Source organism: Bosea sp. ANAM02 (assembly GCF_011764485.1).
Classification (GTDB): Bacteria; Pseudomonadota; Alphaproteobacteria; order Rhizobiales; family Beijerinckiaceae; genus Allobosea.
Genome location: NZ_AP022848.1, coordinates 4,705,512 through 4,761,674, shown reverse-complemented (window position 1 = coordinate 4,761,674; position 56,163 = coordinate 4,705,512). Strand labels below are relative to the sequence as shown.

Below are 56,163 nucleotides of genomic sequence, written 5' to 3'. Positions count from 1 at the left end.
GGCGGCGAGCGGCGCCTCAACGTTGCCGTGACCCGCGCCCGACAGGAGCTGGTCGTGTACTCCGGCTTCGCCGCCGATGACATCGACACGGGCCGGACAAAGGCGGTCGGTGTGCATCATCTCAAGACCTTCCTCGACTTTGCGGAACGCGGTCCGATCGCGCTGCCGGCCCGGGATGAGGGATCAGTTGGGGGGCTCGAATCTCCATTTGAGGAGGCGGTTGCGGAGCAACTCGCTCGCTTCGGCTGGCAGGTCGTGCCGCAGGTCGGCATCTCCGGGTTCCGCGTCGATATCGGTGTGAAGCATCCCGATCGTGCCGGTGCCTATCTCGCGGGCGTCGAATGCGATGGCGCGACCTATCACAGCTCCGCGACGGCTCGGGACCGCGACAAAGTGCGCGAGCAGGTCCTGAGAGGACTGGGCTGGAATATCGTCCGTGTCTGGTCGACGGATTGGTGGTTCGACCCCAATGGGGCGATGCAGAGGTTGCACGAAGCGCTTGAGGCTCTGCTCGCCGACAGTCGCGCACGAGCAGCCGAGGAAGCAACTGACCAGGCACTCCACTGGGAGCTCGGCGTGGAGGTCGAAGCCGGTCAGCTCGACCTGGACGCTGCCGAGTCCGAGGAAGCGACCGAGGACGCCGTGCGCGACGGTCGCGAGCAATCGCCGCAGGACGATGTCTTGGCTGCTGCGCCTGCCGCTGATGTCATAGCCTCGCCCGTCGCCGGAGCTGTCAAGGTGGCGTCCAGAACGGAGGGAGGGGCCAGTCCCTCCCACGGCGGAGCGCAGTATCGCTTAGCCGACCTATCGCAATTCCGAGCTGATCCGGACCAGTTCTTCGAATTCGGCTATCGGGGCACATTGCGTGGCATGGTCGATGCGGTGATGGAGGCGGAAGCGCCGTTGCGCGCGGATGTGCTTGCCCAGCGCATTGCGCGGGCGCACGGCTGGTTGCGGACAGGCGCTCGAATCAGGGAGCGCATCGACCTGCATCTGCGCGACCTTCCGCGAACTGAGGAGTCGAGCGGCCCCTTCCTTTGGAGGCCAGGCACTATTGCACCAATCTGCCCCTATCGTGCGCCGGTGGATGTCGCTGCGCGGCGCGCGATACCAGACGTCCCGCTTGCCGAGCTTGCCAGCATTGCAGTCAGCGAGCCCGCGCTGCTGGAGGAGATCGATCCGGCACTCGCTCTAGCGCGGCTCCTTGGTGTTGAGAGGCTGGCGGCAACCTCGAGGGCTCGTCTGGACGAGGCCTTACAGCGGGCAGCCACCCACCTGGCCGCGGCTCCAAGCGACGGCGAGTAAAAGGCATCGCATGGTCCGTTTTCTCCACAGCGCCGACTTGCATCTCGGCAAGGCATTCGGATCGATGCCAGAGGAGCTGCGCGGGCGCCTGCGCGAGGCCCGCCATACCGTGCTCGACCGGCTGGCGGCCCAGGCCCGCACGGCCGGCGTCGAGACGATCCTGCTCGCCGGCGATGTGTTCGACACAGAAACCCCGAGCCCGGCCGTGCTTCGCCAGGCGCTGGCGGCCATGGCGGGACATGACGGCCTTCGCTGGATTCTGCTGCCCGGCAATCACGATTCTCTCGCCGCCGAAGCGCTCTGGGCCGGGCTGGCGACAGCGCGGCCCGCCAATGTAGTGCTCGTGACCGAGCCGACGCTTCTCCCACTCGCCGACGACGCCGTTCTGCTTCCCGCGCCCTGCACGACGCGCCGGCCCGGCCGCGATCTCACCGAATGGATGGACGCGGCGGCGACCCCGGCGGGCACAATCCGGATCGGGCTCGCCCATGGCGCCGTGCAGAGCTTTTCCGAGGACGGCGGCGCCAGCGACGTCGTTGCTCCTGACCGGGCTATCCGCGCTGGCCTCGACTATCTCGCCCTCGGCGACTGGCATGGCCAGATGCGGATCGGGCCGCGGAGCTGGTATAGCGGCGCGCCGGAGCCGGACCGGTTCAAGCATGACGCTTCCGGCCGCGCCTTGCTGGTCACGATTCCCGCGGCCGGAACCGAGCCCGCGGTCGAGCCCGTGGTGACCGGAGTGTTCGACTGGCGCACGCTCGCACTCGAATGCTTGGCGGGCGACGACCCAAACGCGCATCTGGCAGCGCTGCTGCCCGCGGGCCCATCGCGGCGTCAGACGCTCCTGCGCATCGTCGCGACAGGCCGGACGCGGCCGCCGGCGCGGACTCAGCTCGAAGCGGATCTTCAGGCGATCGCGCCCGAATTCGCCCTGCTGCAGCTCGAGGCGCAGGAGCTGGTGACGGAATGCGAGAGCGAGGACCTCGATCAGATCGACCGGACCGGCGCCTTGCGGGGCGCCGCCGACATGCTGCTTGCCGAAAGCCGGGACGACGGCCGCGCCTCGGCCGAGCGCGAGGTGGCGCGCGAGGCGCTGATGCGCCTGTTCTCCTATTGCGCGGCAGCGTCGCGATGAAGCTGACCGCTCTGCGCCTGCACAATGTCCGCCGCTTTGCCGGCACCGGCGTGCGCATCGAGAGCATTGGCGACGGCATCAACGTGCTCTGCGCCGCCAACGAGCATGGCAAGTCGACCTGCTTCGATGCGCTGCACGCGCTGTTCTTCCAGCCGCATACCGGCACGCCGGGCGCCGTCCAAGCGCTGCGACCCTATAGCGGCGGCAACCCGCTGGTCGAGGCGGATCTGGTCACCGCCGACGGCGCCTTCCGGCTGACCAAGCAGTTCTATGGCGGCCGCCGCGCCCAGGTTCGGGACCGCGACAGCGGCCGCCTGATTGCACAGGCTGACGAAGCCGAGCGCTTCATCGCCGCGCTGGTGAAGGGCGGCGTCAGCGGGCCGGCCGGCCTGCTCTGGGTTCGCCAGGGCGTGACCGGCATCGAGCGGCGCGCCAAGGCCGAGGACGAGACGGAACGGCGCGCGCGGGAAACCGTGCTGACCTCGGTCCAGGGCGAGGTCGAGGCCCTGACCGGCGGGCGGCGCATGACCGAAGCCGTCGCCGCCTGCGAGGAAGAGCTGATGCGGCTGGTGACGGCGACCGGCCGGCCCAGGACCGGCGGTCCCTACGCCATCGCCATCGACGAAAGCGAGCAACTGGCGGAACAGGAGCGCCGGCTCGGCGCCGAAGTCGCCGATCTGCGGGCCGCGCTCGACCGACGCCGTGCGATCCGGGCGCGGCTCGCCGAGATCGACACGCCCGAGACGGCACGAGAGCGGCAGGCCGCGCTGGCCGAGGCCGAGGCGGAGCTGTCGGCCGCCAAGGCACAGGCGGAATCCCTCAAGGCAGCCGAGAGCAAGGCGGCCCTCGCGCTGAACCGGCGCGTCTCGGCCGAGCAGGCCCTCGCCGGCTTCCGGCAGGCGCTCGCCCGTTTCGCCAGCCTGCGCGAGGCCGAGGCCAGCGCAGCGCAGGCGCGCGACGCCGCCCGAGCCCGCCATCAGGACGTTGCCGGCGCCGTACGGGAAGCCGCGGCTGCGGTGGAGAGTGCCGAACGCGAGGAACGCGAGCAGCGCGAGCTTCTCGCCCGCCTCGAGCGGGCCATGCGCGCGCAGGAGGCGGCGAAGCGATTGGCCGAGGCCCGAGACAGCGAGCGCGAAGCGCAGGCAACCCGCGAGCAGATCGAGCGGATGGAAGCGACCCTCAAGAGTCTCATCCTGCCTGTCGGCAAGATCGCCGAGCTGGAGCAGGCGGAAGGCCAGCTGCTGCAATTGCAGGCCAAAGCCGAGGCGCGGGCGCCACACTTGCGCATCGACTACTCGGACGGCGCGAAAGAGGGCATCTCGATCGCGGGCGTGATGCTCGCGCAGGCCGAGGAGCGTTCGCTCACTGGCACCACGCAGATCGAGATCGCCGCGATCGGGCGCCTGACCGTGACGGCGCCCCAGGCCGAGGAGGACAACCGGACTATCGCCAGGGCGCAGGCGAAGCGCAAGGCGCTGCTCGACGAGCTCCAGGTCGACAGTCTCGCCGCGGCGCGCCTGCGCGAGGGGCAGGCGCGTGACCTCAAGGCCGATCTCGACCTCGCGCGCCGGAGTCTTCAGCTGCTCGCGCCGGGGGGACTCGCCGCCCTTCGGGAGCAGATAGTGCGGCTGGAAATCGAGGCGGCCAGCGCGAATGAGGCGCCTGCGGACCTCGACACGGCGCGCCAGCAGCTCGGCACCATCGAGGCGCGTGTTGGCTCCATGCGCGAGGCGGCTCGCGCGGCGCAGGCCCGGACCGAGACCTCCGCCTCCGCTCTGGTCGAGGCGGAGCGTCAGGCCGCCGGATTGTCCTCCGCGCTCGCCGCGCTCGCCGAGAGCCTTGGTCCCGAGACGGAACGGCGCGAGCGCGAGGAGCGCCTCGCCGCGGAGCATGCCGAGACCGACCTCGCCTGGCGGGCGGCGCAGCGGCAGGTCGAGGAGCTCGCAGCGCGCCGGCTCGATCTGGCGGCAACCGAGGCGCGCCATCTGCGCCTGCGCTCGGTCATGGACGCGGCGCGCGAGGAGGTCACCCGCCTGCGCGAGGAAGCGGCCGGTCTCGACGGCCGCATCCAGACCCGCTCAGAGGCCGCGATCGAGGAGGCCTGGCAGGAAACCCGCGACCGGCTCGCTCAGGCGCAGCAGCGCACCACCGTGCTCGCCCGCGAAGTCGCCGTCCTGACCCGGCTGCGTGATGCGCTGGAAGCGGCGCGCTCGCAGGCGCGCGACCATTATTTCGCGCCGGTGCTGCAGGAGCTGCGCCCGCTGCTCGGCCTGCTGTTCGACGATGCCAGCGTCACCTTCGACGAGGAAACGCTGCTGCCGCGCTCGGTCAGGCGCAATGGTCAGGACGAGCAGGTCGGCGTCCTCAGCGGCGGCATGCGCGAGCAGCTCGCGATCCTGACGCGGCTGGCCTTCGCGCGGCTGCTCGCCAAGGGCGGACAGCCGACGCCCGTCATCCTCGACGATGCGCTGGTCTATTCCGACGACGATCGCATCGAGAAGATGTTCGACGCGTTGCATCGCCAGGCCAGCGCCCAGCAGGTCATCGTTTTCTCCTGCCGCCAGCGCGCCTTTGCCCGGCTGGGCGGCCAGGTGCTGCGCACGGAGCCGTGGCACCCCGAAAATTGAGCAAGACGCGTTCGCGGGCTCGGAACGTCAGCTTTCGGGCAAACTCTCAACGTCGGCTTATGTGAAGGGTCTCAGATGCGGGCCCTTGCGCAGCATTGATGGCGCGGCTCTTGGGCCCGCGTCTGAGAACCTCCAGTGGAGGAAGCCGCGGCCCGAGGCCGTGGGCTATGGGGATTTCGCTGAGCGGCGTGGTCTGCGGGAGCGCGCGAGGCGCGTAACGGCGGCGCGATGCTCCGACCTTGATGCCCGGGAGCCCGCGCTTGGCTGCCCATCGGACGTATCCGGGCCCACCGCGATCTCCATTTCCGCGACTGGGGCGAACAGGATCGCCCGCTCTCTGGCCGAGATCGGCGGCGCTTCCTCGGGGTGTCGTCCCGGCGCCATCGTCATGAGGTGTCGATTCTGACGGCGAGGATGGTGCGCGGCGCTGTGCCCGGTGCGAAGCGCTCGACGAGGATCATGCGGCCACCGCAGCACGGGCAAGGAGGCCTCCGCTCATCGACCGGATCGGATTGTTCGGCCGAGATCTCTGCTCCACGATCTGCCGTCATGGCGTCCGGTGTTGGCGCCGCGATGATCTGCCTGATGCGGGCGATGGTGCCGGCGCGCCGGCTCGAGGCGAGCAATCCATAATGCCGGATGCGGTGGAATCCGTCGGGCAGGACGTGGAGCAGGAAGCGGCGGATGAACTCGAAGGCCGTCAGCGTCATGGTCTTGCGCCAGGTCTCGCCGGCGGAGCGGGCGCGATAATCCTTCCAGCGGAACGTGACCCCGTGCCGATCCATGGCAATGATGCGGCTGTTGGCGATGGCGACGCGGTGGGTGTAGCGGGCGAGATAGGCCAGCACGGCCTCAGGTCCGCCGAAGGGGCGCTTGGCATAGACGACCCAGTCGGCTCGTCGCAGCGGCGCCAGCACGGTGGCGAAGGCCTCGGCTTCGGCCAGATGGGCGAGATCGCCATGGAAGGCGAGCCGCCCGGAAGCATTGAGAGCGGTGAGCCCTTCGAGGAAGAGCCTGCGGAACAGCCGCGAGAGCACGCGCACGGGCAGGAAGAAGCCAGGCCGGCACGGGATCCAGCGAGCGCTGTCAGGCGACAATCCGCCTCCGGGTGCGATGATGTGGAGATGGGGATGATGGGTCATCGCCGATCCCCAGGTGTGCAGCACCGAGGTGAAGCCGATGCGGGTACCGAGATGCCGGGGATCGCTCGCGATGGTGGCGAGCGTCTCGGCTGCTGCCTTGAACAGAAGGCCGTAGACGGCGGCCTTGTTTTGGAAGGCGATGGCCGCGACCGGTGCCGGCAGGGTGAAGACGAGATGATAGTAGGGCACGGGCAGCAGGTCGGCCTGCCGGTCCGCGAGCCAGTCCTTCGCCGCCGCGCCCTGGCATCGTGGGCAGTGCCGGTTGCGGCAGGAGTTATAGGCGATCGTCGCGTGATCGCAGTCGCCGCAGGCCATGACATGGCCGCCGAGCGCAGCCGTCCGGCAGGCCCGGATTGCACCGATCACCTTGAGCTGGCCACGGCTGAGCCGATGGCGCGCGAGGAAGGCGTCGCCATGTCGGTTCAGGATGTCCGCGACCTCCAGCGAAGGCCGCGCCATGATCGGCGCGGAGCGTTACGGCGGCGGCGGCGGCGCCAGCAGCGCGAGCGGGCTGGTCACCTCGCGCAGCGTCTTCAGCGCGACGCGGGTGTAGACGGCGGTGGTGTCGAGCTTCCTGTGGCCGAGCAGGACCTGGATCACCCGGATATCGGTCTTCCGCTCCAGCAGATGCGTGGCGAAGCTGTGCCGCAGCGTGTGCATGGACACCCGCTTGTCGAGCTTGGCCGCAACGGCTGCGGCATGACAGGCCCGGTTGAGCTGGCGCGTCGTGATCGGCTGGCCCGGCTGCTGGCCGGGGAAGAGCCAGCCACGCGGGCGCTTCACCCGCCACCATTGCCGCAGGAGGTCGAGCAGGTCGGGCGCGAGCATGACATAGCGGTCCTTGCGGCCCTTGCCCTGCTCGACCCGGATCAGCATGCGCGCGCTGTCGACGTCGGCGACCTTGAGGTTGGCGATCTCCGACACGCGCAGGCCGCAGCCATAGGCGATACTCAGCGCGGCCCGGTCCTTCAGGCTCCGCGCATGGGCCAGCAGCAACGCCACCTCTTGCGTGTCCAGCACGACTGGCAACCGCTCCGGCGTCGGGATCCGCGCCATGCGGTCACCGAAGCCGGTCCGTCCCAGCGTGACATGGAAGAAGAAGCGCAGTGCGGTGCAGGCCAGGTTCATCCGCGCGTAGCTGGCACCGAGCGAGGCCAGGTGGAGCTGGTAGCGCCGCAGATCCTCAGGCTCGGCCCGGTCCGGCGGCAGGCCGAGGAAGGCGGTGAACTCACGGACCTGCCGCACATAATCGCGCTGCGTATGCTCGCCAAACCGGCGGATGGTCATGTCCTCGATCATCCGCTGACGCAGCGGACTGACGGTGACGGCATCGGTCATGGAGGCCTCCAGGGATCAGGGGAAACGACCCCGAAATCCTCGGATGCAGCGCCTCACAGGCGAAATCTCAGCAATGACCGCGCCGCAGCGCCCTGCCGCGAGAGCGGCTTAGTCCATTGGCGCAAGGCGATGGTGACGCCCGTTCTGCCGCGCCGACGCGGCGAGAGCGCGAATGTCTGGGTGCCTATACGCCGCCGCTGCGAGAGCGGTTTATCAGCTAGGGGCGGCGCAAGCTCTCTTCGTGCCAGCCGATCCAGCTAGTTGGAATCTGGGAACATTGAGACGGCGGGCGGCCGTCTCGGTCATGACATGCGGCTCGATAGCAGCCTGCTCACGGGCCGATGGAGTGTAAAATGTCTGATGAGATTTCCGCCAAGTCCATCCACTCCGTGCTCTGGGGCTGTGACGACGGTCGCGATGTCGTCTGCTTTGCAGCGGGAACGGAAGCGGAGGCTCAGCGGTGCCTTGAGCTTCTCCGTGAGCTGCGCGACGTCGGTGGTGACGATCGGTTCAGGTACCGCGTCGAGGAGCTCAAGGACGAGGAATACGCCGAGGCGATCGTCGGCCTGGAAGACTGGGAGGCCGATCCTGAGCAGTTGGACGGCCTGATCGAACGGCTTCAGCTCGATATCGTCGAAGCGGCCGAAGATGCTAAGCGCACGATCGAGGACGAGATCGGCGATCTCGAGAATGAAATCGAAGATCTGATGGAGCGCGTGGCGTCGAAGCGGGCGGAGATCGCCGCCATCGACCTCAGGTTGAGCCTCATCATCTGCGCCGAGGTCTGATCTATCGAGGCTGTTCGTGCTGCAGCCGCATCTGCCGCGCGGTGACGTTCAACCTCCGGACAAGGATAGCACCGCCGCGGCGATGCGCACACCCGCGTATCGCCTGCTGCAATCCATTCCCGCCGACATCGCTGCCGCCGGTTCAAGCGGCCCAGTAGAACCGATCCCACGGATCGCCTGGCCGATGCGACGCGGAGCTACAGGCTGAACGATCGCATGGCCTCTGATGACATCCGACAAGACGGAAAAGGTGACGAAGCCGGTGGATGGTATCCGCCGGTTCCGCTGCATAATGCTCATGACGACCAATCGGAGCATGGCCGCAAGCATAAGCGTGAGCGCTACCGCCATCGCGAGCATGATTGTAGCGATCATCGAGCCTGGCAGTTAGGCTTCATCGGCGAGGCGGATTACGCGTTCCTTCTCGTCAGTGTGTATGTCACCTGTTTCAACGAGGATGGGCGGCCGATAGTCGAGCTGTCCTGGAAGAATCAGTCCATGCTTCTTCCGATCGGCGACAGGCGGTTGATCGCGATCATCGACGAGCTATTCTGGGCGCATACCGACAGGCACCTCACCTCGGCTGGCCGTTATGGTGCCCTGCGCCTCCTCACGAACGAAGCCGTCATGGCGCCGGCGCGGGTATTAGCGTTGAGAACGGCCCTGACGGTCGATGGTGAGGTCGGCATCGACATCGGCCGTGGGCGTGTCGTCACATTTGGTGGCGGCAGTTTCACCATCGACCGCGAATTCCCCGTAACATTCCGAGTTGCACCGTCGCTGCCGACCCCGGCCGGCGTCCCTGACCTGATGCGGCTGCGAGACTACATCAACGTCGAAGATGAGGGATTTCAGCTCATCGTCGCCTGGCTGACCTTTGCGCTTCTACCATTCGGCCCCTATCCCGTCCTGCATCTGATCGGCGAGCATGGGTCCGCGAAGAGCACGGTCTCGAGGTTTCTCCGATACCTCCTGGACGGACGGTTTTCGCCCGGCGGCGGCCTTCCAGACAGCATGCGGGATTTCGATGTGTACGCTCGGCACCGCCACGGACTGTTCTTCGAGAACGTGTCTTTTCTGCCTGACGCGGTCTCGGACAAAATCTGCCGCATGGCTACGGGAAGCGAGGATGAGCGGCGGGCCAACTATACCGACGGTGATCTCGTCACCTTCGAAGCACGCCGACCCATCTTGATCAACTCCATCACCAACGTGATCACCCGGTCCGATCTCGCGAGCCGAGCGCTCGTCGTCGAGCTGAAGCCCATTGAGAAAGGGCGCTACCGCAGTGAGAGTGAATTGCATGCCGCGTTCATGCGGGATGCTCCCCAGATCATGTCCGGGGTCATGCAGATCATCGCCGAAGGGTTGATCAACCGCTCCAGAACCACAGCGGCGAAACTGCCGCGGATGGCCGACTTCGCCCACTGGGCGCTTGCCATCGAATCCACGTTTTGGACGCCCGGCTCGTTCATTGCTGCCTTCGAGCGTAATCATGAAGCCAGCGCGAGCGACATCCTGGACGATGATGAGGTTGGGCAGGTCATCTTCGCATTGGTCAATCGCAATGGCGGTCGTTGGCAGGGCACGGCCAGCGACCTGCTCGTCGAGGTCGGCCTCCATTTGCAGGAGAAGGGGCACTCCCGCCATTCCGGGGTGCCGCGGCAGCCTCGCTCGCTCTCAGAGCACGTCACCCGACTGGCCCCCGACTTGCGAAAGAGGGGCATCACGGTCTCGAGGATGCGCGTCGGCGCGGAAAGCGCGAAGCAGATCACTTTCGAGCGCATTTAGACTCTGTATCGCCGTCGCATGAACGCACGCCGTGCGATCCGGTGAAAGGGATTAATGGCAGGCTGGTTCGCTTCGATTGAGTTCCAGCTCCGCGAGCAGGCCGCGCCAGCCGATACTCGGCTTCTCGGCGTCTTCCAGCAACGTCCTAACGAATTCCCGATGGGCTGTCCTTGCGACCGGTGCGCCCGGAGACCGCGACGGTATGGACATCGATGGGACCTCGGCAGGTTGGGGAAAAGCTGTCTATTCTCAGCACTTTCGAACACCAAAGGGAGCCACCAAGCGGTCGCGTCGGTCGCACGGTCGCACTCGATCCCGATCCGAGAAAGCGAGAGTGCTGGCTACCGAAAATCCCGTGCTTTCACCTTGATCGTGTTCAGGTGCAGGTCGCAGATGTAGATGTCGCCGGTCCTCGAATCCTCCATCGCCCGTTCGACCCGTGCGAAGGACGCAAGTGTCGAACCCTCTGCGCGATGGTTCGGCGATCCTGCCCATTGACCTCGCGCCATGTCATTGTCGGTTTCGGCTCCTCCAGACGGTCGTCGATTGACAAAGCGATATGGACCTTTCCGTGCGGTACCCGAAGCGTGCGGTATTTGGGTGCATTGGCGACGAATTGTTGCGGGACGAGAGAGAGCGACAGCGTCGGTTTCGGCCCAATCGTGACGGCTACTCTTCCGCCTGGATGTACCACTCACATGCATAGGCGGCTGACGAGGCGCCAGCTTAAGCCTGGCGCCGCGCAATCAACGAGCCTTTCGGATGGCTCGAATCTGGGAACATTGATACGAGAGGCCCCATCTCGGTCATGACACGTGGGTTGATACCGACGTGATAAGGCCGAGATGCCCGAAATATTTTCATCTGATACTCGTAGCGCGCTGTCAGCGTTCCGGCCCGCCCCTGCGGCGGTTCGCGCTGCCCTGGACGGCGCGACGGACGCCCGTCGGGGGCCCCTCGGGCGTGAGGGCATTCCGCTGGCGATTGCGATGGATTCGCATTCGGGCGTGTTGAGCGTAAGCTTTCTCGGACATGGCTTTCTGACGGATTGCCCGCTCCCGGAAGAAGCTGCGTGTCTCGTCCTGAACTTCTCGGGCCATCTCGACGCGCTCCAGCATCGCAGCCTGATCGGTGATGGCGCGCAAGCGCCTGGCGCTATGGAAGGTCGGGATCGCGGCCACTGCGATACCTGCGACTACGAGTGCAGGCATCAGGCCTGCGCCGGTGGCGAGGACGCCGGCCGCGACGAGGTAGAAGGCGGCCTTGCGAGTCTCGGGGCCTGCGAACAGCCCGGCGGCGATGAAAGCGCGATTGACCCGCGCTCGCCGGATGCGATCGCGCTGCCGGTACCGGTCGCGAACCTGCTTCTGACGGGCTCGCAGGTCGTCACGCTCCAAGGTCGACAGGCGGGTGTCGAGACGGGCTCGCCCCTTCTTGGCTTTGGCGGCCTCCTCGCGCTCGCCATCGGCTTCCATCTCGGCAACCATCCGGTCGAATTCGAAGAGTACGGCGTCGGCGCTACGCGGAAGTGCGTCCTTCCGCAGGTTGGCGGTCGTCTCGGCCAGTGGGGGCAGTTCGCCGAAGTTCGCGCCGATGGCAACCTCGCGAAACCGTGGCCCGTTGCCGTGCAGCGCCAGGCGATTGAGATGGCGGGTGAGGCTGGTCGACTTCAGCGTCTCGACATCAACGAGCATGACGATGGGTACGCCGGCGATACGCTGATCACCTGCCGCGAGGCAGAATCCCATAGCATCGAGTTCGAGGCGAAGCCGGGACATATCATTCCCGGACTGACGCCAGGCCTGCCGGAGTCGTTCGTCAAGCAGCACCTGATCAACGCCAAGTCGATCGTTCTGCCGGGTCTCGGCTTTGGACGTCCGCCGGCCTTTTTCCGCCACCGGGCCCTGTGCCGCGATCTCGGCCAGGTCGGCGAGCCCGCGCTGGCGCAGGAGTTCGGCCGTCCGCTCCACGCGGGTGCTCGGCTGGATTTTCTCGCCGAGTTCTATCTCGAACCGGCGGGCGAGCATTTCATCTCGGTCGCCGGACCGATTGAACCGCAGCGCCCTACCGGTGGCCTCCGATACCATCGAGTAGACCACGTGATAATGCCGCGCACGCTCGCCTTTCTCGTGCTCGACCAGCAGTCGAGCGCTGCCGTCGGGGATGCCGTACTCTTTCTCGATCGTTCGAAGCATGGTCTCCAGCTCATCCGTGCTGAGCATTCGCTCCGGCGATATGACGATATGCACGACCTCGCGCTTCATGCGAGTGACGCGGTGGGCGGGCGCCGCCAGCATGCGCAGGGCCAGCGTGACGTCGTGCGGGACATCCCGGCTGAGGTCATGGCGGACGATGACCCGTTCGTTCGAGCCTCGACCGGCATCCATGAGATGGCGACCGAGACCGCCCAGTCTCCTCGGGATGCTCTCGAGATACATCAAGCGTCATCCTCAATGCGCAGCAGGTCGAGGATGCACGAGATCAGCGCCTCCAGTGAGGCCCGCATCAGCGCGACGTCCGCCGCGATCTGCGCGGCGCCAGGGTTGGCGTTCGCGGCTCGCGCAATCTGGTTGAGGTTCCGGCCCTGTGCCTTGAGCTCCTCCAGGATGGCGTGGAGCTGGACGGTGTTCGCCGCAGCGCGCCGAACCTTCGGTGCCCGCATCTGCGAATCCACGGCCTTCAGCACCAACGCTCGGACCCAGATGCCGACCGGCATGCCGGCGACCTCGGCCACGGTCGTCAGCTTGGTGTGCGTGGGCTCATCGACCCTGAACGCGACCAAGTGGGGAAAGCGGTTCTTCTCGCTCATCTCGATCTCCGATCTCGGCGAAGCCGGCGCCGAAGGGCGCACCCGGCTTTGCTGGTTGGGGGTTCCACAGGGGGCAGCGCCCCCTTGGCAAGAAAACCGTGTTGCTGGTTTCCAGTTAACACGGGCCGGACTTGCCTAATCAAAGATCAAATCAGGTCATATTTCAAGTTATATTATTCGTATCAGTGTCGTTCCAGCGAGAATATCGCGAGAATATTAGTATATATTTCTGATACAGCTCAGATACGTATCTGTAATCAATCTGTATATCAAAAATACATTTCGACTTACTTCTCAGAATTTGCAATCGATCGTTGCGGGAGCGTGCGATGAAGACTGCGAAAGCCAAGGGCAGGAAGGTCACGGATCGGCGTTCGGCCGAGGAGATCCAGCGTGCCTTCTCCGCGCGCGCCGAGGAGGTCGCCGCCGATCACGTCGTCAGGCCGCGTTACGGCTGGGAGGTCGTCGCAATCAACGTCCAGACGATCGATAAGCTCAGGCTGCTCGAAAAGGACTGGGGCGAGATTGCCGACGAACTTCGGCAGGCATCCGGTTTCCCCGACCTCGCCGCGAATTCTGTCCGCGTCAACCGGTCTCGCCTTGGGACGGGGTTCTACGACGACAAACTCGGCGCGCTCGGACTTTGCAGGGTCAACGACCGGATCGAGCCCATCCGTCCTGCAAACCCGCAATCTGAGGGTCCCAACAACGTTTCTGAAGCGACGCCCACGAGAGAGCCGACGGGCCCGACAGTCGGTACTGGAAGTGTCGGTGGCCAGAGCCAGGCATCGCTTTCAAGCCCCGCGGTCCTGGATGCCGCTCACGAGACGCCAGCCGTCGGCCAGGCCTTCAGGGCAGGGGTGAGGGATCATCGCGAGGCGCTGCCCGCGGCAGCACCGGCGGCCCCGCCAGTCGATCCGGCCAGCGCGGGCGACGACGCTGAAAACGATATCGATGCCGGTGCCTCAGCACCGCGCAACCCGGATGTCGGCGGATCTCCGCCGACATCGCGCGCTTCTTCTGGCGCGCGGTTTCAGCTCAAAACGCAACCGAAATAGGAGTTTACGATGTCCAACGATCGTCGCGCCGACTCGACCAGGGCGGCGGCCCTCGGGAGCACCACGCTGAGCGGACCGCCCGGGGAGGCTGAGTCCGTGTTCATGTTCTACTCCGGCAAGGGCGGGGTCGGTAAGAGCACCGAAGCCGCAAATCTGAACCACCATTTCCGCCGGCTCGGCAAGATGCCGACCCTGGTCGACGGCGATTTCGTCGTTCAGGATTATATCCTCGCGCATCACGAGGAGCAGGAATGTCACGGCCTGCGGATGTCGGAGGAGGAGGGGTACACAGCCCTCGCCGACGTGATCACGGAAGCCGAGCCGACGTCGCCGATCATCGTGTCCTGTCCGGGAGCCCAGGTCGAAGTCTTCAACGACCATGTCCAGACGATCCTGTTCGCCGCGCGTAGCGTCGGGCGCAAGGTCTTTGTGCTCTCGCCGCTCGACCTACACGTCAACTCCTACGACCATGTGCCCGATCTGGAGACGGCCGCGCAGGGCGCCGAGATCTACCTACTCCGGCCGCGCTGGTTCGGCCGCCCCGACCAGTTCCGCCAGCTCAACCAGTCCGAGTTGGGCAGGCGGTATCTGGCCGCGGGGCGCGTCATCGACGTGCCGCTGCTGCCGGAGGCTCTGTCGCGCGCGTTCAAGGACGACCATCATTCGCTGAGCTGGATCGAGCAGCACGGTTCCGGCGGGGAGCGCGCCTCGCTCGAAGGGTGGCGGGAGAAGTCGCGTCTCGCCTATGCCCGGTTCCTGGGCTGATCGTCATGGACAGGGCTTCACTCGATGGCGCCGCGCGAGAGCTTCTCGGGCGGCCCCTCACGGACGATGAGGCTGCCTTCATCGCGAATGCGTGCACGACCATGCGTTTGGGCCAGGGCGATGTCCTGCTCAGCCTTCTGATCGTGTACGCGTCGCTGATGACCTTCCTCGGCCGCACGATCGCTGCAGTGGAAGCGTCGCGTTCGCCCTCGGCGTGGCTCGCCCGCCATCGCGGTCTGGTGATCGCGCTTTTCCTGGCGGTGTTGGCCCTGGCGGCGGGCGCCTTCGCGCTTGGCCAGGCCAGCGTGCCTGAGGCGGCCCAACGCGATATCGCGAAGGTCCTGCATTGGGCCTTCTCTGAAGAGGGAGCGCGGGCGCGGCGCATGTCCGATAGCGGCGTTCTCAAGCTCCTTGAGGACTGTTCGATACCTGGATGGCGGATGGAGGACGATGTGTGCAGGCCGGGGCCTGACCCCTCGACCGGTGCCATCTGGGGCATCCGCACGCTGATCAAGCCCTGAACTTCGCCATCGGGAGATCGCTCATGTTTTACAAGAATGCCATGCCGAAGGTTTCGGCGGAAAATGCGGTCCATGTGGATCCAGGGCGGCACCAGCTCGGCCACGGCGCCTCCGACCAGGCAGCCCCCGACGGGCAGCCTCGCCGCCACGCGCGCATTCCGGCCTGGCCGATTCTCATCATTCTCAGCATCGGCTGCTTCGGGTTGGGACACCTTCACGCCACGCTGCAGACGCTCCACAGCGACCGGCGCGCGCTGATCTGGGCTCTGTCCAGCGAGGGCGAGCGTGCCCGTCGCCTCGCTCCCAGCGGGCTGCTGCAGGCCGTCGAAGCCTGCACTGTCCCGAGCCAGTCCAGAACCAGCGCCTGCTGTTCCGCGCTGCCGGGCCTCGTCAACGGCGAGACCTGGGCCTTCTGCGCCAGCCCCATCCGCTAACCCCCATCATCAGCAAGGACGACGTCATGTTCGACAAAGCCATGTTCAAAGAGCAGTTCCCCGCCACCTGGCGCGCCGCCATGGCGTACAGGAGACAGCAGGGGCGCTGTGACCTCCCCGAGGGCCGCGCCATCGAACCCGTCGGCGTGGGGCCCGCCGCCATGCCGGGGACGCCCGGGCCGAACGCGATGGGCAGCGGGCGGTCGCTCCAGCTCGCCATCACCGCTTGTGATGGCGACGCCATCGTCATCCGGATCGCCCGCGACGGCGATGGCTTTACCGCGATCGTCGACCTGGATCGCCACCCGCTCCTGGACAGGGTCGAGGGAGAAGCGCGATGAGCGACGAGCCCGTCAAGGCGCTGACCGACGCCGACATCATGGTGGCGCTCGCCCAGGAAGACGCCGAGCTGTCGCGCTGGAAAACGCGCACCTATGCGACTCTGGCGACCCATGCCGGCCGTCGCACCCTCCCTGTTCGCGGTCAGGAGTTTGGATCCTGGCTTCGCCTCAAGTTCCGCGACGCGCAGGGGCGCAGCGCCCCGGCCGGCGCCGTCAAGGCCGCCATCACCATGCTGGAGGATCTCGCCAGCCTGGAGCCCGAGCACCGTCAGAAGCGGTCCGACGAGTGAACGCTGAATCTTACTTGCCGGCTTTGGCGAGTCCGGCGTCGAGCTCGGGCAGGACGGTGAAGAGGTCGCCGACCAGGCCGTAATCGGCGATCTGGAAGATCGGCGCTTCCTCGTCCTTGTTGATGGCGACGATGACTTTCGAGTCCTTTATGCCCGCGAGATGCTGGATCGCGCCGGAGATGCCGACGGCGATGTAGAGCTCGGGGGCGACGACCTTGCCGGTCTGGCCGACCTGCCAGTCGTTCGGGGCGTAGCCGGCATCGACCGCGGCGCGCGAGGCGCCCATAGCGGCGCCGAGCTTGTCGGCGACGGGCTCGATCACCTTGCCGAAATTCTCGGCCGAGGCCAGCGCGCGGCCGCCCGAGATGATGATCTTGGCCGAGGCCAGTTCCGGACGGTCGGACTTCGCGACCTCCTCGCCCTTGAAGGACGAGTTGCCGGGGTTCTCGGCCGCCGGGACGCTCTCGACCGGAGCCGAGCCGCCTTCGCCCGCCGCCGCGAAGGAGGCGGTGCGGATGGTCAGGAGCTTCTTGGCGTCGGTCGATTGCACGGTCTGGATGGCATTGCCGGCATAGACCGGGCGCTCGAAGGTGTCGGGCGAGACGATGCCGCTGACATCGGAAACCTGCATCACGTCGAGCAGGGCGGCGACGCGCGGGAGCACGTTCTTGCCGGTCGTGGTCGAGGGCGCGACGATGGCGTCGTAGCCGTCGGCGAGCTTGACGATCAGCGCGGCAAGCGGCTCGGCCAGCGCATGGCCATAGGCCGCGTCATCGGCGAGCAGCACCTTCTCGACGCCGGCGAGCTTGGCGGCCGCATCGGCCGCGCCCTTGGCGCCCTCGCCGGCAACGAGGATGTGGACGGGACCGCCGAGTTGGGCGGCGGCGGTCAGCGCCTTGGCTGTGGCGTCCTTGATCGAGGCGTTGTCGTGTTCGGCGATCAGCAGCGTGGTCATCAGATCACCCCGGCGGTCTTGAGCTTGGAGACGAGTTCGGCGGCACTGGCCACCTTGACGCCGGCGGAGCGGCCGGCAGGCTCAGCCGTCTTCAGAACTTTCAGGCGCGGCGCGACATCGACGCCAAGCGCATCGGCCGAGGTCTCGTCGAGCGGCTTCTTCTTCGCCTTCATGATGTTCGGCAGCGAGGCATAGCGCGGCTCGTTGAGGCGCAGGTCCGTCGTGACGATCGCCGGGAGCTTGAGCGAGACCGTCTGCAGGCCGCCATCGACCTCGCGGGTGACGTCGACGCTATCGGCGCCAAGCTCGACCTTCGAAGCAAAGGTGCCCTGGCCCCAGCCGAGGAGAGCGGCCAGCATCTGGCCGGTCTGGTTGCAATCATCGTCGATCGCCTGCTTGCCGAGGATGACGAGGCCGGGTGCCTCCTGCTCGACGACCTTCTTCAGCAGCTTGGCGACGGCGAGCGGCTCGACGATCCCGTCGACCTTCACGAGGATGCCGCGATCGGCGCCCATGGCGAGGCCCGTGCGGATCGTCTCGGCGGCTTGCGCCGGGCCGATCGAGACCACGACCACCTCGGTCGCCTTGCCGGCTTCCTTCAGGCGCAGCGCTTCTTCGACGGCGATCTCGTCGAAGGGATTCATCGACATCTTCACATTGGCGAGCTCGACGCCGGAACCGTCCGCCTTCACGCGGATCTTCACGTTGTAGTCGACAACCCGCTTGACGGGCACCAAGATCTTCACTGGATTTTCCTCCACCTCTCAGAGCGGCTTCTTGACGGCCTTGGCGATGACGCCGACGATGCCTTCGCGGAAGAGCAGCACGCAGAGCACGAAGATCACGCCCTGGACGACGGTGACCCAGGCGCCGAGCGTGGCGAGATAGTTCTGCATCGCGACGATGACGATGGCGCCGACGATCGGGCCGAAGACGGTGCCTAAGCCCCCGACCAGCGTCATCAGCACGACCTCGCCCGACATCGACCAGTAGACGTCGGTGAGCGATGCCAGCTGAAAGACGATGGCCTTTGTCGCGCCGGCAAGGCCGGCCAGCGTCGCCGAGAGCACGAAGACCATCAGCTTGTACTGGTTGGCGCGATAGCCGAGCGAGATGGCGCGGGGCTCGTTGTCGCGGATCGCCTTGCAGACCTGGCCGAAGGGTGAGTGGATGACGCGGTAGATCAGCAGGAGCCCGCCCAGGAAGATGGCGGCGACGAGCCAGTAGAGCGCGCGGTCGTCTGCGAGGCTCATCAGGCCGAGGAACTTGCCGCGCGGCACGGCCTGGATACCGTCCTCGCCGCCGGTGAAGCGTGGCGTCTGCAGCGAGAAGAAGAACACCATCTGGGCGAGCGCCAGCGTGATCATCGCGAAATAGATGCCTTGCCGCCGGATGGCGAGCGCGCCGAAGACGAGGCCGAGGACGGCGCCCACGGCGGTGCCGAGCAGGATCGCAAGCTCCGGCGTCAGGCCCCAATGCTTGGCGGTATAGGCGCTGACATAGCTCGCCATGCCGAAATAGGCGGCATGGCCGAAGGAGAGCAGGCCGCCATAGCCGAGCAGAAGATTGAAGGCGAGCGCGAACAGCGCGAAGCAGAGCACCTTCATCACGAAGACGGGATAGGCGACGAAGGGCGCGACCACGAGCACCGCGGCGATGGCGATGAACAGGTTTCGGTGCAGGCGCGCGGTGCTGTCGTCGGTTTCGGCGAGCGCCAGGCCGCTGGCGGATGCATCGGTCGAGGCAAGGTCGGTCATGTCTTCAGTCCTTGCTTGCGGGTCAGGCCGCGCGGCCGAACAGGCCGGCCGGCTTCACCAGCAGCACCAGCACCATGATGACGAAGATCACGGTCGCCGCGCCCTCCGGGTAGAACACCTTGGTCAGGCCCTCGATCAGCCCGAGCGAGAAACCGGTGACGATGGCGCCCATGATCGAGCCCATGCCGCCGATCACGACCACCGCGAAGACGACGATGATCAGGTCGCCGCCCATGTTCGGGTTGACCGAATAGATCGGCGCGGCGAGCACGCCGGCGAAGGCCGCGAGCGCGACGCCGAAGCCATAGGTCAGCGTCACCAGCAGCGGCACGTTGATGCCGAAGGCCTGGGTCAGCGTCGGGTTCTCGGTCGCGGCCCGCAGATAGGCCCCGAGCTTGGTCTTCTCGATCAGGAACCATGTGCTGAGGCAGATCACGAGCGAGGCGACGATCACCCAGGCGCGGTAGTTCGGCAGGAACATGAAGCCGAGGTTCTGTCCGCCGGCGAGTTGCGGCGGGATGGCATAGGGCAGGCCCGACGAGCCGTACTGGTTGCGGAACAGGCCCTGGATGATCAGCGCCAGGCCGAAGGTCAGCAGCAGCCCGTAGAGATGGTCGAGATGGGCGATGCGCTTGAGCAGCAGGCGCTCGATCGCGATGCCGGTCGCGCCGACGATGATCGGTGCCAGCAGCAGCGCAGCCCAGTAGTTGATGCCGAGATAGTTCAGGCACATCCAGGCGACGAAGGCGCCCATCATGTACTGCGCGCCATGGGTGAAGTTGATGATGTTGAGCAGCCCGAAGATCACCGCCAGCCCGAGGCTGAGGATGGCGTAGAACGAGCCGTTGATCAGGCCGAGAAGGACCTGACCGAACAGCGCCTGCGGCGGAACGCCTAGAAGCTCGAACATGATGGGCTCAGATCATCTCGTGAGGTTGTTGTCGAACCCCCGCCGTCCGGGCCGGGCGAAACCCGGAACCGGGGCCTGTCCTGGGGTTCCGGAACCCTCCGATGCATCCCGGGCCGACCAGTGTCGCCCGGGATGACTGCGGAGGGCTTCAGATGGCGATCAGGCGCTCACTTCTTGACGAGCGGGCACTCGCTCTCGGCAAGCGGGCGGAACGCCTGCTCCGCCGGCAGGACGGCGAGCTGCTTGTAGTAATCCCAGGCGCCCTTCGACTCGGCGGGCTTCTTCACCTCGAAGAGGTACATGTCGTGCATCTTGCGGCCGTCGGCGCGCACCGAGCCCTTCCCGAACAGCGGGTCGTCGGTGGGCATTTCCTTCATCTTGGCCACGACGGCGCCCGCGTCCTTGCTCTTCGCTGCTTCGACAGCCTTGAGGTAATGCAGCATGCCGGAATAGACGCCGGCCTGGACCATGGTCGGGCGCTTGCCGCCGTTCAGCTTCGAGAACCGGTCCGACCAGGCCCGCGTGCCGTCGTTGCTGTCCCAGTAGAAGGATTCGGTCAGGACCAGGCCCTGCGCGGCCTGAAGTCCGAGCGAATGGACGTCGGTCAGGAAGACGAGCAGGCCCGCCAGCTTCTGCCCGCCCGCGACGATGCCGAATTCGCCGGCCTGCTTGATCGAATTGATCGTGTCGCCACCGGCATTCGCCAGGCCGATGACCTTCGCCTTCGATGCCTGTGCCTGCAGCAGGAAGGACGAGAAGTCCGTGCCGGGGAAGGGCGTGCGGACGGCGCCGAGCACCTTGCCGCCCGCCTTGGTGACGACGGCGGAGGTATCGCGCTCCAGCGCATGGCCGAAGGCATAGTCCGCGGTCATGAAGAACCAGCTGTCGCCGCCGGCCTTGACCATGGCGCCGCCGGTGCCCTGGGCCAGCGCATAGGTGTCGTAGGTCCAATGGATGGTGTTGGCGTTGCAGGCCTTGCCGGTGAGATCGGAGGTGGCGGCGCCGGAGTTGATATGGACCTTGTTCTTCTCCTTGGTGATCTGGCTCACCGCCAGCGCGACGGAGGAGGTCGGCACGTCGAGGATGAGGTCGACGCCGTCCTGATCGTACCATTGCCGGGCGATCGTCGATCCCACGTCGGGCTTGTTCTGGTGGTCGGCCGAGACGATCTCGACCTTGATGCCCTTGTCGGCGGCCTTGAAGTCCTCGACCGCCATGCGCGCGGCGATGACGGAGCCTTCGCCTGAGAGGTCGGCATAGAGACCCGAGCGGTCGTTGAGCACGCCGGCCTTGACCGTGATCTGCTGGGCGAGCGCCGGGACAGCCATCAGGGTTGCAAGCGCCGTGGTCGCGAGAATCGTCTTCAGCTTCATGATCGTTCTCCCTCTATGGATGCCGGCTGAGCCGGCTGCTTTTATGGGTCGCGCTGCTTCAGACGCCGAGATAGCGATGCAGCTTGTCGATATTGGCGTCGAGTTCGGCATTCGGGATCATGTCGATGACCTTGCCTTGCTCGACCACATAGTGCCGGTCCGCCACCGTCTGGGCGAAGCGGAAGTTCTGTTCCACCAGGATGATGGTGAAGCCGTCCTGCTTCAGTTTCGCGATGGTGCGGCCGATCTGCTCGATGATGACGGGGGCGAGGCCCTCGGTCGGCTCGTCGAGCAGGAGCAGATTCGCGCCGGTGCGCAGGATGCGGCCGATCGCCAGCATCTGCTGCTCGCCGCCCGAGAGCTTGGTGCCCTGGCTCTTCAGACGCTCCTTGATGTTCGGAAAGAGCGTGAAGATCGCGTCGAGCGAGAGCCCGCCTGGGCGCACCTGCGGCGGCAGCATCAGGTTCTCCTCGACCGAGAGGGTCGAGTAGATGCCGCGCTCCTCCGGCACGAAGCCGATGCCGAGCCGGGCGATCGAACGCGAGGGCAGGGCGATCGTCTCCTTGCCCTCCAGCACGACCGAGCCCTTGCGCTTGGCCAGCACGCCCATGATCGACTTCAGCGTCGTGGTCTTGCCGGCGCCGTTGCGGCCGAGCAGCGTCACGACCTCGCCGGGCGCGACGTCGAAATCGATGCCGTGCAGGACATGGCTCTCGCCATACCAGGCTTCGAGCCCACGGACCTTGAGCAGCGGGGCGGTGCCGGCGGCAGCCATGGGAGCCTTCAGGGCCTCAGTGGTGGCCATGTCCGCCTCCCGAGCCGATATAGGCCTCGACCACGCGCGGGTCCTTCGAGACGGTGGCGTAATCGCCTTCCGCCAGCACCTGGCCGCGCGCCAGCACGGTGATGCGGTCCGAGAGCGAGGCGACGACCGAGAGATTGTGCTCGACCATCAGGATGGTGCGGTTCTGCGAGACCTTGCGGATCAGCGCCTCGATGCGCTCGACATCCTCGCGCCCCATGCCGGCCATCGGCTCGTCGAGCAGCAGCATCTCCGGATCGAGCGCCAGCGTCGTCGCGATCTCCAGCGCGCGCTTGCGGCCGTAGGAGAGTTCGCCCGCGGTCAGCCCGAGGAAGGGCGTGAGGCCGACGGCGTCGATCAGGTCGGCTGCTTCGGCATCGAGTTGCTTGAGCGACCGTTCCGAGCGCCAGAAGTCGAAGGAATCGCCGCGCTTGCGCCGCTGCAGGGCGATCCGGACATTGGCCAGCACTGAGAGCTGCGGAAACACGGCCGAGATCTGGAAGGACCGCACCAGCCCGAGCCTCGCGATCTCGGCCGGCTTCTCGCGCGTGATGTCGCGGCCGTTATAGACGATCGCGCCGCGCGTGGGCGCGAGGAACTTGGTCAGCAGATTGAAGCAGGTCGTCTTACCCGCGCCGTTCGGGCCGATCAGCGCGTGAATAGAGCCGCGGCGCACGTTGAGGTCGACGCCGTTTACAGCTGTAAAGCCGGCAAATTCCTTGGTTAGGCCTGACGTGGAAAGAATATTGTTTGTTTTCATAGCTCGCACTGCTGGCCGCTAGCGTCCGCGCGCCTATAGCTAGAAAGGCGGTGGAGGCGTTTACTGGATCAAACAGGAGAATGAAGCTTGCCATTTATCGTGGCGACGGTTTCGAACAGAAAGTAGTCGCCCCAAATTAGTTCGTTTGAGACGGCAGTACCGTTCTTTGGATCAAAACATCCGTCGGCCAGAATGCCCATTGAGTTTAGGTGCCTTTCGACCAATGAGCGTGCGGTTGCTTCCGCCGTGTCGCGATAGGTCGCGGCCTTGTTTGCGTCAGGATGAATTTGCGACAGCTTGAGAAGTGCGGCCGCGGCGATCGCGGTGCCCGAGGTATCGCGCTTTGTCTCCGGGGTTACCGGTGCGTTGAAATCCCAGTAGGCGACCCGGTCTTGGGGGCTGTTGGCGAGCCACCAATCGCAAACTTTTTCCGCGAGTTGGACGAGCAAGGTCTCCTTCGGCTCCAGCCGAGCGCTGAGAACGAAACCCAGCATCGCCCAGGCTTGGGCCCGGGTCCAAATCGAGTCGTCGGCGTAACCTTTGTGGGTGTACCGGCGGTTGACCTCACCCGTCGCAGTGTCGAAGCTCGCCGACTGGATCACACCGCCGTCGTCGCGAAGGAAGAACTCTGCACTTCGATAGGCATGCTTGAGGGCGCGCTGCCGCAGTTCATAATCCCGGAGACGTTTGGCCGCCCACAACATGACCGGAGCTGCGGGCAAACCGTCAATGTTCGCCTCTCCATCGCCAACCGAGTGAGCTTCTTCCGCCTCTTTGCCGAGGGGAATCAAGTTGGCGATTGGATCGAACTGTCGTCCGAGCGACTGAGCGGCATCCTCTGCCAGCGCCGCAGCCTTTTGGTCACCATGCAGAAGGGCTCCGATCACGGCGCCGTAATAGAAGAGAAAGCCACGAAAGACTGTCTTGCTCTCTACGCGCGGTTCAAGCCTTTCAAGCCAGCGCTTTGCGGCTTCCAGATATCGGGCTTCACCAGTGACGCTCGCGGCGAGCCAAAGCTCCCCGATCCAGAACCCACCTGTCCAGAAGCCATCCGGCGTCGTTACCCATTCGCCTGTTTTCGGATCACCAATATGGGGAAATCCGTTGAGGTTTTGATCGATCGTTGACGAGACGCGCTTCAGGATCTTGGCTTGGGCTTCGCCCCAAAACGTACGGTCGGCTTGCAGGGTCGCCATGATTCCTCCAAAAGATACTATCCAACTAGTATTTATTTTAGCTGCTTACACGCCTTCGACGACGCCTTGCTGTCTCAGGGAGCTGAACTCTTCCTCGCCCACCCCAATTTCGCCGAGAATTTCACTGGCATGCGCACCCAGTTCCGCAGGGGAAATCCTGAGCTCAGGAGGTGTGCGCGAAAGTTTGACCGGGTTGCCCGCAAGTGCGACGTCGCCGTACCCGGAAACGGGGACCGACCAAACCATTCCGTTGTTGCGGATCTGCGGGGACGCAGCGGCTTGCTCCAGTGTATTGATCGGCGAGCACAGGATGTCCTGTCCTGACAACCTTTCAACGCACTCGGCGGTCGAAAACTCGGCCACGAGCGGTCGAAAGTACTCCTCTATTTCTGCGATGTTTTTGACTTGGAGATCGCGTGTCGCGAACTTTGGCTGCCCGCTGAAATCCAGCACATCGAAAGCAGCGCACAACCCCCTTAGCGGGTTGTCGCGGAAGAGGGTCAGCACAACGAGCCACCCGTCGGTGGTCTTAAAGCGCATCGACTGCTTGACCCAGCTCGTGCGCTGGCTGTGCATCGCGATGCTCGACTGCTCCAGCACTTGCGCGGCGAAGGCCACATCGAGGAGCGATGTTTCGATCTTCTGCCCCCGCCCGGACGAGGATCGTTCGACCAGCGCGGCCAAGATGCCTTGGGTCAGGGATAAGGCGGTCATATAATCGATGATGGGTGTGTTCGTGATTTGGGGAACTGCGCCTTCCTCGACCCCGCTCATTGCGAAGCCGCTATAAGACTGCGCCAGCATGTCCTGGCCGGGCATTTTCGCCATCGGACCTGTGGCTCCGAAGGCGTAGCCGACGGCATAGATCAGGCGCGGGTTCCGCTTTTCGAGGTCCTCGAACGAAAGTCCGAGACGCTCCATCACTCCGGGACGAAAGTTGTGAAGAAGGACGTCCGCACTGTCGATCAGGCGAAGAAGCAGATCGCGGCCTTCTTCAGATTTGATGTCGAGGGCCAAGCTTCGCTTGTTCCGGCACAGCGCCGCATAATAGCAGCTGATGCCACCCTTCTCGTTGGCTACCGGATCGAGCGTCCGAAGAATTTCGCCAGGGGACAGGCGCTCCACTTTGATAACATCGGCCCCATAGTCGCCGAGCATCTGGCCAGCGAGCGGGACTTGCATCACCATGCCGAGCTCGATTACGCGAACTCCGGAAAGCGCGCCGCGGGACGTTGGCAATGGCGGGCTAGCTTGCGTCATCAGAGTGCCTGTCCTAAGAATACTAGCCGGATGGTATGTAATATTTTTTGAGTTTGCAACCGGCTTGTGACCGGTGGATCAAACGGGCGAAAAAGAAGAACGTTTGGAGGAAGCTATGAACGGATCGCTCTTGGATATGCTGACGCCTGATAGGTGGACGGTCCGCGAAGTAGCCCTCCGGCGGCTTGCGTCATCTCCCGATTTTCCATTTGTCAGCGAGATTGGCGGACCCACCGAAACTTATGGCCGGTTCATTGAGCGTGCGTCGGCGCTTGCTCACTTTTACTCGGAGTGTGGAGTCGCAGTCGGAAACACGGTCGCGGTGCTTTGTCCCAACGGCATCCCCGCGCTCCATGGCTGGATGGCCGCCAGCCTCATTGGCGCGGTCGACGTCACGGTCAACTCCGCCTACCGCGGCGAGCTGCTTACCCATGTGCTCGCCACCACGCAGCCGAAAGTGGCGCTAGTCGACACAACGCTCCTCGACAGCCTCCTCGAGGTTCGCGAACAGCTTCCCTTTCTGACGCACGTTATCCTCGTTGGATCGAGTGAAGCGCCTGACGACGGCCACCACCTGCAATTCGCGCGGTATGAAGAGATTGTCGAAGCCCGACGGCCCTTACCGACCCGCCAGGTCGAGCCGCAAGACCCCGCAGTCGTGATGTTCACGTCAGGTACGACGGGCCCGTCTAAGGCGGTGCTGCTGCCAAATGCACAGGTCTGCCTGCTCGCCCACCAGGTGATTGTCAACACGAGGCTCTCTGCGGATGACGTGTACTACAATGCGCATCCTCTTCATCACATCGCCGGCAAGTTCATGGGAGTACTCGCGACATTCATAGCCGGCGGACACCTTGTGCTGGATCGAAAATTCGATGCTGAAGCTTGGTTGGCCACGATAAGACGCGTTGGAGCAACGGTGGGCATCGCTCACGGCCCCATGATCGAAATGATCCATGCAACCGCCCCTGCAGCAGACGATCGAAATCACCGGCTTCGGCGTTTGATGTGCTGCCCGCTGCCGAAATCCATCGGTCGCGCGTTCGAGCAGCGGTTTGACCTGAGGGGCATCGAAATGTGGGGGATGACGGAGGTGACCTGCCCATGCTGGACGTCTTTTGACGGCGGGCATCCCCTCGGATCCTGCGGAAAGCCAATGGACGATTGGTTCGATGTGCGGATCGTCAACCCGGAGACGGACAGAGAGCTCCGCCCCGGCGAGACCGGAGAGATAGTCGTGAGACCCAGGCTCCCCTGGACCAGTTTCGCGGGCTATCTCGGTGCGCCTGAGGCGACGGTCGAGGCTTGGCGCAATCTCTGGTTCCACACCGGTGACGCTGGATGGCGCGACGATGACGGGTATTTTTTCATCCTCGATCGCATCAAGGATCGCATTCGGCGGCGAGCAGAAAACATCTCATCGTATGAGATCGAAGCTGCAGCGCTGCAGCTTACCGGGGTCCGCGAAGCCGCGGCCGTCGGCGTTCCTTCGGGAATGGAAGGCGATGACGATATCAAGCTCTGTGTCGCTCTCGACCGCGCCTTCGAACCGGCGGACATCCTGGCATTCCTGGCTGCCCGGCTGCCGCACTTCATGGTACCGCGCTATATCGAGATCATGCCTTCGTTGCCCCGCACGCCGACGAACAAGCTGAAAAAACGTGAGCTTCGGGATGGCGGTGTCGGCGTTCACACCTGGGACAGGCATCAAGTCGGAATCAGGCTCAAGCAGCTGGTTCAAGAGCGGTCAGCAAAAAGGACGTAAGGGCGAAGATGGGGATCAACCGGAGGAGGGGGCACGATCCCGTTGAGAAACGTCTGCCAGACGGTCCGCACGAACAGCCGACCGTCAATATTCCCGCCGCGACGGTGCCACTCCAGCATCATGCCATCGTGCGTCGCGACTACGAGCATGGCGAACTCCTTCGTGGGTAGCGTCGTCGCGAGTTCGCCCGCGAGCTTTCCTCGCTCGATAATCTCTTCGAGCATTCGGTAGATGCGCTGATAGATAGCCGATATTTTCACATCTGCCACTTCGGTGGAGCTGCGGCTCTCGATCGACATCTTGATCAAGCATAAGAGCTCATCAGGTCTATCGATGCCCTGCCGAGATGTGAATTTGAAGAAGGCAGCAATCTTTTCAGCAGCTGGGGCTGAAAGATTCTTGAGATGATCGAAAAGCGGATCGACGATATCCTTCTCAGCGACATCCAAGAGATGCAGAAGCAGATTCTCTTTGCTCTCAAAGTAGAAATATACCGCTCCTTTGGTGAGTCCCGCCGCTTCGGCTATCTCCTGGAGGGTGCACGCCTGATAGCCTTTCGAAACGACGATACGAAACGCGGCTTGGGTAAGCCGATAGATGCTTTCTTCGCGTAGGAGCGCCTTCTTATTCACTTTTTGGGCTGAGGTTCCGGTCATACCGTTCGCCTTGAAGCTTCGCTCGCATTGACCATGGGACTAATTATCAGGCCGAATTCAACTGCCTTACATTTTTTCTCCGCCGGCATCAAAACGGCGGCCAGGCAAGACCGGAAATGGGGGCATTTCCGCCGCGCGCAGCTTTGATCTGCTCGGCGGAAAAACCAATCTCGGACAGAACCTGGGTGGTTTTGTCAGTTAGGTCGATCTCTCGGGGAGCACCTTCAAGTCCTTGCATTATCGGCGCTAGAACCGGAGCCTCGCGTCCAAACGTGGCGTGGCGGCCGCGATTGTGAGGATGATCGACGGCTTCCTCTGGATCCAGGACCGGGGACACGCAGGCGTCCTTGCCTGCAAAGTGGCTCACCCATTCGTCGCGCGGACGCGTGGCGAACGCAGCAGCAAAGCGGTCGGCCATCTCCGGCCAAGTCCCTCGATCAAATTGAGGGGGAGCGGGATCGAGAAATCCGAGGCCGTTCCAGAGATTCTCAAAGAAGCGACGTTCCAGAGGTCCGATTGCGACGAACTTCCCATCTGAGCAAGCATAACAGCGATAGTAGGGAGAAGAGCCGGCAACCAGGCCATCTCCACGCGACTGTAGCACTGGTTTACCCCAATCCGCGAAGTGCATCGCCATAAGCGACAAGCAACCATCTACCATCGCGGCATCGATATGCTGGCCCTGACCACTGTGCCCCCGCGCGTAAAGGGCGGACAGAATTCCAATGACAGCGAACAGGCTGCCACCCGCAAAGTCTGCCAGAAGGTTTAGGGGGAAACTCGGCACATCGCCCACCGGGCCGAATGCGCCGAGAGCCCCAGACAGCGCCACATAATTGATGTCGTGGCCAGCCTCCTGCGAAAGAGGGCCGTCTTGGCCGTAACCAGTCAAAGAGCAGTAGACCAAGCGAGGGTTGGTTTTCTTCAATGTGTCGTAGTCGATGCCTAGCCGTGACGTGACACCCGGGCGGTACCCTTCGATCAGGACGTCCGATGTCGTGACAAGCCGCAGCAAAGCCTCTCGACCAAGACCAGATTTCAGATCCAGATTTATGAGCGCTTTGCCCCGAGCGAAGGCGGGAATGGGCAGACTACCCGGCCCGCCCCCGACCACAACAACTTCCGCGCCCATGTCCCCAAGGATCATCGACGCATAGGGGCCAGGCGCGAGCCTCGACAGATCAAGAACCCTGATGCCCTGCAGGCTGGGGGTATTCGGGGAGACCATGGCGATTTAACTCCCAGGCGCCGCGCTAGCCCGGCGCCGCTAAAGGACGGAAGAGCTTGGAAATGTGCGCTATCGCGCTCCCGCCCGATCGTAGACATGCTTCGCGATGATCAACCGCTGGATCTCGTTCACGCCCTCGTAAATCTGGGTGATCTTCGCATCCCTCATCATCCGTTCGACGGGGAAGTCGGCGAGATAGCCCGAGCCGCCGTGAAGCTGGACCGCCTCCGTCGTAACTTCCATGGCAGAGTCGCTGCAGAAGAGCTTAGCCATGGAAGCCAGCGCCCGGGCGTCGGCAGAGCCGTTATCGATGGCGGCGCACGCGCTATAGAGTAGTGCGCGCCCCGCTTCGACCTTGGTTGCCATATCGGCGATCTTGGCTCTGACCATTTGGAAGCGCGAAAGCGTTTCGCCGAACTGTTCGCGCTCCGACGTGTACTTCACCGCCTGATCGAGCGCCCCTTGCGCAATTCCGAGTGCTTGGCCGCCGATCAGTGCTCGGGTCCAGGTCAGCGAATCGGTGATGTACCGATGCCCTTGGTTGGGATCGCCGATCGCGCGATGAGCAGGAATGCGGCAGTTCTCAAACGTCACGTCGGCGGTAGGGCTGCCCTTGATGCCCATTTTCTTTTCGCGAGCCCCTAGAACAAGACCAGAGTCGTCCTTGTGAACTGCGAAGAGGCCCAGGGTCTTCTCACCGGTTCGCGCGAGGACCGTGTACCAGTCGGACCTCGTGGCATTGGTGATGTAGCGCTTCTGGCCGTTGAGGACCCAGCCATCGGCTTGCTTCTCGGCTTTTGTCTTGAGGCCGAACAAGTTTGAGCCACCGGCTGGCTCCGTGAGGCAGATGGACGCGACGGTGTCGCCACTCATAGCAGGGCGAATAACCTCATCGCGAAGTTTTTGGGATCCGTGCTTGGAGATCGGCACCAAGCCAGCCCAGATCACCATCAGCGTTAGCGAGGACGTTGCGCAGACCCGACCAAGTTCTTCAAGCGCCATCACCTGAGACAGAACGTCCCCGCCTTGACCACCGTCGTTCTCCGGAAACGCCAGCGATACAAGACCGAGCTCCTTGAACGCATGAAGGGATTCCTCGGGAAAACGCGCCTCAGAATCAAAGCGCGCTGCATTCGGCTCAATCCGGGCTCCTGCCAAGCGGCGGAGGCCGTCGCGGAATGACTCATAGCTCTCCCGGTCCATCATTTTGTCCATCATCCCATTTCGAGGAACGCTTGATCTTAACATACTATCTGGATAGTATCTGTTAAGGCAAGCCCTTTTGGGTTTCGAGTTTGCAAATCGAGGAGGGGCCATGTCGCTCATCACCTATCTGACGAACGTCAAATTTGGCTTTGGCGAGCTCTCCAGCCTCGAGGCGGAACTAGCCAACCTAGGTATCAAGCGCCCCCTTCTCATCGCCGATCGCGGTGTTGTCGCAGCGGGCTTGCTGGACAAGGTCGGAACGGCCGCTCCGTCGATCACGTCTGCTCCGGTGTTCGCCGATACGCCGTCAAACCCCACCGAGGCTGCTGTTCGCTCCGCGCTTAGTGAGTATTCCGCCAATGATTGCGATGGCCTCATCGCGATTGGCGGTGGGTCGCCTATCGATCTGGCCAAGGGTGTGGCGCTTCTGGCAACCCACAATGAGCCGCTGGAGACCTTCGCGGCGATTCTCGGTGGCATACCCAAAATTACTGCGCGAGTGGCTCCGGTTATCGCAATTCCGACGACCGCGGGGACGGGCTCGGAGGTCGGGCGCGCAGCCCTGATCACGCTCGATGACGGTCGCAAGCTTGGCTTTATCTCGCCACACCTCATCCCGCGCCTCGCCATCTGCGATCCCGATCTGACGGTGGGGATGCCAGCCTGGTTGACCGCGGCTACGGGCATGGACGCTATTACCCATTGCTTGGAAACCTATCTCAGCCCCCGATATAATCCGCCGGCGGAGGCGATCGCTCTCGACGGCTTGGCGAGGGCCGTGGCTCACATCGAACGGGCAGTCGCAGATGGTAGCGATCTCGAAGCTCGTTCCGAGATGCTGATGGCCGCGCTCCAAGGCGGCCTCACCTTCCAGAAGGGTCTCGGAGCGGTCCATGCACTGTCGCATCCGCTGGGAGGTCTGAAGGAGGTGTCGCTGCACCACGGTACTTTGAATGCTGTGCTGCTGCCTGCCGTCCTGCGTTTCAATGCGTCGGCCGTGCCTGAGAAGTATGCTCGAATTCGCCAGGTACTCGGACTGCCCGACGACGCGGATCTTGCCGAATGGGTGAGGGGACTGGTGTCCAAAATTGGGATGCCCGGATCGCTTTCCGCCATGGGCGTTCCCAAAGCTGTTTTCTCAGAAATCGCTAATGCAGCAGTGGCAGATCACTCCAGCGCAACAAACCCTAAGCCCGCGACGGCGAAAGATTACGCCCGCATGCTGGAAGAGTCCTTTTAAGGCGCGGGCGTAGCTGGAGTGCGCCCCGTAAGGCGGACATGGTGAAGCCGCGAGCCCGTGGCCGCGATCATGACGCCCGATGCGTTGCAGGGGCCTTAGGGTCAGGACCCATTGATATGAGCGTTGCGATCTGATTCAGGCTCCGCGAGGAGACCGGGATGAGCGACCTGTTTTGGCTAACGGATGAGCAGATGGAGCGGCTGCGGCCGTTCTTTCCGAAGAGCCACGGCAAGCCTCGAGTGGATGACCGGCGGGTGCTGAGCGGCATCGTGTTCGTCAACAGCAACGGGCTGCGCTGGCGCGATGCTCCTGGCGCGTACGGCCGGCACAAGACGCTGTACTACCGCTGGAAGCGCTGGGGTGAGGCAGGCGTTTTCACGCGCATCATGGAAGGTCTGGCTGCGGTGGGCGCCGAACCCAAAACGGTGATGATCGACGCGACCTACCTGAAGGCGCACCGCACGGCATCGAGCCTGCGGGTAAAAAGGGGGATCTCGGCCGCCTGATCGGACGCACGAAAGGCGGCATGAACACCAAGCTCCATGCCGTCGCCGACGCGAACGGTCGCCCCTTGAGCTTCTTCATGACCGCCGGTCAGGTCAGCGACTACACCGGTGCGGCCGCGCTGCTGGACGACCTCCCAAAAGCGCAGTGGCTGCTCGGCGACCGCGGCTACGACGCCGACTGGTTCAGGGACGCTCTTCAGGCCAAGGGCATCCAGCCTTGCATCCCAGGCCGCAGGTCGCACAACGAGCCCGTCCGGTACGATAAGCGCCGCTATCGGCGCCGCAGCCGCATCGAGATCATGTTCGGCCGCCTCAAAGACTGGCGCCGCGTCGCCACCCGCTACGATCGCTGCCCTACGGCCTTCTTCTCCGCCATCGCCCTCGCTGCCACCGTCATCTTCTGGCTGTGATCAACGAGTCCTGACCCTAAGGAATGTTTGTGAAATTCAACCGGCGTCGCCCGGCCGAATGAAGTCCATCACGTTGGCGACGTCATGGCTGTTGCTGCCGTCTTGTCCTTGAAGTCGGTGATGACTTCGCCGATCAGCGCCCGTAGCCAGCGGTGGGCGGGATCGTGGCGGTAACGGACGTGCCAGGCCATCTCGACAGGAAAGCTGCCGAGGTCGAACGGGGCGGGCAGGACCTTCAGCCGGGGGTCGTGCATCAGCTGTCGGCAGATGAGCGAGGGCAGGGTGGCGCAATAGTCGGTCACCGCTACCATCTCGGCTGCCGCGAAGAAGTTGGTCACGGAGATCGCGACGTCGCGCTTCAGCTGCTGCTGCGCCAGCGCCTGAAACAAACCGGCGCGCATCCGTCCGGGCGGCACGATGTTGACATGCTTCATCGTCTCGAACTGCTAGCGCGGCTTGCGAAAGCAAGCCGATACGAGGGCTGCTATCTGTTGCACCCAACGAGGGGCCCCCTTGCGGTGGCCGGGAGCCGGCCACTACATTATCGCCTGAAAGACAATGAGCTGAAAATCAGCCTGGGCGAGGAAACGGCATGTCGGATGCCTTGCGCATCGCGCATGGAGCTTTCGGACGGGTGGCGCTGCTGGACATGGACCGGAGCCTGGTCCGGCACGCGCATCCCCATTGCCATGTCCTGCTCAAGGTGGATGGCGACGACACCCAGTTTCTCGTTGGCGACCATGTCGCCCCGCTGACAGGGGATCTCGCGGTGCTGGTCAACGCCTGGGAGCCGCACGCCTATATCCATGACCCCAGGCGCAAGAACGCTCTGATCCTGGCGCTCTATATCGAGCCGGACTGGCTTCGCAGCTTCCGGCCGAACTGGGCCGCCAGCGGTGCGCCCGGCTTCTTCGAGCACTCTGCCGGGGAAGTCACGGCCCATATTCGCCAGACCGCGCTCGATCTTGCCGCCGAGATGGTGCACGAACCCGGCGCGTCGCGGCGGCAGGAGCATCTGCTCTCGGAACTGATGATCGCCGTGATCGAGCGCTTCACGCCCTGGCGCTCGATTGGCGCTTCGCTGCGCGAGATCGCCCGCTCCAACGCGGTCGACTGGCGTGTCGGCCGGGCCATCTCGCTGATGCGATCCAACCCTGCAGCCTCGCACAGCATCGACAAGCTTGCTAGGGAATCCGGCCTTTCGCGAGCGCATTTCTTCCGCATCTTCGAGGATTCGGTTGGCGTGACGCCGCATGTCTTCCTGAACGTGCTCAAGGTCGAGCTGGCTGTGGGAGCAATCGTCGAGGGCGACGAGACCTTCTCGACAATCGGAAACCGGCTCGGCTTCAGTGCCCCAGCGCACTTCACACGCTTCTTCCGCGACCATTGCAGCGTCGCCCCGAGCGAGTTTCGCCAGGTCGCTCGACTCGGCCGCTGATCGCGCTCGCCCGCCGGGGGCGTAATCCCGGCGTAGTTCTGCACTGTCCTGGATTTCCTCGATTTTGAGACTTTTCGGTAAGCCGCGAGACTCCGCGGGATCGCGCCGCCACGCCTGATCGCAGAACCTAGCTCCCAGACGCCGTTCTCAAGAGCGTCCTCGGGAGCAGACGTCAGTGAAAATCGAAACCATTTCGTGGACCGGTCAATCTGTGGAGCGCGTCGAGGACGCGGCTCTGCTGACCGGCCGCGGGCGTTTCGTTGACGATCTCGGCACGAGGCCCGGTACCCTCCAGGCGGCGATTCTGCGCTCGCCTCACGCGCATGCCGACATTCTCGGGATCGACATTACCGCTGCTGCCGCCATGCCCGGCGTCGTGGCCGTCATCACCGGTCGCGACCTTGCAAAGCTCACTGCGCCCATGGTCGCGGGCCTCAAGGTCGCGGTCGAGAACTGGCCGATGGCAGTCGAGCGCGCGCGCTATGTCGGCGAGCCCGTCGCCATCGTGGTGGCGCAGGATCGTTATCTCGCCGAGGACGCAGTCGACGCGGTCGAGGTCGAATACAGCGCGCTGCCCTGCGTCGTCGATACGCTCGCGACTCTCGAGCCTGACGCGCCGTTGCTGCATGAGAGAGCTGGCGCCAACCTCGTCAGCGACCGGCATTTTCGCTACGGCGACCCTGAGGCGGCCTTCGCCAAAGCCGAGCATCAGGTTTCCGTCTCCATCGCCTATCCGCGCAACACCGGCGCGCCGATGGAGACCTTTGGCGTCGTCGCCGAATACGATCCTCATGAAGACGCCTACGACATCCTCGCCAATTTCCAGGGCCCCTTCAGCATCCATGCGGTGCTTGCGCGCTGCCTGAAGGTTCCCGGCAACCGCCTGCGGTTGCGCATGCCGCCGGATTCGGGCGGCAGCTTCGGCGTCAAGCAGGGCGTCGCGCCCTACGCCGTACTGATCGGCATTGCCGCGCGCATTGCCGGCCGGCCGGTGAAATGGATCGAGGACCGGCTCGAACATCTGGGCGCGGCCGTCGCCGCCACCAACCGCGTCACGACCTTGAAGGCCGCCGTCACGGCGGAGGGCCGCATCACCGCGCTGGACTGGGATCAGGTCGAGGATTGCGGCGCGTATCCGCGCGCCCCCGAGCCTGCCACGCTCTACCGCATGCATGGCAACATGACCGGGGCCTACGACATCCGGAATCTCGCCATCCGCAACCGCGTCGTGCTGACGAACAAGGCTCCGACGGGTCTCGTGCGCGGCTTTGGCGGCCCGCAGGTCTACTACGCGCTGGAGCGGCTGATGCAACGGATCGCGGTCGAGCTCGGGCTCGATCCGCTCAAGGTGATCCGCGCCAACCTGATTCCGTTCGGCGCCTTTCCCTATCGCACGGCCTCGGGCGCGCTCTACGATTCCGGCGACTACGTCCAGGCCTTCGACCTCGCCTTGGCCGAGGGCCGGCTCGCCGAGCTTGAGGCTCGTCGCGATGCCGCCCGTGCCGCCGGCAGGCGCTACGGCATCGGCTTTGCCGCTGCTGTCGAACCCAGCGTCTCCAATATGGGCTACATCACCACTGTTCTGACCGCCGCCGAGCGGAAAAAGGCCGGGCCGAAGAACGGTGCCCAGGCCACCGCGACGGTGTCGCTCGATCCGGTCGGCTCGGTCAGCGTCCATGTCGCTTCGGTGCCGCAGGGCCAGGGCCACCGCACCGTGCTGGCGCAGGTCGTCGCCGATGTTTTCGGCCTGTCGCACCATGACGTCCGTATCGTCGCCGATCTCGATACGGGCAAGGACGCCTGGTCGATCGCCTCGGGCAACTACTCCAGCCGCTTCGCCGCCGCTGTCGCCGGCACTGCCCATCTCGCCGCCACCCGCCTGCGCGACAAGCTCGGCTTGATCGCGGCAAGCCAGCTGGGTGCCGATCCAGGTCAGATCGGATTCGCCGGTGGCGCGGTCTTCGCCAAGGGCCAACCCGACAAGACGATCCCATTCGGCCGCGTCGCGGCGTTGAGCCACTGGTCGCCGGCGCTGCTGCCCGCCGGTATCGACCAGGCGATCCGCGAGACTGCCTTCTGGACGCCGCCCGAGCTGTCTGCGCCGAGCGAGGACGATCAGGTCAATTCATCGCTTTGCCACGGCTTCATCTTCGATATGGCCGGTGTCGAGGTCGAGCCCGGAAGCGGCAAGGTCCGCATCGACCGCTACGTCACCATGCATGACTGTGGACGGATCCTGCATCCCGGCATGGTCGACGGACAGATCCGGGGCGGCTTCGCCCAGGCGCTGGGTGCGACGTTCTACGAGGAACTCGCCTATGCCGCTGACGGTGCCTTCCTGACCGGCACCTTCGCCGACTACCTGCTCCCAACGGCGACCGAGACGCCCGATATCGACATTCTGCATATCGAGACGCCGTCGCCCTTCACGCCGCTCGGCGCCAAGGGCGTCGGCGAAGGCAATTGCATGTCGACGCCGGTCTGCCTTGCCAATGCGGTCGCCGACGCGCTCGGCGTCGCGCAACTCGACCTTCCGCTGACGCCTGCCAGGGTCGCCGCCCTTGTCGCCGCGCCTGAGCCTTCGCTTCCCGCATCCCATCGGACGGCCGCGAAGACTGCCGTGACGGCAAAGCCCGGTGACCGCGCTTTGCGTGGCGAAGGGCAGGCCAAGGTTGCAGCGGGGCCGGACGCGGTCTGGGCGATGCTGCTCGATGTCGACACGCTCGCCTCGATCATCCCCGGCTGTCACGGCGTCAAGAAGCTGTCGGACACGCATTTCAAGGCCGATGTCACGCTGGGCGTCGGTCCCGTGAAGGGCCGCTACAAGGCCGAGATCAAGCTCTCCAATCTCGTCGCGCCGCAGGCCGCGACCCTGACCGGCTCGGTCTCGGGTGCGCTCGGCACCGGCGGCGGCTCGGGCCGCGTGATGCTGTCGCCGGGCGAGGGCGGTGGCACGCTCATCGCCTACACCTATGAGGCGGCCGTCGGTGGCAAGGTCGCCGCGATCGGAGGCCGGCTTCTTGACGGCGCCGCCAAGGCCATCATCGGCCAGTTCTTCGCGGCATTGGCGCGTAAGGCCTCGCCCTCCCGGCCAGGCTTTTTCGCCCGCCTGTTGCGGAGGTACGCATGAAGCCCGCAGCCTTCGACTACATTCGGGCCGGCGACCTCACGGAGGTGCTCGAGGCGCTCGACAAGCACGGTTCCGATGCTCGTATCATCGCTGGCGGCCAATCGCTGCTGCCGATGTTGAACATGCGCCTCGCCAAGCCGTCGGTGCTGATCGACATCATGAACATCGCTGGGCTCGACCGGATCGGGCGCGAGGGTGATGCGACCGTGGTGTCGGCCGGCGTCCGTCAGGCCGTACTGATGAGGCGTCCGGGCCTTGCCGGCGAACAGCCTCTGCTGGCGGCAGCGCTGCCCTGGCTCGGCCATTACCAGACTCGTGCACGAGGTACGGTCTGCGGCTCGGTCGCCCATGCCGATCCCAGCGCCGAGATCCCACTCTGCCTCGTCGCGCTCGATGGCGAGATCCGGCTGCGTTCGCGCCGCAAGCGGCGCAGCGTGAAGGCGAGCGAATTCTTCGGCGGCATGATGGTGACCGACAGGGGCGATGACGAGCTGATCGAGGCCGTCGCTTTTCCCGCCGCCAAACCAGGAAGCGGCTACGCCTTCCGCGAGGTCGCGCGCCGCCATGGCGACTTCGCCATCGTCGGCTGCGCAGCAGTCGTGACGGGCGACGCGATCCATCTCGCTGTCGCCGGCGTCGCCGACAAGCCCGAGCGCCGCAGCTTTCCCCTGCTCGACGGTTCTGCGCTCACCGACGCGCTGAACGTCTTCGCCTGGGAACTCGATGCCCGCGAGGATCTCCACGCCACCGCGCGGCTGCGGCGCGACCTCGTGCGCTCGCTCGGCCTGTCCACGATCGAGGAGGCCAAGCGATGCCGCGCCTGAACGCCGCAAGCCGCCACCGTGTCGGCTTCACGCTGAACGGCAAACCGGTCTCGCTGGAGGCCGAGCCGCGCCTGCTTGCGACCGACGCCCTGCGCCATGGCTTGGGCGCGACCGGCACTCATGTCGGCTGCGAGCACGGCGTCTGCGGTGCCTGCACGATCCAGATCGACGGCCAACCTGCCCGCGCGTGTCTCACGCTCGCAGTCCAGCTCGAAGGCCGCGACGTTGCCACGGTCGAGGGGCTTGCGCCTGGTCAGGATAGACTTTCGGTGATGCAGGCTGCGTTCCGGCGCCATCATGCGCTGCAATGCGGCTTCTGCACCGCAGGCATCCTGGTTTCGCTCGACGCCTATCTGCGCGAGGAGCCGGCCCCCAGCGAGCAGGCGCTGCGCGAGGTCGTCGGTGGCCATCTCTGCCGCTGCACCGGCTACACCCCCATCATCAGGGCGGCGCTCGAGGCCGCTGCCATCCTGCGGGGCGAGCCTGCGCCGCACTCTCAGGCTCGGGAGCCTGCCAATGTTTGACCTCGGCACCAGCTTCATGGCGAGCGCGGCACGGGACCCCGATGCGCTTGCCATCGTCGACGGCGACGTCCGCCTGACCTATGCGCATTGGCTCGACAAAATTTCGTCGCTGGTCTCTGCATTCGATGGCATGGGCCTGAAAGCCGGCGATCACCTCGTCACCGTGCTCCAGAACCGCTGGGAAGCGGCGAGCCTGCACTGGGCCTGCCAGTTTGCCGGGCTGACGATCACGCCGATCAACTGGCGCGCGAAGCCAGATGAGATCGACTTCGTTCTGGAGAACTGCGACGCCAAGGCCATCGCCTTCGAGGCCGTCGCAAGCCAGTCGATGACCGAAAGCCAAAGGGCGGTCGCAATCCCGCGGATTGCTGTCGGCGCCGATGCCGGGCGGGCCGAACTGACCTTCGCCGAAATGATCGCGGTAGCGGCGCCCGTTGCCAAGCCGCGCGTGGCGGCCGACGCACTGTCGCTGATGCTTTACACGTCGGGCACCACCGCCAAGCCCAAGGGCGTACCGCGCCGGCACCGGGCCGAGCGCATGGCGGGCCTCGCCCACGTCGCCCAGAACCTCTATGGCCGCGGCGAACGCACGCTTGGCGTGATGCCGCTCTATCACACCATGGGCGTGCGCTCGCTCATCGCCATGTCGCTGATCGGCGGCGTCTTCGTCTGCCTGCCGCGCTTCGACGTGACCAGGGCACTGGAGCTGATCGAGGCGGAGGGCATCAGCAACCTCTACCTTGTGCCGACGCTGTATCATGACGTCGTCCACCACCCGCGCTTCGCGCAGACCAACGTCTCCAGCGTCCGCAAGCTCGGCTTCGCCGGCGCGCCGATGACGGACGGTCTGCTCGGCCAGCTGACGGACGCCTTCTCCCCCGAGCTCTTCGTCAACCATTACGGTTCGTCGGAAATCTACACCTTCACCATCAACCAGAAAGCCGCTGAAAAGCCGGGCTCGGCCGGCAAGGCCGGCCTCAACCAGTTGATCCGGGTGGTCAAGCTCGGGGCGAAATCGGCCCATGAAATCGCAGCGCCCGGCGAGGAGGGCGAGATCGTCGCGCTCGCCGCGAGCGACGAGGCTTTCGAGGGCTACTGGAAGCGCCCCGAAGCCGACGCCAAGTCGCTGCGCGACGGCTGGTATTTCACGGGCGACACCGGATATTTCGACGCCGACGGTGATCTCTACGTCTCCGGCCGCGTCGACGACATGATCATCACCGGGGGCGAGAACGTCTCGCCGGTCGAGATCGAGAGCTGCCTGTCGCTGCATCCCGGCGTGTTGGAGGTTGCGGTCGTCGGCCTGCCCGACGAGCGCTGGGGCAAGGTCGTCGTCGCCTTCGTCCAGCGTAAGGGCGCGGTCACAGCCGAAGAGCTCGATGCCCATTGCAAGGCGACGGGGCTCGCCAACTTCAAGCGGCCGCGCCGCTTTGAATTCGTCAAGGCGATCCCGAAGTCGCCCGTCGGCAAGCTGCTGCGTCGCCAACTCGTCGCAGGCGAGTTCGAGCCCGAGTCCTCCGGCAGCGCCGCTGCCTGAGATCGCAATTCAAGATCTCAAAACCCTGATCAGCACATTCGCCAAAGAAAGGTTTCTCATGAACGCCGTCACCCCGATCCACCCGGCCCTGATCGATCTGGATGGCTTCACCGTCGAGATCGATGCGGCTCGTGAGCGTGCCGACATCATCCTCAACCGCCCGCCGATGAACGTGATCTCGATGCCGCAGCGCGACCAGTTGCGAAAGGTCTTCGAAGCGCTCGATGAGGACGACCGCGTCCGCGTGATCGTGCTGCGCGCCGTTGGTGAGAACTTCTCCTCGGGCGGCTACATCAAGGGCTTCCTCGATGCCTCGCCAGAGCATGTCTCGAAGCTTGCCTGGAACATCGCCGCGCCGGCGCGCTGCGCCAAGCCGGTGGTCGTCGCCAATCGCGGCTATGCCTTCGGCGTCGGCTTCGAGATCTCGCTCGCCTGCGATTTCCGCATCGTCTCGGAAACCTGCCAATACGCGCTGCCCGAGCAGAAACTCGGCCAGATCCCCGGTTCCGGAGGCTCGGCCCGGCTGCAGAAGATGGTCGGGATCACCCGCACCAAGGACATCGTGATGCGTTCGAAGCGCATTCCCGGTCGACAGGCCTATGACTGGGGCGTGGCGACAGAATGCGTGCCCGACAGCGAACTGGAAGCGGCGACGGACCGGCTGGTCGAGGAACTGCGCGGCTTCTCGCCGATGGCGCAGCGCACCGCCAAGAAGCTCCTCAACGATACCGAGGATTCGACCCTCTCGATTGCGATCGAGCTCGAGGGTCACTGCTACAGCCGCCTGCGCCAGTCGGACGACTTCCGCGAGGGCGTCGAGGCCTTCCACGCCAAGCGCGCGCCGAAGTTCATCGGAAGCTGATTCCATGCAGCGCCCCGAAACACTGTGGAAGACTGCCTGGTCGCTCGATGATCTTGCGTTGCTGATGCGCGGGACGTTCGCAGAGCAGCTCGGCATTCGCTTCATTGAGATCGGGGCCGACTGGTTGTCGGCGGACCTTTCCGTTCTTCCGGCGCAGGTGCAGGGCGTAGGCCTGATGCAGGCTGGCGTCGCTCTTACCCTTGCCGAAGCGGTTGCCACGCTGGCGAGCCAGATGGCGGTCGAGGCCGAAACGCACAGCGTCTGCGGGCTCGACATCAAGGCCAATCATTGCCGGCTCCTAAGCCCGGGCGAGACGATCCGTGCGACCGCCCGGCCGCTGTATCTCGGCCGTCAGACCCACGAATGGGAGGTCCATATCGACGCGCGCGGCGGCGATCGGCTCGTCTGCGTCGCAAGGCTGACCACCGCCATAAAGACCCGCGCGGGAGAACCAGTCCGCGCGGCTGCCTAAGCCTTCACGATGACAACAACAAGCAAGACATAAAGGGAAACGACCATGACATCCGGGACCATCAAGACCCTCATCGGCAGTCTGCTCGCCGTTACCGCCTTGTCGGGTAGTGCGCTCGCCCAGAGCGGTCCGATCAAGATCGGCGTGGTTACGCCGCTTTCGGGAACCTACACGCCGATCGGCCAACAGGTGCGCTGGGGCCTCGAGCTCGCTGCGAAGGAGGTCAACGCCGCGGGCGGAATTGCCGGCCGCCAGGTTTCGTTGGTCTTCGAAGACGAGGAGGCCAACCCCTCCGTGGCCGTGCAGAAGGCCGAGAAGCTCTTCCAGGTGGAGAAGGTCGACTTCCTGACGGGCACGGTCAATTCGGGCTCGACACTCGCCGTCGCCCAGCTCGCCGAGCGCAATGGCAAGCTCGCGGCGACGACGGTGTCCTTTGCGGACTCGATCACCACCGACAAGTGTTCGCCCAACATGTTCCGCGTTAATGCACGCGCCGAACAGCAATCGGTCGCACTTGCTGCCTGGCTCGCGAAGGAGAAGCCCAAGGCAAGGGTCTTCTATCTCGGTCCCGACTACGAGATGGGCCGCTCCACGGTGGCGGCCTTCAAATCGAGTGCCGAGAAATCCGGCGCGCAGACCGGTGGCGAGGTGTTCGCACCGCTCGATTCCAAGGACTACACCCAATATTTCGGCCAAATCCGTGCTACGCGGCCGCAGGTCGTCTACACCTCCGTCGCCGGCAACGACACGGTGCGCCTGCTGACGCAGCTTCAGGACTTCGGACTGCTCTCAGGCCTGACAGTGGTCGGGGCGTCCGGAACCGTGACCTCCCAGAACATCACGGCGATCGGCGCTGCAGCCGAGGGCTTCGCTACCGGCGTCGGCTATTCGCCGCAGATCGAAAGCCCCGAGAACAAGAAGTTCGTCGCCGCCTTCCGCGAGGCCAACAAGACGGATCCGGATCTTTACGGCGCCGACAGCTACGGCCTGCTCTTCGCCTACAAGGCGGCCGTCGAGAAAGCGGGCTCGACCGAGACCGACAAGGTCCGCGAAGCGCTGCGTGGCCTGACCTGGCAGACCCCGCAGGGGGCCAAGAGCATCCGCGCCGGCGATCACCAGGCGATGCAGCCGATGTATGTCGTGCGCGTCAACAAGGGCAAGTTCGACATCATCGACAACGTCCCCGCCGAGAATGCGATCGGGCCGGACGCCTGCGCCCGCTTCTGAGCTCCGCGACCTGTTCCCCTCTCCGCGTGGAGAGGGGCTTCGCGCGGCCTACCGCATAGAGGCACCGCCATGACCCCAATCGACTATCTTCAATTCGTCCTCGCTCCGCAGGTCGTGAACGGGCTCGCGCTCGGGGTCGCGGTCGTTCTCGTGGCGCTGGGGCTGACGATCATCTTCGGCATGCTCGACGTCATCAATATGAGCCATGGCGAATTCTACGCCATAGGCGCCTATGCTGCGCTGGCGCTCGCCGCAGCCGGAATCGGCTTCTGGTTCCTGCTCGTGCTTGTGCCGGTCCTGATGGTTCCGCTCGGCATGGCCGCAGAGCGCCTGCTGATCCGGCCGGTGTTCGACTCGAAGGACCGCCATGTCACGACGCTGCTCGTGACCTTCGGCCTCGGGCTCATCGTCGAGGATGTGCTGAAGATCATCTTCGGCGCCAACACGCAGCGTCCGCCCACCCCGATCCCGGGTGCGACCGAGATCCTCGGCATCATACTGCCGAACTACCGGCTCTTCCTGATCCTGATCGGCGCCGCTATCGTGCTGGCGGTCGCCTATGTCGTCTACAGGACGAGGCTGGGCGCCATGGTCCGCGCCGCCGCTTTCGACCGCAACATGGCGGCCTCCCTCGGCGTCCCCGTTTCGCTTGTCTACGCCGGCACCTTCGCCTTCGGTGTCGGCCTCGCCGGGCTCGCCGGCGTCCTGCTCGCACCGATCTACTCGGTCTTCCCGACGATGGGGCGGGACTTCATCCTGCTCGCCTTCACCGTCGTCATCGTCGGCGGCATGGGCTCGATCTGGGGCGCCGTCGTCGCAGGACTGCTGCTGACTCAGGTCCAGGCACTGGCGAGCCTCGTGATCTCGCCGGTCTGGACCGATCCGATCGTGTTCGGGACCATGGTCGCTTTTCTCATGTTCCGGCCGCAGGGCCTTTTCGGGAGGCTCGGCCATGCATGACCGGCTGACGCAATCCATGCGGGCGAGCCATCTGCTCGCGCTGCTCTTCGTCCTGGTTTCGATCGGGCTGGCCGCCATGGGCGCTGCGACCGGCGACACCTTCTATCTGCGGCTCGGCACCGAGGCGCTGATTTTCGCGGGCCTCGCGCTCTCGGTCGATCTGCTGTTGGGATACTCTGGCGCGCTCTCGCTGGGCCAGGCGCTGTATTTCGGCATCGGCGCCTATGTCTCGGCTCTGACGCTGATGAAGGTCCCGTCCTTCTGGCTCGCCATGGGCGCGGCTCTGGCGGCGACGCTGGTCGCCGCCATCATCGGAGGGCTGATCGCCAACCGGGTGCGCGGCGTCTATTTCGCGCTGATCACCTTCGGCCTGGCGCAGGTCATGGCGAAGGTCGTCTACAACACCCGCGAACTCGGTGCCTCCGATGGCATGATCGGCATTCCTGTCATCGAGATCGGGCTCGGGCCGTTTTCGGTTTCCGCCGCCAATCCGGCTGGCTTCTTCCTGCTCGTGCTTGCGTTCATCATGGGCCTCTACGCTCTGACGGCCTACCTGCTCGACACGCCTTTCGGCCGCGTCTTGACGGCACTGAAAGCCAATGAGCGGCGCGTGCCCTTCCTTGGCTATTCGGTCTGGCAGGCGCGCATGGCGGCCTATGTTCTGGCCGGGCTGATCGCGGGTCTGTCGGGTGCGCTCTACCCGATGCTGCGCGGCTTCGTCTCGCCGGAGCTGATGTTCTTCGCTACCTCCGGCAACGCCGTCATCTCCGTCGTGCTCGGCGGCGTCGGCACGCTGATCGGCGCCATCTATGGCTCGGTCCTGCTGGTGATCCTGAAATCAATCATCGGTAGCTGGACGGAGCACCATCTCATCGTGATCGGCCTGCTCTTCATGTTGTGCGTGATGTTCCTGCCCAAGGGACTCGCCGGGCTCGTGAGGCCGCGCATCGAGGTGCTGCTGAATCGCCGGACGCAGACTCCTCCGGCCAGCGCGGAGCCGGCAGGCCTGTCCCCCATCGCCGTCAAATCTGGGAGCGTCTCGTGATCACGCCCGTCCTCGACATTCGCGACCTCGGCATTTCCTTCGGTGGCCTGAAGGCAGTCGATCAGGTCAGTTTCCAGGCGCAGCGCCACAAGATCACGACTGTTATCGGTCCCAACGGCGCGGGCAAGTCGACGCTGTTCAATTTGATCAGCGGTGCGCTGAAGCCCCATCGCGGGCAGGTCATGATCGACGGCGTGGACATGACCGGAGCGGCCCCCGAGCGTACCAAAGCCGCTGGTCTGTCGCGCTCGTTCCAGATCACCAGCCTGTTTCCTGAGCTCACGGTTGCGGAGAACATCAGGCTCGCGGCCCAGGTTCTCGAGACAGCTAGGCGCGCGTTCCTGCCGATCAGTCGCTCTGCGCGGGCTATGAGCAAGACGAGCCAGATGCTCGAGCGCTTCCAGCTCACCCACAGGCGTGACGAACTGGCCGGCAACCTGTCGCATGGCGACCAGCGTCGCCTCGAGATCGCGGTCTGTCTCGCCTCGGAGCCAAAGATCCTGCTGCTGGACGAACCGACGCAGGGGATGAGCCATGGCGACACCGCCGATACGGCCAAGCTCGTCCGCAGCCTGACGGAGGACGTCACCGTGCTGCTCATCGAGCACGATATCGGCCTGGTCATGGATCTCTCCGACTATGTCGTCGTGATGCATCAAGGCCGCAAGCTGGCAGAAGGCCACCCTGACGTCGTGCGCGCCGACCCGGCCGTGCAGGCTGCCTATTTCGGACATCATTGACATGCTTGACATCAGCGGATTGCACAGCCACTACGGCTTGAGCCACGTCATTCAGGGGATCGACCTGAGCGCAGGGCCGGGCGAGGTCATTGGCATCTTCGGCCGCAACGGAGTCGGCAAGACAACGCTGCTGAAGACGATCGCCGGCTGGGTCAAGCCCAGTCACGGAGCGATCCGGCTCGACGGCAAGACTCTTGAGGGTCTGGCGCCCGACCGCATCTGCCATGCCGGCGTCGGCTTCGTGCCGGAGGATCGGCGTATCTTCCCGGGGCTGACGGTGGAGGAAAACCTCTCGCTCGGACTGCTGCAGGTGAAGGGCCGTTCGTCACGTGACGAAAAGCGGACGATCGAGGGCATCTATGACCGCTTCCACCGGCTCGGCGAGCGTCGGCACCAGCTCGGCACGACCCTCTCGGGCGGCGAGCAGCAGATGCTCGCCATGGCCCGAGTCATGGTCGGCAAGCCGCGCCTCGTCCTGATCGACGAGCCTAGCGAAGGGCTTGCCCCCATGATCGTTGCCGAGATCTTCGCGATTGTGCGCGAGTTGCGCGAGCAAGGGGCGATCATCCTGCTCGTCGAACAGAACGTGCATGAGGCGCTTTCGGTCGCCGATCGCTTCCATGTCGTCGAACGTGGCCGGATCGTCTTCAGCGGCGATGCGGAGAGCGAACCCGATCGCGAGCGGCTGCTGAATCTGATTGCTGTGTAAATGCCCAAGCGTTTCATCCTCGGGCGTTGGCTGCACTATCGGCTCTGTGGCGAGATGAGTGCCGAGAAGCCGCCGATTATCCTGCTTCATCATGGTTTCGGCCACGCCGATGGCTGGCGACGTTTTCCCGATGCGCTGAGACAGGCCACAGGCCGCACCGTACTGGCCTATTCGCGATCCGGTTGCGGGCGCTCCGACGCCGCGAGCCAGCCACGCGGCTGCGACTATCTTCAGCGCGAGGCCTGCGAGACGCTGCCCGCCATAATGGCGTCGTTCGGGTTGGAGAGGGCTTGTCTGTACGGTCATAGCGACGGCGCCACGATCGCCCTGATCGCGGCGGCGCAGCGTCCTGATCTGGTCGAGGCTGCGGTTGCCGAGGCACCGCATGTCTTTGCCGAACCGCAGACTCTTGCCGGCGTTCGCGCGATGGCGGAGCGCTTCGCTAACGATCCGGCCTTCCTCAAGGCGCTTGCCCGCAATCATTGCGATCCACAGGGCGCTTTCCGCGCCTGGAGCGAGATCTGGCTGTCGCCCGCTTTTGCTGACTGGACGGTCCTGCCGCTGCTGCCCTCGATCCGAGCGCCGCTGCTGTTGCTCCAGGGGGATGAAGACCCCTTCGGCAGCCTGGCCCACGTCGAGGCGACGCATGAGGCCGTGTCCGGGGCGGCCTTCACGCGCGTCCTGCGTCGTGTCGGCCATGCACCGCACCGGACCGAGGAGCGCGTCCCCAACTGGGTTGCGGAACTGTTGGCCGATCTAGCAGGGAGCGTCACCAAATGCTGGCGCGTAGAGGAGGCTTCCGCCTCGTCGCGGGCCGTCAGTTGGGCTTGATGCCGGCATCCTTGATGATGCCGGACCATTTCACGATTTCCTCTGCGAGGAAGCTCTTGAACTCAGCGGGCGAACTGCTGTGGGGCTCGACCCCGATGTCGATGAGCCGCTTCTGCACGGCAGGGTCAGCGACCGCGAGGCGGATTTCCTTGCTCATCCGTTCAAGGATGGCCGGCGGCGTGCCTTTCGGGGCAGCGATACCGAACCAGGCATAGGACTCGTAGTTCTCGACGCCGGCCTCAGTCATGGTCTGAACATCCGGCAGCGACTTGCTGCGCGTCTTAGTGGTGACTGCCAGTGCCTTTATCTGGCCCGCTTGTAGCTGCGCGATAACATTGGGAATGAGTTGGAAGCTGACGGGCACATCGCCCGAAACGAGATCAAGCGCGATCTGGCTGCCTGATCGGTAGTTCACATGGACCATGCGGGTGCCGGCGACGATGTCGAAATAGGCCGCCGCCAGATGCTGGGAGGAGCCGAGGCCCACCGACGAATAGCTAATCGCGCCCGGCTTTCCCTTCACATGCGCAATAAAATCCTTGACGTTGGCAACCGGAATCTTCGTATCATTAACTACGAGTACGTTCACCAGGGTGGCAACGGGCGAGATCAACTCGAAGTCTTTCTCCGGATCGTAGGGTCAGGACCCATTGATATGAGCGTTGCGATCTGATTCAGGCTCCGCGAGGAGACCGGGATGAGCGACCTGTTTTGGCTAACGGATGAGCAGATGGAGCGGCTGCGGCCGTTCTTTCCGAAGAGCCACGGCAAGCCTCGAGTGGATGACCGGCGGGTGCTGAGCGGCATCGTGTTCGTCAACAGCAACGGGCTGCGCTGGCGCGATGCTCCTGGCGCGTACGGCCGGCACAAGACGCTGTACTACCGCTGGAAGCGCTGGGGTGAGGCAGGCGTTTTCACGCGCATCATGGAAGGTCTGGCTGCGGTGGGCGCCGAACCCAAAACGGTGATGATCGACGCGACCTACCTGAAGGCGCACCGCACGGCATCGAGCCTGCGGGTAAAAAGGGGGATCTCGGCCGCCTGATCGGACGCACGAAAGGCGGCATGAACACCAAGCTCCATGCCGTCGCCGACGCGAACGGTCGCCCCTTGAGCTTCTTCATGACCGCCGGTCAGGTCAGCGACTACACCGGTGCGGCCGCGCTGCTGGACGACCTCCCAAAAGCGCAGTGGCTGCTCGGCGACCGCGGCTACGACGCCGACTGGTTCAGGGACGCTCTTCAGGCCAAGGGCATCCAGCCTTGCATCCCAGGCCGCAGGTCGCACAACGAGCCCGTCCGGTACGATAAGCGCCGCTATCGGCGCCGCAGCCGCATCGAGATCATGTTCGGCCGCCTCAAAGACTGGCGCCGCGTCGCCACCCGCTACGATCGCTGCCCTACGGCCTTCTTCTCCGCCATCGCCCTCGCTGCCACCGTCATCTTCTGGCTGTGATCAACGACTCCTGACTCTAGTGGCGGACATGGCGACCCTTGCGGCAAATCCCGCAAAGGTCGGATCATGGCTATAGATAACAAGTCAGATCATGCCGGCGTATAGTAATCGGCGCTTCTATCGTAGGAATGGTATGCTCTGTTTTAGCAATATTGGCGCAGAATATTCTATACGAGCTAATTTCCGTGCCTGGACGGCCCTTCCCCAGTGATCCTACTTCACCGCCAAAGCATCCCAACGTTCAATCACGGGCGGTGTCGACAAGAGTTCGTCCGCATGCTGCATCAGAGCGGCAGCAATTGGGCCATTCAGGTGAGCGCCGCGATCTTCATCGGTCGCAAAAGCGTCAAAAATCGCGAAGCTTTGAGGCCCGAATTTCACGGCGTACCACACCGGCGTGCCGGTCTCCTCCTGCGCCAACGGCAATGCACCTTGAAGAAACGCTTCAAGATCCGCCTCTTTGCCGGCCTTCGCTTCCAGCCGAACATACAGCCCAAACTTAATCATACCTATCTCCTTATCAGACTTGGAATCTGCCCTGGCACGGATCGACAGCAACGATGATTGCCAAGAGTTGTTGTTGCAGACACCCGAGTGGCTCGACTCGCGCCTTTGTCGATACGCGCCTCAACCGAGAGCGGCCTTCGTTCCCATAGGCAGTCACAACACTAATGGAGGTCAGCGCATCAGTCGCTTGGCATAAATGACAAATGTAGTACCATTCTCGCCATGAACATCGCGATCCTTGCCCTTGATGGGGCTTTCGACACCGGACTGGCCGCGTTCCAGGACACGCTGACCACAGCCGCCGAACTGGCGCCGACCTCAGAAAGCAAGTCGTTCAAGGCGACCGTTCTGAGCGTCCGGCACGGCGCGATGACTGCGCATGGCTTGGCCATACCTGCTGTGCCGGCAGTCGCCTCTTTTGCGCCTGATCTTGTGCTCGTGCCTGCGGTCGGCGCAAAGACCGAGGAGGCGCTGAGCACCACACTCCGCCATCCGGATTGCGCGAGCGCTGGCGTTCTGTTGCGCGCGTGGCATAAACGGGGCTCGACTATCGCAGCGGCATGTACAGGAACGTTCCTGCTAGCGGAGGCCGGCCTGTTGGATGGTCGGGCCGCGACGACGAGTTGGTGGCTGAGTCCGTTCTTTCGCTCCCGTTATCCGCGCGTGGATTTGGATCATCATCGCACCATCGTGCGGGCCGACACCATCGTTACGGCGGGGGCTGTGTTGGCCCATTTCGATCTGGCATTGTGGTTTATTCGACAGCGCAGCCCTGAACTTGCGGCGACGACAGCCCGCTACTTGATGCTCGACTCGCGTTCACCCCAGGCGACATACGCGATCCCGGATCACCTTCGACACACGGACGAGCTTGTCCAAGCTTTTGAGGTATGGGTGCGGACGAACCTTGATCGAGTTTTCTCGCTCCGAGACGCGGCGCAGTTCACTGGAGCAAGTACGCGAACGCTGTCGAGAAGAGTTCACGCCGTGCTCGGACGATCACCACTGGCGTACCACCAGGATCTGCGGGTCGAACACGCGACCTATCTTCTGAGGACGACTCGATTGAGCGTCGATGAAATCGCTTCTCGGACCGGGTACGCTAATGGAACGACCCTTCGTGTGCTGCTTCGACGCAAAACCGGGCGTACCGCATCTGAGCTGCGCCGGCTTAGCGAGTTCGCCGACTAATCAGATCGCGCCTGAACCCTCCCGCGACATGACCGCATGTGGACGATGGCCCTTATAGTCCCAGGTCGCGTTTGCGGCCGAGGCTCCACTCGATGCCGCCGCCGGCTCGCGCGACGCCGGCGATGTGGCCGAGCTTGCGATCGATCTCCCGCGACCACGGCACGAGCTGGAAGCCGAGCCCGTTGTCGATCATCGCGAACCGTCCGGACGACAGGGTGAGGCTTTGGCGATAAGTGCCGGCGACGTGTTCGCCCGCCGCCGCCTTCAGGTGAGGCAGGCCGGTTTCGGCGGCGAGCTTGGAGCCGACGGCGTCCAACTCGCGGCGGCGGAGCGTGCCCCATCCGCGATTTTCCGCAAACTCGCGGAAGCGTTCGTACTGGTGGGCGGGGTGAAGGTCTTCGCGGGTGACGTTCTCGTCCAGGCTGATCTCGGCCGGATCGTTCTGCGTGTCGATCACGCAGCGGATGGGCTCGGTCTTCTTGATCTGCTTGCGCTTGGCGCGCAACAACTGCGCCAGCCTCCGGCCTTCGCCGATGGTGACGAAGTAGAAGCCGGTTTCTGCACCCTCGGCTTCAAGCTCCGGCTCCACAACCAGATTTTGCAGGAAGCCCTTGGCATGTATGCTCGCCGCCTTCGCCTCGATAGAGGCCTCGCTGTGCGGCGTCTTGCGGGCATTCCAGGGCGACTTCTTGAGCTTGTTGAGCGGGCCGCGATTGCCCGACCTGCGACGGCAAGCGCCTGAAGCGCGAAGTCCTGTCGGTCAAATTCGCCGGCGTCGACATTGCCGAGTTCGGCGACCTGACGGTGCTCAAGCTAAAGGACTTGCTGATGCCCGTCGCGCATGGCGCGTATGGGGCGGTCTCCGCCCCCTCAAAGGGCCATGTTCTGGAAAAAGCGGCCCGCGATGCAGCGGTCGAACAACGGGTTGCGGCGGGCGGCTCTGCGCACAAGAGCGCGCCCGACGTACGCCGCACGCCCAATCTCTCCGACGAGAAGCGGATCGCCGCCCAACGCCTTGCCTGCGAATTGATCGAGCGGCTAGAGCCGCTGATCGATCTTGGCCTTGGCTACATTTCGCTCGACCGCAGCACGCCGACGCTCTCCTCCGGAGAGCTGCAGCGCTTGCGGCTTGCCACGCAATTGTCGTCACAGCTTTTCGGCGTGGTCTATGTGCTTGACGAGCCTTCGGCAGGGTTGCACCCGGCAGATGGCGAAGCCTTGCTCACCATCCTCGAGCGTCTCAAGGCGGCGGGCAACTCCCTGTTCGTCGAACATGATCTCGACGTGATCCGCCGCGCGGAATGGCTCGTCGATGTCGGGCCAGGAGCCGGGGAAAAGGGCGGTGAAGTCCTCTACAGCGGGCCGATAGAGGGGCTTGCCAACGTCGAGACTTCGATCACCCGCCGCTACCTGTTCGCAGAGCCGCTCCGCAGTGAGCGCACACCGCGCGATCCCAAGGCATGGCTAGGCCTGGAAGGGATCAGGCGGAACAATCTCCATGGTCTCGACGTCGAGTTTCCCATAGGCTGCTTCACCGCTGTCACCGGCGTTTCGGGATCGGGCAAATCCAGTCTTGTCAGTCAGGCGCTGCCCGAGCTCGTCACGGAACACCTCGGCGGCTCACCTTCCTGCCGGCACCGGCCGGAGGAACCCTATCGGCCGCCTCGCGCCCTCCTTGCCGGCGAGCAGCACCTGTTCGGCCTTTCGGACATCGTCGGCGACGAGGTGCCGCCGGCCCTGCTCGCAGGCGAATCCCATGGCGATGTCCCAAAGGCGCGAGAGCGTCCTGGGATTGTGGCTGGCCGTGGCCTGGAACAACGCCTCGTCGGGCTCGGCGAAGCACTCCCCAACCCGCAGGTTCGCCTCGTGGAAGATGCTCTTCTGGATCACCAGCATCTCGGCCTCCTTCGACTCGACCCGGAACACGATCAGCCTGTCGACGACGCTTGGCGGCAAGGGATCGAGGCTGTTGGCGGTGGCGAACCAGAAGATGTGGTCAGCGCGGATCGGGAGATCGACGAACTCGTCGACGAAGCGCGCGGCATTCTCGCGCTCGAGCAGTGAGTGCAACACGTTCTCCGGGGTCTCGCTGGGATTGATCGGGGATGCCTTTTTCGATCTCGTCGATGACGATGAGTGGGCAGGCATGGCTGCCCTCGATCAGGAGCTTGGCGACCTTGCCGGGCGATGAAGCCCGCCAGATCGGGGCGAGGCCGGAGAAGGCCGCGCCTCTGTCCGTCATCAGGTTCATCGCAATCACCTCGCTCGGGACGCCGAGCGCCCCGGCGAGCTTGCGGGCGTAGAAGGTCTTGCCCGTGCCCGGCGGTCCGACCACCACGGCGGGATCGAGCCGGAGCGGCGTGCCCGTGGCTAGGGTCAGTCCGGCCGCCCTGACGATCCAGGCCGTGACTTCCTTGAACTGCGGACAGATCGCATCGAGGCCGGCGAGGCGCGCGATCATCGCCTCGTCGGGGATGACGAGCTTGCGCCACGGCCCGCGCTCGTCGGACTGCATCCGGCTCCAGAGCCTGACCTGGCGCGCCTGCGCCGTGTCCTCGTCGTTCTCTGAGGGAGCATCGACGATGCCATCGCCATGTCCAAGACGACGGGCCAGCCGATCGGCATCGTAGATTTCGATCGAGGGACCGGTCGGGTGTGGCTCGTCGCGATCACGTTGGGCGTGTGTCTCGGCCTCTCCGCCATCGGGCCGCTGATCACGTAAATGACCGAGCAGGAACTGGAGGTTGAGAAAGCGCCGGTTCTCGTAGGCCTCAATGGGATCCTGAGGGGGTATGCTCATGACCGGCTTCACAGTTCAACGCCGCCGAGGCAGGTCAGGAAGCGCCCGCTCTGCCGGGCGATGCGGTTTCCGACACCGAGCGCGATCTCGGCGAGGGCGCGCATCGCATCGGGATCGCCGGCGCGTTCTGAGACGAGGCGCTCCGCTTCCATCTTGGCGACAAGGTCGGCCCGGATGCGCGCCGGCCAGAGTCCGATCCGGCAGAGTTTTGCATAGGCGAGGATGAGAGCGCCGCGCTTCGCGCCATACCCGAACGGCCCCTGGTCCGGCTCCCAGACCGCGACCCGCGCGAACAGCTCATGTGCCTCGTTCAGCAACGCGGCGAGGTCGGGCGGGTCGTTGAACCAGGCTTCCAGCGAAGGCGCATGTTCGAGATGATGCACGCCAGGGCTCGCGCCGCCCTGCTCGCCGGGCTGCGGCAAGTCGGTGCCGCGGAAGCGCCGCGCCGCGCCCTGCATGCCAGGCGGAATCCGCGCGCCGATCACGAGGCGCGGGCTGCCGTCAGAGAAAGACCGCCGCAGCGCCCGGGCCATCAGCTCGGAATCATGGACGCCGGCGCCGGGATACTGACGAGCCCTCTCCTTCGAGAGCATGGCCCGGCCGAAGCGGTCCTCGGGCGAGCCCGGTGGAACGAGCAGCACCGCGATCTCGCCGGCATGTGCGAGAATGGCGAGCGCGTTGGCGGTGTCGATGCGATCCTCCAGCGCTGATGGGTCGGCCTCGGCGAGGGTGAGGAAGCTCTCATATTGCTGCGCATGCACCAGCGCCCGGCCGCGCAGATCGAGGATCGGCGGCAGTCGCTCGAGCAGCGCGGCATGGCGTTCGGGCTAGTCCGGCAGGTCGGGGAGGAGAGCGTCGAACCCGGCGAGTTCGTCGATCACGGGAACCGGGCTGGTCGAGACGGCGAGATTGCGCAGGGATGAAGCGGTGATGTCGGTCATGATCTGGATTGTCCTTAAGGGGGCGGCCCACCCGCCCTGTCACCGTCTCCTCCTCGCCACGACGAAAGGCGCGCCACGCGGACGCGCCTTTCATTCTTTTGGGAGCAAATGTCGCGGCGTCGCCGTCAGCCGAGCTCGTCGACCTTGGGAAAGGCGTCGCCCTCTTGCCGTCGCAGCCTGGCGACCGGCTCAGACGATCTCGATCCAGTTCGTCATGAACAGTGCCCCGTCATGGAGTCCGAGGCGGCGATGGACCCAGATCGCCTCGTCGACCATGTGCCGGACGATGGCCTGCTGATGCAGCGGATCCGGGCGGCTGGCGCGATCGTTGATGATCCGCGCGACCGCGCGCTTCTCCTCCAGATCGGCCTTCGACCGAGCCGGCCAGATCAGCGCCTGGCAGGCGCTGACATAGGCTAGGATCCGCGCACCCTCGGCCGCAAGCCGCAACTCGCGGCTCTTGCCCTCCTCGTTGGCACGCGCGAGGTCGAACAGCCGCTCCGCGGTCGCGAACATGCTGACGATCCGCTCGCGCAGCCGGCCGAACTTCGGACCTTTGGCAGCGAATGCGATCCACATATCGGGCGAGGTGGGAAGAACCGGCTCGCCGCCTCGGACCGGCAGGAGATCGCGCAGATCGTAACGCAGGCGCTTCCAGGAAGAGAGGTTGCTGTCGGCGAGTCCCGGTGCTGCAGGAGCCGGCGGAACGGTCAGCTCGCCGACGTGGAACGCGGCCCGCATGATGCGGATCCGCCTAGCGGTCTTCGCAGCGAGCGACGCGACATAGTCCGCATCCTGGTCGGTACCATACGGCCCCCGCCCGTCAGCGAGGGCGAGCTTTGCATCGACTTCGACGAGGCTGTCGGCCGGCCAGGCGCAGACCAGACTATCTAGGAGAAGAGCTGCGAGCTCCATGCCGGCGGCGATGGTGGCAGCCTTCGGGTGCCGATTATCAGCGTAAGCGACCCGGTGGGCCTCATGGTCGAACTGCCGCGACATCCGCGCGGCCTCCTTCAGGTCGGGCCGGCTCTGGCGGAAGGGGCGCACGCGGACCATCGCGATGACCCGCGTCGCCTAGGCAGTGGTCGTCTCGGTTGCTCCGTCCGAGCCGTACGCACCGTCCGATGCGATCTCTGCGGCGGACGGCACAGACGGCAACGGCGGAGGCAGGTCCAATTGTTGATCGGTTCCGGTGCGATCCTAGGAGGTCAGCTTCGCTGCTTGGCTCGGCCTGGTCGCTGCCTGGCACTTAACCATTGGCTGCATGAGCCCGGTCAAGTTCGAAAAGAAGGTCAAATTACCCCAACCGACCGTCCACAGCACAGGCAGCAGGCCAAAGGTCGCTGATTTGGCCGATACTCAGCCTTGGCGTCGCCGGGGCGGGATTTGCTTTCATCGCTCTGGATGCCGCGCCGACTGCCATCGCCTGCATCGCGGACAGATTCGCCGGGCCACGCCGCGCCTCTCGAAATGCATCGATTAACCGCTAACAATGTTGTGCCGTCGGCGGGGCGAGCAGGCCGACGGCTTCGACAAAAGACGGCGGATAGAGAAGGCTCGTTGATGCTCTTTGCAGCATATCAAAGAACACGATCGGCCGACGGGTTAGGCAATGGGCTCTTCAACGGTCGATCGGAGCTCTGTTATGCCGGCCACGCCATATCGGGACGAGCGGCTTCCACGCTATACGAGCTATCCGACCGCTCCGCATTTTCAGGCGCATGTCGACGGCTCGTCCTATGCAAGCTGGCTGAAGACGCTAACGGCGGGGACGACGACGTCGCTTTACCTGCATGTACCGTTCTGCCGCTCGATGTGCTGGTACTGCGGCTGCCACACCACGGTGGCGCTGCGCAACAGCCCGATCATGGACTATCTCGCGGCGCTGCGCGGTGAAATCGCGCTGGTGGAGGAACATCTGGCGGCGCCTGTCGACGTCCGGCACATCCATTTCGGCGGCGGCACGCCGACGATCCTCGAACCGGCGGATTTCGTCGCGCTTGTCGGGCTGCTGCGCCAGCGTTTCGCGGTTCATCCCGAAGCGGAGATTGCGGTTGAGATCGATCCGCGCCGCCTCGCGCCCGCCATGACCGCGACCCTGGCAGTAGCTGGGGTCAATCGGGCAAGCCTCGGGGTGCAGAGCTTCGATCCAGAGGTGCAGAAGGCGATCAACCGGATCCAGAGCGCCGGGCAGACCGCTGCCGTCGTCGCGGGGCTGCGCGGAGCGGGCATCGGTTCGGTGAGCTTCGACCTGATCTACGGCCTGCCGAAGCAGACCGTTCAATCCTGCATCGACACCGTCGAGCAATGCCTCGCGATGCGGCCCGACCGCTTCTCGATCTTCGGCTATGCTCATGTGCCGGAATTCAAGAAGCACCAGCGCCGGATCTTGACAGCCGAGCTGCCGGATGGACAGGAGCGGCAGGCGCAGGCGGAGGCGATGGCGCGCCGTCTCGTCGCTGCCGGCTATGTCTGCATCGGGCTCGATCACTTTGCCCGGCCGGAAGACCCGATGGCTAGGGTGCTGTCGCAGGGCCGGCTGCACCGCAATTTCCAAGGCTACACCACCGATCCGTGCGAGGCGCTGATCGGTTTCGGAGCG

Annotated in this window: 50 protein-coding genes and 4 pseudogenes (2 of these 54 running past the window's edge); 31 read left to right on the top strand and 23 right to left on the bottom strand. The window is 64.7% G+C overall.

Translation table 11 applies throughout. From position 1 onward, the window contains the following. The 3 genes in view from OCUBac02_RS22755 to OCUBac02_RS22745 are tightly spaced (at most 10 nt apart) and all read left to right on the top strand, a layout consistent with a single transcriptional unit that may run on beyond the window. Positions 1-1,305 carry the end of a DUF3320 domain-containing protein gene (locus OCUBac02_RS22755; RefSeq protein WP_173048945.1) on the top strand. It extends 4,683 nt beyond the left edge of the window, so 1,305 of the gene's 5,988 nt are visible here — the last part of the coding sequence; the start codon falls outside the window, past its left edge; the stop codon is at positions 1,303-1,305. A 10-nt stretch (positions 1,306-1,315) separates the two neighbouring features. Then, the gene (locus OCUBac02_RS22750; protein ID WP_173048943.1) at positions 1,316-2,440 is read left to right on the top strand and encodes a metallophosphoesterase family protein; all 1,125 of its coding nucleotides are present in this window, start codon (positions 1,316-1,318) and stop codon (positions 2,438-2,440) included. Beyond that, positions 2,437-5,067, top strand: a complete 2,631-nt coding sequence (locus tag OCUBac02_RS22745) for an AAA family ATPase (protein WP_173048942.1) — start codon at positions 2,437-2,439, stop codon at positions 5,065-5,067. Before OCUBac02_RS22750 ends, OCUBac02_RS22745 begins: the two co-directional genes overlap by 4 nt. 386 nt (positions 5,068-5,453) lie before the next feature. Here OCUBac02_RS22745 and OCUBac02_RS22740 read toward each other — a convergent pair whose 3' ends face one another. Together OCUBac02_RS22740 and OCUBac02_RS22735 are read right to left on the bottom strand one after the other, a co-directional pair. Further along, positions 5,454-6,668, bottom strand: coding sequence for an IS91 family transposase (locus OCUBac02_RS22740; RefSeq protein ID WP_173043472.1), 1,215 nt, complete (start codon positions 6,666-6,668; stop codon positions 5,454-5,456). A 15-nt stretch (positions 6,669-6,683) separates the two neighbouring features. Continuing rightward, positions 6,684-7,547 (bottom strand): tyrosine-type recombinase/integrase, encoded by an 864-nt coding sequence (locus tag OCUBac02_RS22735; protein WP_173043471.1) that lies wholly within the window; start codon positions 7,545-7,547, stop codon positions 6,684-6,686. A gap of 353 nt (positions 7,548-7,900) precedes the next feature. Between OCUBac02_RS22735 and OCUBac02_RS22730 the strand changes: the two genes are divergently transcribed. Next, positions 7,901-8,335 carry a hypothetical protein gene (locus OCUBac02_RS22730; RefSeq protein WP_173048940.1) on the top strand — a complete coding sequence of 145 codons (435 nt, stop codon included), beginning with the start codon at positions 7,901-7,903 and terminating at the stop codon, positions 8,333-8,335. A gap of 216 nt (positions 8,336-8,551) precedes the next feature. Next, positions 8,552-10,126, top strand: a complete 1,575-nt coding sequence (locus tag OCUBac02_RS22725; protein WP_173048938.1) for a hypothetical protein — start codon at positions 8,552-8,554, stop codon at positions 10,124-10,126. An 884-nt stretch (positions 10,127-11,010) separates the two neighbouring features. Here OCUBac02_RS22725 and OCUBac02_RS22720 read toward each other — a convergent pair. Together OCUBac02_RS22720 and OCUBac02_RS22715 are read right to left on the bottom strand one after the other, a co-directional pair. Further along, complete coding sequence (locus OCUBac02_RS22720; RefSeq protein ID WP_173048936.1) at positions 11,011-12,564, bottom strand: relaxase/mobilization nuclease domain-containing protein; 1,554 nt, start codon at positions 12,562-12,564, stop codon at positions 11,011-11,013. Continuing rightward, on the bottom strand, positions 12,564-12,935 hold the full coding sequence (locus OCUBac02_RS22715; RefSeq protein WP_173048934.1) for a plasmid mobilization protein: 372 nt from the start codon (positions 12,933-12,935) through the stop codon (positions 12,564-12,566). The genes OCUBac02_RS22720 and OCUBac02_RS22715 overlap by 1 nt, the downstream gene beginning before the upstream one ends. 329 nt (positions 12,936-13,264) lie before the next feature. Between OCUBac02_RS22715 and OCUBac02_RS22710 the strand changes: the two genes are divergently transcribed. From OCUBac02_RS22710 to OCUBac02_RS22685, 6 genes are all read left to right on the top strand, one after another. Further along, positions 13,265-13,993, top strand: coding sequence for a hypothetical protein (locus OCUBac02_RS22710; protein ID WP_173048931.1), 729 nt, complete (start codon positions 13,265-13,267; stop codon positions 13,991-13,993). 9 nt (positions 13,994-14,002) lie between these two features. After that, positions 14,003-14,758, top strand: a complete 756-nt coding sequence (locus OCUBac02_RS22705; protein ID WP_173048929.1) for a P-loop NTPase — start codon at positions 14,003-14,005, stop codon at positions 14,756-14,758. 101 nt (positions 14,759-14,859) lie between these two features. Then, positions 14,860-15,279 (top strand): hypothetical protein, encoded by a 420-nt coding sequence (locus tag OCUBac02_RS22700; protein ID WP_173048927.1) that lies wholly within the window; start codon positions 14,860-14,862, stop codon positions 15,277-15,279. Between the two features lie 41 nt (positions 15,280-15,320). Next, positions 15,321-15,713, top strand: coding sequence for a hypothetical protein (locus OCUBac02_RS22695; RefSeq protein ID WP_173048925.1), 393 nt, complete (start codon positions 15,321-15,323; stop codon positions 15,711-15,713). Positions 15,714-15,739: 26 nt separating this feature from the next. Further along, positions 15,740-16,054, top strand: coding sequence for a hypothetical protein (locus tag OCUBac02_RS22690; RefSeq protein WP_173048923.1), 315 nt, complete (start codon positions 15,740-15,742; stop codon positions 16,052-16,054). Further along, positions 16,051-16,344 (top strand): hypothetical protein, encoded by a 294-nt coding sequence (locus OCUBac02_RS22685; RefSeq protein WP_173048921.1) that lies wholly within the window; start codon positions 16,051-16,053, stop codon positions 16,342-16,344. The genes OCUBac02_RS22690 and OCUBac02_RS22685 overlap by 4 nt, the downstream gene beginning before the upstream one ends. A 10-nt stretch (positions 16,345-16,354) precedes the next feature. Here OCUBac02_RS22685 and OCUBac02_RS22680 read toward each other — a convergent pair whose 3' ends face one another. The 9 genes from OCUBac02_RS22680 to OCUBac02_RS22640 form a co-directional block, all read right to left on the bottom strand. Next, entirely contained in the window at positions 16,355-17,299 is a 945-nt protein-coding gene (locus OCUBac02_RS22680; RefSeq protein ID WP_173048919.1) for an electron transfer flavoprotein subunit alpha/FixB family protein, read from the bottom strand. Beyond that, positions 17,299-18,045, bottom strand: a complete 747-nt coding sequence (locus OCUBac02_RS22675) for an electron transfer flavoprotein subunit beta/FixA family protein (protein ID WP_173048917.1) — start codon at positions 18,043-18,045, stop codon at positions 17,299-17,301. Before OCUBac02_RS22675 ends, OCUBac02_RS22680 begins: the two co-directional genes overlap by 1 nt. Positions 18,046-18,063: 18 nt before the next feature. Further along, positions 18,064-19,056, bottom strand: coding sequence for a branched-chain amino acid ABC transporter permease (locus OCUBac02_RS22670; RefSeq protein ID WP_173048915.1), 993 nt, complete (start codon positions 19,054-19,056; stop codon positions 18,064-18,066). A gap of 22 nt (positions 19,057-19,078) precedes the next feature. Further along, a complete protein-coding gene (locus tag OCUBac02_RS22665; protein WP_173048540.1) occupies positions 19,079-19,966 on the bottom strand; it encodes a branched-chain amino acid ABC transporter permease in 888 nt (295 codons plus the stop codon). Between the two features lie 167 nt (positions 19,967-20,133). Next, positions 20,134-21,339 carry an ABC transporter substrate-binding protein gene (locus tag OCUBac02_RS22660; RefSeq protein WP_173048913.1) on the bottom strand — a complete coding sequence of 402 codons (1,206 nt, stop codon included), beginning with the start codon at positions 21,337-21,339 and terminating at the stop codon, positions 20,134-20,136. A 58-nt stretch (positions 21,340-21,397) separates the two neighbouring features. Further along, positions 21,398-22,144, bottom strand: a complete 747-nt coding sequence (locus OCUBac02_RS22655; RefSeq protein ID WP_173048537.1) for an ABC transporter ATP-binding protein — start codon at positions 22,142-22,144, stop codon at positions 21,398-21,400. Continuing rightward, entirely contained in the window at positions 22,131-22,901 is a 771-nt protein-coding gene (locus OCUBac02_RS22650; protein ID WP_173048912.1) for an ABC transporter ATP-binding protein, read from the bottom strand. Before OCUBac02_RS22650 ends, OCUBac02_RS22655 begins: the two co-directional genes overlap by 14 nt. A gap of 68 nt (positions 22,902-22,969) precedes the next feature. After that, a complete protein-coding gene (locus OCUBac02_RS22645; RefSeq protein WP_173048909.1) occupies positions 22,970-24,097 on the bottom strand; it encodes a glycoside hydrolase family 88 protein in 1,128 nt (375 codons plus the stop codon). 45 nt (positions 24,098-24,142) lie between these two features. Then, on the bottom strand, positions 24,143-25,357 hold the full coding sequence (locus tag OCUBac02_RS22640) for a CaiB/BaiF CoA transferase family protein (protein ID WP_280528836.1): 1,215 nt from the start codon (positions 25,355-25,357) through the stop codon (positions 24,143-24,145). A 115-nt stretch (positions 25,358-25,472) separates the two neighbouring features. Between OCUBac02_RS22640 and OCUBac02_RS22635 the strand changes: the two genes are divergently transcribed. Beyond that, positions 25,473-27,122, top strand: coding sequence for an AMP-binding protein (locus tag OCUBac02_RS22635; protein ID WP_173048905.1), 1,650 nt, complete (start codon positions 25,473-25,475; stop codon positions 27,120-27,122). Here OCUBac02_RS22635 and OCUBac02_RS22630 read toward each other — a convergent pair. The 3 genes from OCUBac02_RS22630 to OCUBac02_RS22620 form a co-directional block, all read right to left on the bottom strand. After that, entirely contained in the window at positions 27,095-27,778 is a 684-nt protein-coding gene (locus OCUBac02_RS22630; protein ID WP_173048904.1) for a TetR/AcrR family transcriptional regulator, read from the bottom strand. The two genes, OCUBac02_RS22635 and OCUBac02_RS22630, sit on opposite strands and share 28 nt — an antisense overlap. An 88-nt stretch (positions 27,779-27,866) precedes the next feature. Beyond that, positions 27,867-29,006: a CaiB/BaiF CoA transferase family protein gene (locus OCUBac02_RS22625; protein WP_173048903.1), complete on the bottom strand. Its 1,140-nt coding sequence runs from the start codon at positions 29,004-29,006 to the stop codon at positions 27,867-27,869. A 69-nt stretch (positions 29,007-29,075) separates the two neighbouring features. Continuing rightward, positions 29,076-30,224: an acyl-CoA dehydrogenase family protein gene (locus OCUBac02_RS22620; RefSeq protein ID WP_197933291.1), complete on the bottom strand. Its 1,149-nt coding sequence runs from the start codon at positions 30,222-30,224 to the stop codon at positions 29,076-29,078. A 97-nt stretch (positions 30,225-30,321) separates the two neighbouring features. Here OCUBac02_RS22620 and OCUBac02_RS22615 point away from each other — a divergent pair, with 97 nt between their 5' ends. Both OCUBac02_RS22615 and OCUBac02_RS22610 read left to right on the top strand, forming a co-directional pair. After that, positions 30,322-31,452: an iron-containing alcohol dehydrogenase gene (locus tag OCUBac02_RS22615; protein ID WP_173048902.1), complete on the top strand. Its 1,131-nt coding sequence runs from the start codon at positions 30,322-30,324 to the stop codon at positions 31,450-31,452. Positions 31,453-31,610: 158 nt separating this feature from the next. Beyond that, positions 31,611-32,368 (top strand): IS5 family transposase gene (locus OCUBac02_RS22610; protein WP_173048862.1). Its coding sequence is split into 2 segments (ribosomal slippage): positions 31,611-31,944 and positions 31,944-32,368, totalling 759 coding nucleotides; the frame shifts between segments, so codons are not numbered across the junction. Positions 32,369-32,436: 68 nt separating this feature from the next. Here the strand turns inward: OCUBac02_RS22610 and OCUBac02_RS22605 are convergent. Further along, positions 32,437-32,814: pseudogene (locus OCUBac02_RS22605) on the bottom strand (LysR substrate-binding domain-containing protein); the annotation flags it as partial. 146 nt (positions 32,815-32,960) lie between these two features. On the opposite strand from OCUBac02_RS22605, the gene OCUBac02_RS22600 reads away from it, so the two are divergent. From OCUBac02_RS22600 to OCUBac02_RS22540, 13 genes are all read left to right on the top strand, one after another. Beyond that, complete coding sequence (locus OCUBac02_RS22600; RefSeq protein ID WP_173048901.1) at positions 32,961-33,806, top strand: helix-turn-helix domain-containing protein; 846 nt, start codon at positions 32,961-32,963, stop codon at positions 33,804-33,806. Between the two features lie 175 nt (positions 33,807-33,981). Next, complete coding sequence (locus OCUBac02_RS22595; protein ID WP_173048900.1) at positions 33,982-36,936, top strand: xanthine dehydrogenase family protein molybdopterin-binding subunit; 2,955 nt, start codon at positions 33,982-33,984, stop codon at positions 36,934-36,936. Next, entirely contained in the window at positions 36,933-37,760 is an 828-nt protein-coding gene (locus OCUBac02_RS22590; protein ID WP_173048899.1) for an FAD binding domain-containing protein, read from the top strand. The genes OCUBac02_RS22595 and OCUBac02_RS22590 overlap by 4 nt, the downstream gene beginning before the upstream one ends. Beyond that, entirely contained in the window at positions 37,748-38,284 is a 537-nt protein-coding gene (locus OCUBac02_RS22585; protein WP_173048898.1) for a (2Fe-2S)-binding protein, read from the top strand. The genes OCUBac02_RS22590 and OCUBac02_RS22585 overlap by 13 nt, the downstream gene beginning before the upstream one ends. After that, positions 38,277-39,821, top strand: a complete 1,545-nt coding sequence (locus OCUBac02_RS22580; RefSeq protein ID WP_173048896.1) for an AMP-binding protein — start codon at positions 38,277-38,279, stop codon at positions 39,819-39,821. Before OCUBac02_RS22585 ends, OCUBac02_RS22580 begins: the two co-directional genes overlap by 8 nt. A 58-nt stretch (positions 39,822-39,879) precedes the next feature. Beyond that, a complete protein-coding gene (locus OCUBac02_RS22575; protein WP_173048894.1) occupies positions 39,880-40,683 on the top strand; it encodes an enoyl-CoA hydratase/isomerase family protein in 804 nt (267 codons plus the stop codon). Positions 40,684-40,687: 4 nt separating this feature from the next. Beyond that, positions 40,688-41,155 carry a hotdog fold thioesterase gene (locus OCUBac02_RS22570; RefSeq protein WP_173048876.1) on the top strand — a complete coding sequence of 156 codons (468 nt, stop codon included), beginning with the start codon at positions 40,688-40,690 and terminating at the stop codon, positions 41,153-41,155. A 45-nt stretch (positions 41,156-41,200) separates the two neighbouring features. After that, the gene (locus OCUBac02_RS22565) at positions 41,201-42,382 is read left to right on the top strand and encodes an ABC transporter substrate-binding protein (RefSeq protein ID WP_173048874.1); all 1,182 of its coding nucleotides are present in this window, start codon (positions 41,201-41,203) and stop codon (positions 42,380-42,382) included. Between the two features lie 69 nt (positions 42,383-42,451). After that, complete coding sequence (locus OCUBac02_RS22560; protein WP_173048872.1) at positions 42,452-43,342, top strand: branched-chain amino acid ABC transporter permease; 891 nt, start codon at positions 42,452-42,454, stop codon at positions 43,340-43,342. Beyond that, positions 43,335-44,387 carry a branched-chain amino acid ABC transporter permease gene (locus OCUBac02_RS22555; protein WP_173048870.1) on the top strand — a complete coding sequence of 351 codons (1,053 nt, stop codon included), beginning with the start codon at positions 43,335-43,337 and terminating at the stop codon, positions 44,385-44,387. Before OCUBac02_RS22560 ends, OCUBac02_RS22555 begins: the two co-directional genes overlap by 8 nt. Then, entirely contained in the window at positions 44,384-45,127 is a 744-nt protein-coding gene (locus OCUBac02_RS22550) for an ABC transporter ATP-binding protein (protein WP_244639024.1), read from the top strand. Before OCUBac02_RS22555 ends, OCUBac02_RS22550 begins: the two co-directional genes overlap by 4 nt. Position 45,128: 1 nt before the next feature. Beyond that, positions 45,129-45,836 (top strand): ABC transporter ATP-binding protein, encoded by a 708-nt coding sequence (locus OCUBac02_RS22545; RefSeq protein WP_173048868.1) that lies wholly within the window; start codon positions 45,129-45,131, stop codon positions 45,834-45,836. Continuing rightward, positions 45,837-46,667 (top strand): alpha/beta fold hydrolase, encoded by an 831-nt coding sequence (locus OCUBac02_RS22540; protein WP_173048866.1) that lies wholly within the window; start codon positions 45,837-45,839, stop codon positions 46,665-46,667. On the opposite strand, the pseudogene OCUBac02_RS22535 reads toward OCUBac02_RS22540, so the two are convergent. Then, positions 46,654-47,295: pseudogene (locus OCUBac02_RS22535) on the bottom strand (Bug family tripartite tricarboxylate transporter substrate binding protein); the annotation flags it as partial. The gene OCUBac02_RS22540 and the pseudogene OCUBac02_RS22535 overlap by 14 nt on opposite strands. A 69-nt stretch (positions 47,296-47,364) precedes the next feature. On the opposite strand from OCUBac02_RS22535, the gene OCUBac02_RS22530 reads away from it, so the two are divergent. Next, positions 47,365-48,122, top strand: a protein-coding gene (locus tag OCUBac02_RS22530; RefSeq protein ID WP_173048862.1) for an IS5 family transposase whose coding sequence is annotated in 2 segments (ribosomal slippage) — positions 47,365-47,698 and positions 47,698-48,122 — 759 coding nt in all. Because the reading frame shifts where the segments join, the coding sequence is not laid out codon by codon here. Between the two features lie 213 nt (positions 48,123-48,335). Here OCUBac02_RS22530 and OCUBac02_RS22525 read toward each other — a convergent pair. Next, entirely contained in the window at positions 48,336-48,629 is a 294-nt protein-coding gene (locus OCUBac02_RS22525; protein WP_173048860.1) for an antibiotic biosynthesis monooxygenase, read from the bottom strand. Between the two features lie 222 nt (positions 48,630-48,851). Here OCUBac02_RS22525 and OCUBac02_RS22520 point away from each other — a divergent pair, with 222 nt between their 5' ends. Beyond that, the gene (locus OCUBac02_RS22520; RefSeq protein ID WP_173048858.1) at positions 48,852-49,820 is read left to right on the top strand and encodes a GlxA family transcriptional regulator; all 969 of its coding nucleotides are present in this window, start codon (positions 48,852-48,854) and stop codon (positions 49,818-49,820) included. Between the two features lie 52 nt (positions 49,821-49,872). Here OCUBac02_RS22520 and OCUBac02_RS27640 read toward each other — a convergent pair. Then, positions 49,873-50,526, bottom strand: a pseudogene (locus OCUBac02_RS27640) (ParB/Srx family N-terminal domain-containing protein); the annotation flags it as partial. Here OCUBac02_RS27640 and OCUBac02_RS22505 point away from each other — a divergent pair. Then, positions 50,526-51,446 (top strand): annotated as a pseudogene (locus OCUBac02_RS22505) (excinuclease ABC subunit A); the annotation flags it as partial. The pseudogenes OCUBac02_RS27640 and OCUBac02_RS22505 sit on opposite strands and share 1 nt — an antisense overlap. A gap of 370 nt (positions 51,447-51,816) precedes the next feature. Here the strand turns inward: OCUBac02_RS22505 and OCUBac02_RS22500 are convergent. The 3 genes from OCUBac02_RS22500 to OCUBac02_RS22490 all read right to left on the bottom strand — a co-directional run bounded on the left by OCUBac02_RS22500 (position 51,817) and on the right by OCUBac02_RS22490 (position 54,617). Continuing rightward, the gene (locus OCUBac02_RS22500) at positions 51,817-52,620 is read right to left on the bottom strand and encodes an AAA family ATPase (RefSeq protein ID WP_173048856.1); all 804 of its coding nucleotides are present in this window, start codon (positions 52,618-52,620) and stop codon (positions 51,817-51,819) included. Positions 52,621-52,628: 8 nt separating this feature from the next. Beyond that, on the bottom strand, positions 52,629-53,381 hold the full coding sequence (locus OCUBac02_RS22495) for a hypothetical protein (protein WP_173048854.1): 753 nt from the start codon (positions 53,379-53,381) through the stop codon (positions 52,629-52,631). Between the two features lie 369 nt (positions 53,382-53,750). Beyond that, on the bottom strand, positions 53,751-54,617 hold the full coding sequence (locus OCUBac02_RS22490; protein ID WP_173048852.1) for a hypothetical protein: 867 nt from the start codon (positions 54,615-54,617) through the stop codon (positions 53,751-53,753). Positions 54,618-55,206: 589 nt separating this feature from the next. Here OCUBac02_RS22490 and hemN point away from each other — a divergent pair. After that, on the top strand, positions 55,207-56,163 hold the 5' portion of the coding sequence (hemN, locus tag OCUBac02_RS22485) for an oxygen-independent coproporphyrinogen III oxidase (protein WP_173048850.1). The gene runs 387 nt beyond the window's last position; only the first 957 of its 1,344 coding nucleotides appear in the window; it begins with the start codon at positions 55,207-55,209; its stop codon lies beyond the right edge, outside the window.

Excerpts from the sequence above, each read along its gene's own strand:
- OCUBac02_RS22710 (WP_173048931.1), top strand. The coding sequence starts at position 13,265 with ATGAAGACTGCGAAAGCCAAGGGCAGGAAGGTCACGGATCGGCGTTCG.
- OCUBac02_RS22720 (WP_173048936.1), bottom strand. The coding sequence starts at position 12,564 with ATGTATCTCGAGAGCATCCCGAGGAGACTGGGCGGTCTCGGTCGCCAT.
- OCUBac02_RS22705 (WP_173048929.1), top strand. The coding sequence starts at position 14,003 with ATGTCCAACGATCGTCGCGCCGACTCGACCAGGGCGGCGGCCCTCGGG.
- OCUBac02_RS22685 (WP_173048921.1), top strand. The coding sequence starts at position 16,051 with ATGAGCGACGAGCCCGTCAAGGCGCTGACCGACGCCGACATCATGGTG.
- OCUBac02_RS22555 (WP_173048870.1), top strand. The coding sequence starts at position 43,335 with ATGCATGACCGGCTGACGCAATCCATGCGGGCGAGCCATCTGCTCGCG.
- OCUBac02_RS22565 (WP_173048874.1), top strand. The coding sequence starts at position 41,201 with ATGACATCCGGGACCATCAAGACCCTCATCGGCAGTCTGCTCGCCGTT.
- OCUBac02_RS22590 (WP_173048899.1), top strand. The coding sequence starts at position 36,933 with ATGAAGCCCGCAGCCTTCGACTACATTCGGGCCGGCGACCTCACGGAG.
- OCUBac02_RS22670 (WP_173048915.1), bottom strand. The coding sequence starts at position 19,056 with ATGACCGACCTTGCCTCGACCGATGCATCCGCCAGCGGCCTGGCGCTC.
- OCUBac02_RS22645 (WP_173048909.1), bottom strand. The coding sequence starts at position 24,097 with ATGGCGACCCTGCAAGCCGACCGTACGTTTTGGGGCGAAGCCCAAGCC.
- OCUBac02_RS22660 (WP_173048913.1), bottom strand. The coding sequence starts at position 21,339 with ATGAAGCTGAAGACGATTCTCGCGACCACGGCGCTTGCAACCCTGATG.
- OCUBac02_RS22680 (WP_173048919.1), bottom strand. The coding sequence starts at position 17,299 with ATGACCACGCTGCTGATCGCCGAACACGACAACGCCTCGATCAAGGAC.
- OCUBac02_RS22650 (WP_173048912.1), bottom strand. The coding sequence starts at position 22,901 with ATGAAAACAAACAATATTCTTTCCACGTCAGGCCTAACCAAGGAATTT.
- OCUBac02_RS22545 (WP_173048868.1), top strand. The coding sequence starts at position 45,129 with ATGCTTGACATCAGCGGATTGCACAGCCACTACGGCTTGAGCCACGTC.
- OCUBac02_RS22665 (WP_173048540.1), bottom strand. The coding sequence starts at position 19,966 with ATGTTCGAGCTTCTAGGCGTTCCGCCGCAGGCGCTGTTCGGTCAGGTC.
- OCUBac02_RS22600 (WP_173048901.1), top strand. The coding sequence starts at position 32,961 with ATGTCGGATGCCTTGCGCATCGCGCATGGAGCTTTCGGACGGGTGGCG.
- OCUBac02_RS22585 (WP_173048898.1), top strand. The coding sequence starts at position 37,748 with ATGCCGCGCCTGAACGCCGCAAGCCGCCACCGTGTCGGCTTCACGCTG.
- OCUBac02_RS22560 (WP_173048872.1), top strand. The coding sequence starts at position 42,452 with ATGACCCCAATCGACTATCTTCAATTCGTCCTCGCTCCGCAGGTCGTG.
- OCUBac02_RS22500 (WP_173048856.1), bottom strand. The coding sequence starts at position 52,620 with ATGAGCATACCCCCTCAGGATCCCATTGAGGCCTACGAGAACCGGCGC.
- OCUBac02_RS22715 (WP_173048934.1), bottom strand. The coding sequence starts at position 12,935 with ATGAGCGAGAAGAACCGCTTTCCCCACTTGGTCGCGTTCAGGGTCGAT.
- OCUBac02_RS22690 (WP_173048923.1), top strand. The coding sequence starts at position 15,740 with ATGTTCGACAAAGCCATGTTCAAAGAGCAGTTCCCCGCCACCTGGCGC.
- OCUBac02_RS22575 (WP_173048894.1), top strand. The coding sequence starts at position 39,880 with ATGAACGCCGTCACCCCGATCCACCCGGCCCTGATCGATCTGGATGGC.
- OCUBac02_RS22745 (WP_173048942.1), top strand. The coding sequence starts at position 2,437 with ATGAAGCTGACCGCTCTGCGCCTGCACAATGTCCGCCGCTTTGCCGGC.
- OCUBac02_RS22570 (WP_173048876.1), top strand. The coding sequence starts at position 40,688 with ATGCAGCGCCCCGAAACACTGTGGAAGACTGCCTGGTCGCTCGATGAT.
- OCUBac02_RS22655 (WP_173048537.1), bottom strand. The coding sequence starts at position 22,144 with ATGGCCACCACTGAGGCCCTGAAGGCTCCCATGGCTGCCGCCGGCACC.
- OCUBac02_RS22615 (WP_173048902.1), top strand. The coding sequence starts at position 30,322 with ATGTCGCTCATCACCTATCTGACGAACGTCAAATTTGGCTTTGGCGAG.
- OCUBac02_RS22490 (WP_173048852.1), bottom strand. The coding sequence starts at position 54,617 with ATGGTCCGCGTGCGCCCCTTCCGCCAGAGCCGGCCCGACCTGAAGGAG.
- OCUBac02_RS22700 (WP_173048927.1), top strand. The coding sequence starts at position 14,860 with ATGCGTTTGGGCCAGGGCGATGTCCTGCTCAGCCTTCTGATCGTGTAC.
- OCUBac02_RS22620 (WP_197933291.1), bottom strand. The coding sequence starts at position 30,224 with ATGATGGACAAAATGATGGACCGGGAGAGCTATGAGTCATTCCGCGAC.
- OCUBac02_RS22640 (WP_280528836.1), bottom strand. The coding sequence starts at position 25,357 with ATGACGCAAGCTAGCCCGCCATTGCCAACGTCCCGCGGCGCGCTTTCC.
- OCUBac02_RS22625 (WP_173048903.1), bottom strand. The coding sequence starts at position 29,006 with ATGGTCTCCCCGAATACCCCCAGCCTGCAGGGCATCAGGGTTCTTGAT.
- OCUBac02_RS22520 (WP_173048858.1), top strand. The coding sequence starts at position 48,852 with ATGAACATCGCGATCCTTGCCCTTGATGGGGCTTTCGACACCGGACTG.
- OCUBac02_RS22630 (WP_173048904.1), bottom strand. The coding sequence starts at position 27,778 with ATGACCGGAACCTCAGCCCAAAAAGTGAATAAGAAGGCGCTCCTACGC.
- OCUBac02_RS22730 (WP_173048940.1), top strand. The coding sequence starts at position 7,901 with ATGTCTGATGAGATTTCCGCCAAGTCCATCCACTCCGTGCTCTGGGGC.
- OCUBac02_RS22735 (WP_173043471.1), bottom strand. The coding sequence starts at position 7,547 with ATGACCGATGCCGTCACCGTCAGTCCGCTGCGTCAGCGGATGATCGAG.
- OCUBac02_RS22740 (WP_173043472.1), bottom strand. The coding sequence starts at position 6,668 with ATGGCGCGGCCTTCGCTGGAGGTCGCGGACATCCTGAACCGACATGGC.
- OCUBac02_RS22635 (WP_173048905.1), top strand. The coding sequence starts at position 25,473 with ATGAACGGATCGCTCTTGGATATGCTGACGCCTGATAGGTGGACGGTC.
- OCUBac02_RS22695 (WP_173048925.1), top strand. The coding sequence starts at position 15,321 with ATGCCGAAGGTTTCGGCGGAAAATGCGGTCCATGTGGATCCAGGGCGG.
- OCUBac02_RS22525 (WP_173048860.1), bottom strand. The coding sequence starts at position 48,629 with ATGATTAAGTTTGGGCTGTATGTTCGGCTGGAAGCGAAGGCCGGCAAA.
- OCUBac02_RS22750 (WP_173048943.1), top strand. The coding sequence starts at position 1,316 with ATGGTCCGTTTTCTCCACAGCGCCGACTTGCATCTCGGCAAGGCATTC.
- OCUBac02_RS22580 (WP_173048896.1), top strand. The coding sequence starts at position 38,277 with ATGTTTGACCTCGGCACCAGCTTCATGGCGAGCGCGGCACGGGACCCC.
- OCUBac02_RS22540 (WP_173048866.1), top strand. The coding sequence starts at position 45,837 with ATGCCCAAGCGTTTCATCCTCGGGCGTTGGCTGCACTATCGGCTCTGT.
- OCUBac02_RS22725 (WP_173048938.1), top strand. The coding sequence starts at position 8,552 with ATGGCCTCTGATGACATCCGACAAGACGGAAAAGGTGACGAAGCCGGT.